The sequence below is a fragment of the Curtobacterium sp. 24E2 genome (assembly GCF_016925595.1).
GTDB lineage: Bacteria > Actinomycetota > Actinomycetes > Actinomycetales > Microbacteriaceae > Curtobacterium.
Genome location: NZ_CP068987.1, coordinates 3,532,281 through 3,589,951 on the forward strand (window position 1 = coordinate 3,532,281; position 57,671 = coordinate 3,589,951).

48 protein-coding genes, 2 tRNA genes and 9 pseudogenes (2 of these 59 cut by a window edge) are annotated in these 57,671 nt (G+C 70.9%); 23 read left to right on the forward strand and 36 right to left on the reverse strand.

The window, feature by feature from the left end:
- From JN350_RS17285 to JN350_RS17310, 7 genes and pseudogenes are all read right to left on the reverse strand, one after another.
- On the reverse strand, nt 1-332 hold the 5' portion of the coding sequence (locus JN350_RS17285) for a TetR/AcrR family transcriptional regulator (protein WP_205462966.1). Its footprint begins 256 nt before the window's first position; the window shows 332 of its 588 coding nt (coding positions 1-332); its start codon is at nt 330-332; its stop codon lies off the left edge, out of view.
- Entirely contained in the window at nt 329-1,180 is an 852-nt protein-coding gene (locus JN350_RS17290; protein WP_205462967.1) for an MBL fold metallo-hydrolase, read from the reverse strand. The genes JN350_RS17285 and JN350_RS17290 overlap by 4 nt, the downstream gene beginning before the upstream one ends.
- Nucleotides 1,177-1,905: an alpha/beta fold hydrolase gene (locus JN350_RS17295; RefSeq protein ID WP_205462968.1), complete on the reverse strand. Its 729-nt coding sequence runs from the start codon at nt 1,903-1,905 to the stop codon at nt 1,177-1,179. Before JN350_RS17295 ends, JN350_RS17290 begins: the two co-directional genes overlap by 4 nt.
- Nucleotides 1,906-1,943: 38 nt before the next feature.
- A complete protein-coding gene (locus JN350_RS17300) occupies nt 1,944-2,315 on the reverse strand; it encodes a VOC family protein (RefSeq protein ID WP_205462969.1) in 372 nt (123 codons plus the stop codon).
- Nucleotides 2,316-2,410: 95 nt separating this feature from the next.
- A complete protein-coding gene (locus JN350_RS19905; protein ID WP_240347402.1) occupies nt 2,411-2,635 on the reverse strand; it encodes a WYL domain-containing protein in 225 nt (74 codons plus the stop codon).
- A gap of 38 nt (nt 2,636-2,673) precedes the next feature.
- Nucleotides 2,674-3,105: an HTH domain-containing protein gene (locus JN350_RS19910; protein WP_240347403.1), complete on the reverse strand. Its 432-nt coding sequence runs from the start codon at nt 3,103-3,105 to the stop codon at nt 2,674-2,676.
- Nucleotides 3,106-3,213: 108 nt separating this feature from the next.
- Nucleotides 3,214-4,696: pseudogene (locus JN350_RS17310) on the reverse strand (mannitol dehydrogenase family protein).
- A gap of 184 nt (nt 4,697-4,880) precedes the next feature.
- Here JN350_RS17310 and JN350_RS17315 point away from each other — a divergent pair.
- From JN350_RS17315 to JN350_RS17340, 6 genes and pseudogenes are all read left to right on the forward strand, one after another.
- On the forward strand, nt 4,881-5,519 hold the full coding sequence (locus JN350_RS17315; RefSeq protein ID WP_205462970.1) for a TetR/AcrR family transcriptional regulator: 639 nt from the start codon (nt 4,881-4,883) through the stop codon (nt 5,517-5,519).
- Between the two features lie 550 nt (nt 5,520-6,069).
- Nucleotides 6,070-8,289, forward strand: coding sequence for an MMPL family transporter (locus JN350_RS17320; RefSeq protein ID WP_461964480.1), 2,220 nt, complete (start codon nt 6,070-6,072; stop codon nt 8,287-8,289).
- A 320-nt stretch (nt 8,290-8,609) separates the two neighbouring features.
- The gene (locus tag JN350_RS17325) at nt 8,610-9,050 is read left to right on the forward strand and encodes a MarR family winged helix-turn-helix transcriptional regulator (protein ID WP_205462971.1); all 441 of its coding nucleotides are present in this window, start codon (nt 8,610-8,612) and stop codon (nt 9,048-9,050) included.
- Between the two features lie 51 nt (nt 9,051-9,101).
- A complete protein-coding gene (locus JN350_RS17330) occupies nt 9,102-9,314 on the forward strand; it encodes a hypothetical protein (RefSeq protein WP_205462972.1) in 213 nt (70 codons plus the stop codon).
- 41 nt (nt 9,315-9,355) lie between these two features.
- Nucleotides 9,356-10,445, forward strand: a pseudogene (locus JN350_RS17335) (alkene reductase).
- 509 nt (nt 10,446-10,954) lie between these two features.
- Complete coding sequence (locus JN350_RS17340; protein ID WP_194646786.1) at nt 10,955-11,113, forward strand: hypothetical protein; 159 nt, start codon at nt 10,955-10,957, stop codon at nt 11,111-11,113.
- Between the two features lie 89 nt (nt 11,114-11,202).
- Here JN350_RS17340 and JN350_RS17345 read toward each other — a convergent pair.
- From JN350_RS17345 to JN350_RS17355, 3 genes and pseudogenes are all read right to left on the reverse strand, one after another.
- Nucleotides 11,203-11,275 (reverse strand) — tRNA-Arg (locus tag JN350_RS17345).
- A 109-nt stretch (nt 11,276-11,384) separates the two neighbouring features.
- Nucleotides 11,385-12,169, reverse strand: a pseudogene (locus tag JN350_RS21205) (dienelactone hydrolase family protein).
- Between the two features lie 28 nt (nt 12,170-12,197).
- On the reverse strand, nt 12,198-13,619 hold the full coding sequence (locus JN350_RS17355; RefSeq protein ID WP_205462973.1) for a glucose-6-phosphate dehydrogenase: 1,422 nt from the start codon (nt 13,617-13,619) through the stop codon (nt 12,198-12,200).
- Nucleotides 13,620-13,695: 76 nt separating this feature from the next.
- Between JN350_RS17355 and JN350_RS17360 the strand changes: the two genes are divergently transcribed.
- From JN350_RS17360 to JN350_RS17375, 4 genes are all read left to right on the forward strand, one after another.
- Nucleotides 13,696-14,853, forward strand: a complete 1,158-nt coding sequence (locus JN350_RS17360) for a Gfo/Idh/MocA family protein (RefSeq protein WP_240347404.1) — start codon at nt 13,696-13,698, stop codon at nt 14,851-14,853.
- Nucleotides 14,850-15,401: a sugar phosphate isomerase/epimerase family protein gene (locus tag JN350_RS20345; protein WP_205462974.1), complete on the forward strand. Its 552-nt coding sequence runs from the start codon at nt 14,850-14,852 to the stop codon at nt 15,399-15,401. Before JN350_RS17360 ends, JN350_RS20345 begins: the two co-directional genes overlap by 4 nt.
- 17 nt (nt 15,402-15,418) lie before the next feature.
- Nucleotides 15,419-15,784 (forward strand): sugar phosphate isomerase/epimerase family protein, encoded by a 366-nt coding sequence (locus tag JN350_RS20350; protein ID WP_461964482.1) that lies wholly within the window; start codon nt 15,419-15,421, stop codon nt 15,782-15,784.
- A gap of 66 nt (nt 15,785-15,850) precedes the next feature.
- Entirely contained in the window at nt 15,851-18,181 is a 2,331-nt protein-coding gene (locus JN350_RS17375) for a bifunctional metallophosphatase/5'-nucleotidase (RefSeq protein WP_205462976.1), read from the forward strand.
- 328 nt (nt 18,182-18,509) lie between these two features.
- Here JN350_RS17375 and efeB read toward each other — a convergent pair whose 3' ends face one another.
- The 3 genes and pseudogenes from efeB to efeU all read right to left on the reverse strand — a co-directional run bounded on the left by efeB (nt 18,510) and on the right by efeU (nt 22,609).
- Complete coding sequence (gene efeB, locus JN350_RS17380) at nt 18,510-19,811, reverse strand: iron uptake transporter deferrochelatase/peroxidase subunit (RefSeq protein WP_205462977.1); 1,302 nt, start codon at nt 19,809-19,811, stop codon at nt 18,510-18,512.
- Nucleotides 19,808-21,027 (reverse strand): annotated as a pseudogene (efeO, locus tag JN350_RS21210) (iron uptake system protein EfeO). Before efeO ends, efeB begins: the two are co-directional and overlap by 4 nt.
- A complete protein-coding gene (efeU, locus tag JN350_RS17395; RefSeq protein WP_205462980.1) occupies nt 21,014-22,609 on the reverse strand; it encodes an iron uptake transporter permease EfeU in 1,596 nt (531 codons plus the stop codon). The pseudogene efeO and the gene efeU overlap by 14 nt, the downstream one beginning before the upstream one ends.
- Nucleotides 22,610-22,678: 69 nt before the next feature.
- Between efeU and JN350_RS19935 the strand changes: the two genes are divergently transcribed.
- The 3 genes from JN350_RS19935 (at nt 22,679) to JN350_RS17405 (ending at nt 24,299) form a co-directional block, all read left to right on the forward strand.
- Nucleotides 22,679-22,996, forward strand: a complete 318-nt coding sequence (locus JN350_RS19935) for a TRIC cation channel family protein (RefSeq protein ID WP_240347405.1) — start codon at nt 22,679-22,681, stop codon at nt 22,994-22,996.
- On the forward strand, nt 22,900-23,463 hold the full coding sequence (locus tag JN350_RS17400) for a TRIC cation channel family protein (RefSeq protein WP_240347406.1): 564 nt from the start codon (nt 22,900-22,902) through the stop codon (nt 23,461-23,463). The genes JN350_RS19935 and JN350_RS17400 overlap by 97 nt, the downstream gene beginning before the upstream one ends.
- 227 nt (nt 23,464-23,690) lie before the next feature.
- Nucleotides 23,691-24,299 (forward strand): TetR/AcrR family transcriptional regulator, encoded by a 609-nt coding sequence (locus tag JN350_RS17405; RefSeq protein WP_111084642.1) that lies wholly within the window; start codon nt 23,691-23,693, stop codon nt 24,297-24,299.
- Between the two features lie 198 nt (nt 24,300-24,497).
- Here the strand turns inward: JN350_RS17405 and JN350_RS17410 are convergent, their stop codons facing one another.
- The 7 genes from JN350_RS17410 to JN350_RS17435 form a co-directional block, all read right to left on the reverse strand.
- Nucleotides 24,498-24,875 (reverse strand): hypothetical protein, encoded by a 378-nt coding sequence (locus JN350_RS17410; RefSeq protein WP_205462981.1) that lies wholly within the window; start codon nt 24,873-24,875, stop codon nt 24,498-24,500.
- Nucleotides 24,872-26,842: a transglutaminase TgpA family protein gene (locus tag JN350_RS17415; protein WP_205462982.1), complete on the reverse strand. Its 1,971-nt coding sequence runs from the start codon at nt 26,840-26,842 to the stop codon at nt 24,872-24,874. The genes JN350_RS17410 and JN350_RS17415 overlap by 4 nt, the downstream gene beginning before the upstream one ends.
- Nucleotides 26,766-28,169, reverse strand: a complete 1,404-nt coding sequence (locus tag JN350_RS17420) for a DUF58 domain-containing protein (protein ID WP_205462983.1) — start codon at nt 28,167-28,169, stop codon at nt 26,766-26,768. Before JN350_RS17420 ends, JN350_RS17415 begins: the two co-directional genes overlap by 77 nt.
- Complete coding sequence (locus JN350_RS21215) at nt 28,169-28,390, reverse strand: hypothetical protein (protein WP_461964484.1); 222 nt, start codon at nt 28,388-28,390, stop codon at nt 28,169-28,171. Before JN350_RS21215 ends, JN350_RS17420 begins: the two co-directional genes overlap by 1 nt.
- The gene (locus JN350_RS17425) at nt 28,333-29,160 is read right to left on the reverse strand and encodes an AAA family ATPase (RefSeq protein ID WP_461963272.1); all 828 of its coding nucleotides are present in this window, start codon (nt 29,158-29,160) and stop codon (nt 28,333-28,335) included. Before JN350_RS17425 ends, JN350_RS21215 begins: the two co-directional genes overlap by 58 nt.
- Before the next feature lie 172 nt (nt 29,161-29,332).
- Entirely contained in the window at nt 29,333-30,337 is a 1,005-nt protein-coding gene (locus JN350_RS17430; protein WP_205462984.1) for a sugar phosphate isomerase/epimerase family protein, read from the reverse strand.
- Entirely contained in the window at nt 30,334-31,563 is a 1,230-nt protein-coding gene (locus JN350_RS17435; RefSeq protein ID WP_205462985.1) for a Gfo/Idh/MocA family protein, read from the reverse strand. Before JN350_RS17435 ends, JN350_RS17430 begins: the two co-directional genes overlap by 4 nt.
- Before the next feature lie 98 nt (nt 31,564-31,661).
- Between JN350_RS17435 and JN350_RS17440 the strand changes: the two genes are divergently transcribed.
- Nucleotides 31,662-32,675 (forward strand): LacI family DNA-binding transcriptional regulator, encoded by a 1,014-nt coding sequence (locus JN350_RS17440; RefSeq protein ID WP_205462986.1) that lies wholly within the window; start codon nt 31,662-31,664, stop codon nt 32,673-32,675.
- A gap of 3 nt (nt 32,676-32,678) precedes the next feature.
- On the opposite strand, the gene JN350_RS17445 is transcribed toward JN350_RS17440, so the two are convergent.
- Together JN350_RS17445 and JN350_RS17450 are read right to left on the reverse strand one after the other, a co-directional pair.
- The gene (locus JN350_RS17445; protein ID WP_205464504.1) at nt 32,679-33,368 is read right to left on the reverse strand and encodes a Type 1 glutamine amidotransferase-like domain-containing protein; all 690 of its coding nucleotides are present in this window, start codon (nt 33,366-33,368) and stop codon (nt 32,679-32,681) included.
- 56 nt (nt 33,369-33,424) lie between these two features.
- Nucleotides 33,425-33,873, reverse strand: a pseudogene (locus JN350_RS17450) (MarR family winged helix-turn-helix transcriptional regulator).
- A 169-nt stretch (nt 33,874-34,042) separates the two neighbouring features.
- Between JN350_RS17450 and JN350_RS17455 the strand changes: the two are divergent.
- Nucleotides 34,043-35,248: an MFS transporter gene (locus JN350_RS17455; protein ID WP_205462987.1), complete on the forward strand. Its 1,206-nt coding sequence runs from the start codon at nt 34,043-34,045 to the stop codon at nt 35,246-35,248.
- Between the two features lie 59 nt (nt 35,249-35,307).
- Here the strand turns inward: JN350_RS17455 and JN350_RS17460 are convergent.
- The 4 genes from JN350_RS17460 to JN350_RS17475 all read right to left on the reverse strand — a co-directional run bounded on the left by JN350_RS17460 (nt 35,308) and on the right by JN350_RS17475 (nt 39,678).
- Nucleotides 35,308-35,396 (reverse strand) — tRNA-Ser (locus tag JN350_RS17460).
- Between the two features lie 140 nt (nt 35,397-35,536).
- Nucleotides 35,537-37,201, reverse strand: coding sequence for an LCP family protein (locus JN350_RS17465; RefSeq protein WP_205462988.1), 1,665 nt, complete (start codon nt 37,199-37,201; stop codon nt 35,537-35,539).
- Between the two features lie 171 nt (nt 37,202-37,372).
- The gene (locus tag JN350_RS17470) at nt 37,373-38,053 is read right to left on the reverse strand and encodes a GntR family transcriptional regulator (RefSeq protein ID WP_205462989.1); all 681 of its coding nucleotides are present in this window, start codon (nt 38,051-38,053) and stop codon (nt 37,373-37,375) included.
- Nucleotides 38,054-38,223: 170 nt separating this feature from the next.
- Nucleotides 38,224-39,678: an MFS transporter gene (locus JN350_RS17475; protein WP_311316827.1), complete on the reverse strand. Its 1,455-nt coding sequence runs from the start codon at nt 39,676-39,678 to the stop codon at nt 38,224-38,226.
- Nucleotides 39,679-39,881: 203 nt separating this feature from the next.
- Here JN350_RS17475 and JN350_RS17480 point away from each other — a divergent pair, with 203 nt between their 5' ends.
- On the forward strand, nt 39,882-41,267 hold the full coding sequence (locus tag JN350_RS17480) for a MoxR family ATPase (RefSeq protein WP_205462990.1): 1,386 nt from the start codon (nt 39,882-39,884) through the stop codon (nt 41,265-41,267).
- Nucleotides 41,260-43,277: pseudogene (locus tag JN350_RS17485) on the forward strand (vWA domain-containing protein). The gene JN350_RS17480 and the pseudogene JN350_RS17485 overlap by 8 nt, the downstream one beginning before the upstream one ends.
- 313 nt (nt 43,278-43,590) lie before the next feature.
- On the opposite strand, the pseudogene JN350_RS17490 reads toward JN350_RS17485, so the two are convergent.
- The 4 genes and pseudogenes from JN350_RS17490 to JN350_RS17505 all read right to left on the reverse strand — a co-directional run bounded on the left by JN350_RS17490 (nt 43,591) and on the right by JN350_RS17505 (nt 46,055).
- Nucleotides 43,591-44,348 (reverse strand): annotated as a pseudogene (locus JN350_RS17490) (SCO1664 family protein).
- Nucleotides 44,345-44,872: a DUF3090 domain-containing protein gene (locus JN350_RS17495; protein WP_111084657.1), complete on the reverse strand. Its 528-nt coding sequence runs from the start codon at nt 44,870-44,872 to the stop codon at nt 44,345-44,347. The pseudogene JN350_RS17490 and the gene JN350_RS17495 overlap by 4 nt, the downstream one beginning before the upstream one ends.
- 33 nt (nt 44,873-44,905) lie before the next feature.
- Nucleotides 44,906-45,628 carry an MSMEG_4193 family putative phosphomutase gene (locus tag JN350_RS17500; protein WP_205462991.1) on the reverse strand — a complete coding sequence of 241 codons (723 nt, stop codon included), beginning with the start codon at nt 45,626-45,628 and terminating at the stop codon, nt 44,906-44,908.
- A gap of 46 nt (nt 45,629-45,674) precedes the next feature.
- The gene (locus JN350_RS17505; protein WP_205462992.1) at nt 45,675-46,055 is read right to left on the reverse strand and encodes a winged helix-turn-helix transcriptional regulator; all 381 of its coding nucleotides are present in this window, start codon (nt 46,053-46,055) and stop codon (nt 45,675-45,677) included.
- Nucleotides 46,056-46,149: 94 nt separating this feature from the next.
- Between JN350_RS17505 and JN350_RS17510 the strand changes: the two genes are divergently transcribed.
- The 4 genes from JN350_RS17510 (at nt 46,150) to JN350_RS17525 (ending at nt 50,134) form a co-directional block, all read left to right on the forward strand.
- Complete coding sequence (locus tag JN350_RS17510) at nt 46,150-47,103, forward strand: nuclear transport factor 2 family protein (RefSeq protein WP_205462993.1); 954 nt, start codon at nt 46,150-46,152, stop codon at nt 47,101-47,103.
- A gap of 107 nt (nt 47,104-47,210) precedes the next feature.
- Nucleotides 47,211-48,425, forward strand: a complete 1,215-nt coding sequence (locus JN350_RS17515) for an MFS transporter (protein ID WP_205462994.1) — start codon at nt 47,211-47,213, stop codon at nt 48,423-48,425.
- Between the two features lie 71 nt (nt 48,426-48,496).
- A complete protein-coding gene (locus JN350_RS17520) occupies nt 48,497-49,642 on the forward strand; it encodes an AI-2E family transporter (RefSeq protein ID WP_123291852.1) in 1,146 nt (381 codons plus the stop codon).
- A gap of 63 nt (nt 49,643-49,705) precedes the next feature.
- Entirely contained in the window at nt 49,706-50,134 is a 429-nt protein-coding gene (locus JN350_RS17525; protein WP_205462995.1) for a BLUF domain-containing protein, read from the forward strand.
- On the opposite strand, the gene JN350_RS17530 is transcribed toward JN350_RS17525, so the two are convergent.
- The 4 genes from JN350_RS17530 to JN350_RS17545 form a co-directional block, all read right to left on the reverse strand.
- Nucleotides 50,097-50,729, reverse strand: coding sequence for a ScbR family autoregulator-binding transcription factor (locus JN350_RS17530; protein WP_133937647.1), 633 nt, complete (start codon nt 50,727-50,729; stop codon nt 50,097-50,099). The genes JN350_RS17525 and JN350_RS17530 overlap by 38 nt on opposite strands.
- Nucleotides 50,730-50,825: 96 nt before the next feature.
- Entirely contained in the window at nt 50,826-52,199 is a 1,374-nt protein-coding gene (locus JN350_RS17535) for an ABC transporter substrate-binding protein (RefSeq protein ID WP_205462996.1), read from the reverse strand.
- Nucleotides 52,200-52,223: 24 nt separating this feature from the next.
- On the reverse strand, nt 52,224-53,165 hold the full coding sequence (locus JN350_RS17540; protein ID WP_111084668.1) for a carbohydrate ABC transporter permease: 942 nt from the start codon (nt 53,163-53,165) through the stop codon (nt 52,224-52,226).
- A 15-nt stretch (nt 53,166-53,180) separates the two neighbouring features.
- On the reverse strand, nt 53,181-54,158 hold the full coding sequence (locus JN350_RS17545) for a carbohydrate ABC transporter permease (RefSeq protein WP_240347407.1): 978 nt from the start codon (nt 54,156-54,158) through the stop codon (nt 53,181-53,183).
- Nucleotides 54,159-54,358: 200 nt separating this feature from the next.
- Here JN350_RS17545 and JN350_RS17550 point away from each other — a divergent pair.
- Together JN350_RS17550 and JN350_RS17555 are read left to right on the forward strand one after the other, a co-directional pair.
- Nucleotides 54,359-55,592 (forward strand): annotated as a pseudogene (locus JN350_RS17550) (Gfo/Idh/MocA family protein).
- 72 nt (nt 55,593-55,664) lie between these two features.
- A complete protein-coding gene (locus tag JN350_RS17555; RefSeq protein WP_461963280.1) occupies nt 55,665-56,678 on the forward strand; it encodes a LacI family DNA-binding transcriptional regulator in 1,014 nt (337 codons plus the stop codon).
- Nucleotides 56,679-56,735: 57 nt separating this feature from the next.
- Here the strand turns inward: JN350_RS17555 and JN350_RS17560 are convergent, their stop codons facing one another.
- Nucleotides 56,736-57,200 (reverse strand): hypothetical protein, encoded by a 465-nt coding sequence (locus tag JN350_RS17560; protein WP_205462998.1) that lies wholly within the window; start codon nt 57,198-57,200, stop codon nt 56,736-56,738.
- Nucleotides 57,201-57,259: 59 nt separating this feature from the next.
- Nucleotides 57,260-57,671, reverse strand: a pseudogene (locus JN350_RS21220) (winged helix-turn-helix transcriptional regulator); it runs 49 nt beyond the window's last position.

Here is a 57,671-nt window from a genome sequence, read left to right on the forward strand (position 1 = left end):
AGCGCGCGCACCCGGACCAGGCGCTCGATGTCGTCGTGGCGATCGCGTTCGAACGTCGCGAGCACCTCGGCGATCACCTCGGTCAACGCACCGAACGTCATCGGGGCGGTCACCGCTGCGGTGACGGCGTCGTGGACGTCGCGCGAGACGAACAGGAACGCGTCGACCTTCGAGGCGCAGTACCGGAAGAACGTGCGCTCGGTGATGCCGACCGCGGAGGCGATCTCGGCCCCGGTGACGACGTCGAACCCGCGCGCGCCGACCAGCGCGACCGCGGCGTCCTCGACCCCACGCTCCGTCGCCCGGCGGTTCTCCGCCCGGACCCCGGTCACGACGCCGACCGCGCGGAGACGGTCTCGCGCTGCCAGAGCTCCGGCAGCCGGAGGTCGACACCATCGGCGTCCGCCAGGCGTGAGAACGCGCGCATCGTGACGTCGAGGCGGTCGAGCTTCTTCGGCAGCGGCCTGAGCGGACGGGTCAACGGACGCCAGAACGCGTCCCAGTGCACCGGTCGGACGATGCTCGGGTGCAGGGCGCCGACGGTCTCCTGCCAGTACTGCTCGATCCAGGCCGTCGGCTTCGCGCCGGCGGCGCCCGCACCCAGGTAGACGGTGTCGGCGTGGAGCCCCGCGAACGCTCCGGGGATGCAGTTCGCCGTCGGGTGGACCAGCACCGATCCGTCCGGGTGCTCGAACAGGAACGAGAAGCAGCCGCCGGTCCGGAAGTCACGCATCCGGGCCGGCAGCGTGACCGGCTCGGTGATCTCGCCGGGGACCGCGTCGCCGTCACTGTGCAGGGCGTGCAGCGGCGTGATCGTGAAGGCCCCCACCGCGAACGACTCGCGGTCGTGGAGTTCCCGGAAGGGCACGCGGTCGAGCCCGTACCCGGTGGCGATCATCCGGGTGGACGCCGAGCCGCCGAGTTCCGCGTCGGTCCGGTCCGCGACCACGGGCGCGTCGAGGGCGTGGTCCGCGTGGGAGTGCGAGACGAGCACGGCATCGAGGTGGTCGACGTCGAACCGTGCGAGTGCGTCCTCGATCCGGGTGACGTCCGGTCGGAGCCGGCCGAGCATCAGCCGAGGGAACGAGGGACGACTGAAGAAGCCGTCCACGAGCAGCGAGGTGGTGCCGTCCGTGACGAGGACGTTGGACACCCCGCCGAACACCGTGGTGACGCTCATGCGCGGGCCCCGCCGAGCACGTCGTCGAGGAGACGCATCGTGCGCGCGGCGTCCTCCATCGCGAGGTCGTGGTGCACCCCGCGCACCCGTTCGACGTCCCACCCGAGGCGCTCGTACACCGGCACCTCGGCCGCCGGCACGACGTGTCGACCGTCGTCGGTGAGCACGAGCGTCGACGGCACGAACGGAGCGGTCGGCGCCACCGGGGTCGTCGCGACCGCTCGCAGGACGTCGCGCAGCATCGTGCGGTCCCAGTGCCGGTGACTCTCCTCGGCCCGGGCGACGTTCGCCGGACCCCATCGCGGATCGGTGCGGTCGTACGCCTGCACGAGCACCGGCTGCAGACCCGGCAGCGCCCAGAACGCCCGACCGAGCACGCTCCGCCCCGGTGCCCGCAGGTGGAAGCCGGGGTCGAGGTACACGGCGCGGGCCGGGCGCAACCGGTCGACGGCGTCGAACAGCACCCGTCCGCCGAGCGAGTGTCCGACGACGGCGTCGAGCCCCTGCGGCAGCGTCTCGGCGAGGTCGTCGGCGAACGCGGCGAGCGTGTAGGACGCCGCGCGGTCGCTCTCGCCGTGACCCCGCAGATCCGGCACGAGGAACGTGTACCGATCCGGGTCGGCACGGGACACGAGGTCGCGCCACACCAGCGCCGATCCGAGGATGCCGTGCACGAGTCCGACCCGGACCGGGCCGTGTCCGTGGGACTCGACGTGGAGCTGCATGTGCACTCGATTCTGTCAGTGACTGACAGAATACACGGTCAAGCGGGGCGGCTGAAGAGGTTCACGAGGTTGCGGTCGGGGTCCCGGAACAGCGCCGACCGATTGCCCCAGGGCATCGTCGTCGGCGGCAGCACCACGTCGTCGAGGTCACCGCGCAACCCCGCGAACGCAGCGTCGACGTCGTCCACCACGAACTCGAGGAACACGCCGGCGTTCGTGCGGGGCTCCGGCGCGGACGGTCCGAGCATCGCAACGGTCGCCGGGGTCGCGAGGGCGAGGACGGCGCCTCCGGTCACGATCTCGGCGAAGACGGGTGCGGGCCGCCGGGCCTCGGTCCCGGTGACGCGTTCGTAGAACCGCACCATCCCGTCGAGGTCGTCGGTGATGATCCGGATGGATGCGAACTGCACGGGGTGCCCTCCTGGCCGGCCACCCTGACCGGACTCGTCGAGCATGCGCGACCGCCGCGACACCGTCCTGTCGGTGTTTCGGCGAATCGGGCGCCTCAGTCCCCGAGCACGGGGCGCAGCACGCCGTGCGGGATGTCGAGCTCGTCGAGACGGACCACCCGGGGCGGGGCCTGTTCGTCGGTCTCCTCGACCGCCAGCACCCGGTCACCACGGAAGGCACGGACGCCGTCGCGCAACCGGCACCACGCGACGAGGTACCAGTCCTCGCCCTTCCCGATGTACCCGAGTGGTTCGACGACGCGATCGGTCTCCGCGCCCACTGCGTCGCGGTACCGCATCCGGACGACGCGCCCGCCGGTCAGCGCCCCGGCGAGCGCCGTGGGAGCAGGCGTGCGCTCCCCGACTCCAGCAGGTGCACGCGGCTCGCGAGTCGCGCTGCCCGTCGGGCGTCGTCTTCGGCGAGCACCGCGGTGACCTTGCGGGCAGCGCTGCGCGCCGCGTCGCGGAACGGGCTGGAGGCGAGCGTGCCGAGGCCGATCGCCACCGCGAGCGCTTCGTCGACGGTCAGCCCGAGCGGCGGGAGCGTCGCACGGGCGTCGATCGTGTACCCGCCGGTCCGCCCCGGCTCGGCCCAGATCGGCACCCCGGCCTGCTGCAGGGACAGCAGATCCCGCTCCACCGTGCGCACGCTGACCCCGAACCGCTCGGCGAGTCGGCGCGCGCTCCGCAGCGCGGGCGCCGCGGCGCGCAGCTCCTCGACGAGCGCGTACAGGCGGTCGGTCCGGTTCACGACGCGACCATAGCCCGTGACGCCACCGGGCACCGGACGGGAGGCGCAGTGCCAGCCGGCACCGGGCCTCCCGTCCGCCGTCCGGTCACGCGCAGGGCGCGACCCGGGTCAGGAACGCGCCAAGCGTTCGACCGTGGCGTGGGCGCCGTCGGCGATGAGCCCGTCGAGGGCGTCGCGGTACGCCGCGACGAACCGTTCGTCGTCGATCAGGTCGCCGAAGACCTGCCGGTTCGCGATGAAGGCGAGCCGGTCGTCGCGCTGGGTGAGCGCGATGCGGTGCAGCGGTTCGGCCAGCCGGTCGACGATCTGGATCGGCTCGCCGGACTCGTCCGTGCCCTCGTCGTAGCGCGCCCACGACGCGACGATGCCGGCGGACAGCGTGACGGGCCGGCCGGCGGCGAGGTTGTCGCGGACCACCGGCAGCAGCCACTTCGGGATCCGGTCGCTCGACTCGGCACAGAGCCGGGCCAGGGTGTCGCGGACCTCGGGGTTCTGGAAGCGCTCGATGAGGGTGGACTTGTAGTCCCCGAGGTCGATGCCGGGCACGGGGTGCAGGGTCGGCGAGCCCTCTTCGTCCATGTACCGACGCAGGAACGTGGCGATCGCCGGGTCCTGCGTGGCCTCGTGGGCGTAGCGGTACCCGGACAGGTACCCGAAGTAGCACAGGCCCTGGTGCGAGGCGTTGAGCAGCCGGAGCTTCCATCAGCTCGTACGGCTCGACGTCCTCGACGATCTGCACGTCGGCGTCCTGGTACGGCGGTCGCCCTGCGGGGTGGTCGTCCTCGAGCACCCACTGGAAGAAGGGTTCGGCGACGACGGGCCAGGCGTCGTCGATGCCGAGCTCGTCGCGGACCCAGGCGCGGTCCTCGTCGGCGGTCACCGGGGTGATCCGGTCGACCATCGAGTTCGGGAACGACACGTGCTCGTCCATCCAGTCGGCGAACGCCGGGTCCTGCAGGCGCGCGTAGGCGGTGAACATGTCGCGGGCGACGTGGCCGTTGCCCTGGATGTTGTCGCACGACATCACGGTGAACGGCTGCTCGCCGCGGTCACGCCGTCGGCGCAGGGCCTCGACGACCAGGCCGAACACGGTGCGGGGCGGTCCGTCGCCGCGCAGGTCGGCGGCGACACCGGGCTCGTCCGCGACGAACTCGCCGGTGACGTGGTCGAAGTTGTAGCCGCCCTCGGTGATGGTCAGGCTGACGATCCTGGTGTCGGGGTGCGCCATCTTCTCGACCACGGCGTCCGGGTCGTCGACGGCGAGCAGGTAGTCGACGATGCTGCCGACGACACGGGACTCGCGGGTGCCGTCCGGGTGCTTGAGGACGAGCGTGTAGAGTCCGCCCTGCTCCGCCATGGCCGTGGCCATCCGGCGGTCCTGCTCGAGGACACCGACGCCGCAGATGCCGTACTCGCGCGCCTCGCCCTGCTGGAGCAGCCGGTCGATCACCATCGCCTGGTGCGCGCGGTGGAAGCCGCCGACGCCGAAGTGCACGATGCCGGCGGTGATCCCGCTGCGGTCGTAGGTCGGGACGGCGACACCGCTCGCGGCGATCTCGTCGAGGGTCTCCGGGGACAGGCGGACGGGCATCGGGTACTCCTTCGTACGGCGGTCGTTCTGGCGGACGCGCCACCGGTCGCACCGGCGGTCGTGCTGGGTGCAGTCAACCATGCGCACATCTGTTCAGAACCGAGTTTCCATCCCGGGGTACGAACCTGAGGATGCACTCGTAGTCGTTGCACCGAGTGCATCGATGCACCTAGTGTTCTCATTCGTGACCCTCACGACCGACCGCCGCGCCGCCCTCAAGGCGAAGCACCGTGCGGCGATCCTGCAGGCGGCTCGCGACCTGGTCGACGAACGCGGCGGCCGCGAGTTCAGCGTCGACGACCTGGCAGCACGGGCCGACATCGCGCGGCGGACGGTGTTCAACCACTTCGCCTCGCTCGACGAGGTCCTGCTGGCCGTGTGCGAGCAGGAGCTGTCCGTGATCATCGACCGGTTCCTCGCCGACATGGCGCGGACGCCGATCGGCGACGGCAGCCGGGCCTCGATGTTCGACGAGCTCGAGTCCGCCGCACGCGGCGCCGACCTGGCAGCCGCGATCTCGAGCATGTACCGGATCCTCGGCGACCCGGGCAAGGACGACCCGAAGGCCGCGGTCCTCACCCAGACGGCGTTCTCACGGGTCACCGAACGACTCCGCGACGAGGTCGCACGTCGTTACCCGGCGGCGGATCCCCTCGACGCCGCCTTGCTCGTCGAGTCGCTCATGAGCGGCATCGTCGTGATCGCGGAACACTGGCTGGCCACCTCCGGCCCCGCTGTCGACGAGCAGTCCGTCGCCGCCTGGGACGCCCTGCTGGCACGACTCGTGCACAGCGTCCGCAGCGGCTACATGCCCACCGACTGACACTTCCCTCCCCAGGGGTCCACCGGCGCACCCCGCTCCACACAGCACCTGCAACGAAAGGAACGGGGCAACCGCATGGCCGGTCTCCTCTACCGTCTCGGACGGTTCTCCGCACGACGCCACTGGCTCGTGATCATCACCTGGGTGGTGATCATGGCCGTCGCCGGCGTCACCTACAGCCTGTTCTCGGGCACGATCTCGTCGGCGATCTCGATCCCGAACACCAAGACCAGCCAGGTGCAGGACGAGGCTCGCCGACAAGTTCCCGTCCGCGAACGGCGGCAACGGCACGATCGTCTTCGAGACGAAGAACGGCAAGGCGTTCACCGACGCGCAGAAGTCGGAGGTCGCGGACTTCCTGACCAAGGTCGAGAAGCTCGACGGCGTCAAGGGCGCGACGAGCGGCTTCGACACCCAGGACCAGCTCGACGAGCAGCGTCAGAAGATCGTCGACGGCCGCAAGGAGATCACCGACGGCCGCGCGAAGCTCGAGACCGGCCAGGACCAGCTCGACGCCCAGAAGGCGCAGCTGACCTCCGGCAAGCAGCAGATCGAGGACGCCCAGGCCCAGCTCGACGCCCAGAAGGCCCAGGCCGAGGCCGCCGGTGCAGCGCTCCCCGCAGCGCAGGCGCAGGCCGCGGCCGCGCAGCTCCAGCAGGCCCAGGCACAGATCGACGCGCAGCAGGCGCAGATCGATGCCGGCGAGCAGCAGATCGCCGAAGCCCAGAAGACGATCGACGCCAACACGAAGAAGCTCGACGACAGCTCCGAGGAGCTGGAGCAGGGCTCGAAGCTCCTCGACCTGTCGAAGGACGTCCGCTTCGTGTCGTCGAACGGCAGCGCCGTCATCGGCACCGTCCAGTTCACGAAGTCGACCTACGAGGTCCCCGCCGACACGAAGACCGCCATCGCGGACGACGCCGACTCGGCCGACATCAGCGGCGTGAACGTCTACGTGTCGAACGACATCGCGCAGGGCGTGCCGTCGATCCTCGGCCCGGGCGAGATCGTCGGCGTCGTCATCGCCGCGCTCGTGCTCTTCCTGATGCTCCGCACCGTCATCGGTGCGGCGATCCCGCTCGTCAGCGCCGTGCTCGGTGTCGGCGTGGCGTCACTCGCCTCGCTGTCGTTCTCCGGCCTGGTCGAGTTCATCTCGGTCACGCCGGTGCTGGGGGTGATGTTGGGCCTGGCGGTCGGCATCGACTACTCGCTCTTCATCCTGAACCGACACCGCACCCAGCTGAAGCAGGGCATGCAGGTGCACGAGTCCATCGGCCTCGCGAACGGCACCTCGGGCAACGCCGTGGTGTTCGCCGGTGCGACCGTCATCGTCGCCCTGCTCGCGCTGAACATCACCGGCATCCCGTTCCTCGGGCTCATGGGCACGGTCGGTGCGGTCGCGGTGTTCTTCGCGATCCTCATCGCCACCTCGTTCACCCCGGCGCTGCTGTCCCTGATCGGGATGCGGATCCTGCGCAAGAAGGAGCGGACGAAGATCGGCAACACCGGCTCGACCCGGGTGCCGAACAAGCCGATGAAGACCTGGCGCGCGATCGTCACGCTCGTCGCCGGCGTCGCCGTGCTCGGCACCATCGCACTCCCCGCGACGCAGATGCGCCTCGGCCTGCCGACCGGTGCATCCGAGTCCGTCGACTCGAGCCAGTACAAGGCGTACAAGGCCCTCGACGAGGAGTTCGGTGCCGGTCAGAACGGCCCGCTGCTCGTCGTCGCGACGCTGCCCGACTCGATCAGCAAGTCCGACGTCACCGCGACCGAGGTCACCATCGGTGAGGCCCTGGCGAAGAACGACGACGTCAAGGCCGTCCTGCCGATCGGCACCTCGTCGGACCGCGACATCATCGCGTTCCAGGTGAAGCCCGGCGGCGGTCCCGACAGCATCTCCACCGAGAACCTGGTCAAGGACCTGCGCGACCAGACCGTCACGACCGACGACGGCACGGTCACGCTCGGTGTCGCGGGCAACGCGTCCGCCAACATCGACGTGTCCGAGAAGCTGTCGAACGTCCTGCCGCTCTACCTCGTGGTGGTCGTCGGCCTGTCGCTCATCATCCTGATCATCGTGTTCCGGTCCTTCCTGGTCCCGATCACGGCGACGGCGGGCTTCATCCTGTCCGTGATGGCGTCCTTCGGTGGCCTGACCGCGATCTACCAGTGGGGCTGGCTCGGCTCCGTGTTCGGCGTGCACGACCCGGCGCCGATCCTGAGCTTCCTGCCCATCATCGAGATCGGCATCCTGTTCGGCCTGGCGATGGACTACCAGCTGTTCCTGGTGTCCGGCATGCGTGAGGCCTACGCCCACGGCGCCTCGGCGAAGGTCGCGGTCCAGCGCGGGCTGCACGCCGGTCGCGCGGTGGTCACGGCAGCGGCGATCATCATGATCTCGGTGTTCGCGGGCTTCATCTTCTCGGACTCCTCCACCATCAAGCCGATCGGGTTCGGCCTGGCGTTCGGTGTGCTGATCGACGCGTTCGTCGTCCGCATGCTGCTCATCCCGGCCGCCATGCACCTGCTCGGCCAGAGCGCGTGGTGGTTCCCGAAGTGGCTCGACCGGATCGTGCCGGACGTCGACGTCGAGGGCGCGAAGCTCGAGCGGTCGCACCCGACCTCCGGTCAGCCCGGCCAGCCTGGTCAGCCCGGTCAGCCCGGTCAGCCCGGTCACGAGGACACTCACACGGGGTCGCACGCCCTCTCGGTGGCGCCGGACGCCAACGCGCACGAGTCGGGGCACCCGCCCGCGCACCGCGCGTAGTCGACGCACCCAGCCTGGAGGCCCGGGGCCGGTCCACGAGACCGGCCCCGGGCCTCCCGTGCGTGCGCCCACCCCGCGCCCGGCGGCCGGACGCATGCGTCCGCACCTTCCGACGATCCACCCGTTGATCGACGCGTGGAACGTCGGAACATACACACGCATCTGATGCGTCCGCAACGTGCGACAGAACACGCGTCGATCGACTGGTGTTCTGTCGAATCCTGCTCATGCATGGAAGCACCCCCGCACCGACCCGCACCGACCCGCACCGACCTACCGCGCCCCGGGAACACTTCGTGGGCGAACGGTATCGTGGGCGCATGACCTCCGCACCCGACCCGCTCGCGCTCGACCGGCAGCTCTGCTTCGCCCTCGCGGCCACGAGCCGGAGCGTCATCGGGCTCTACCGCGACCTGCTCGAGCCGATGGGCCTGACGCATCCGCAGTACCTCGTGATGCTCGCGCTCTGGGAGCAGGATCCACGGTCGGTGCGCGAGATCGCCGGCGAACTCCGGCTCGACTCGGCGACCCTCAGCCCACTGCTGAAGCGGCTCGAGGCCTCCGGCTACGTCCGCCGGACGCGCAGTGCCGCCGACGAACGGCAGCTCGAGGTCTCGCTCACCACGGCCGGGCGGGCACTGCGCGACCGAGCGCGAGCGGTCCCCCTGGCGGTCGCGGGCCGACTCGGGTGGCCGTTGGAACGCCTCGAAGCACTCAAGGACGACCTGACCGAACTCCTGGAACGCGTTGACCAGGTGTGATCCGTGGCCGATGGTGCCATAATGATTCGTGCACGAACGAAAGGATGCACCGTGGGTCGCTTCGGCAAGTGGTACGAACGGTGGAACACGACGCTCATCGACAAGATGGGTCCGTCGCAGATCGGCGCCGGACACCCAGAGGGGGTCGACGACCGGTCGGTGGACCGTGGCTGTCCGATCTGCGGCAAGCCCCTCTCGCTGCACCAGGTGATCCGTCCCGAGGGCCAGGTCCGGTCGTCGACCCTGGTCTGCCCGCGCGACTGACGACGGGAATTGCACCGAGCAACACGACGTTCCCCTCCCTCGTGAAGCTCTTCGAACCCACCTCCTTCGGCGCCCTGCGCCTGTCGAACCGCGTCGTCATGGCCCCGCTCACGCGCACCCGCGCCGGTGAGCACGGCATCCCGAACGACCTGCTCGTCGAGCACTACCGTCAGCGTGCGGGCCTCGGCATGATCATCACCGAGGGCACCTGGCCCGTGCAGGAAGGCCGCTCCTACCCCGGGCAGCCCGGCATCGAGACCGACGAGCAGATCGCCGGCTGGCGCCGCGTCGCCGACGCCGTGCACGCCGAGGGCGGCACCATCGTGATGCAGCTCATGCACGGTGGCCGTGTCTCGCACCCCGACATCTCCCAGACGCCGCGGATCGTCGCCCCGAGCGCCATCGCCGCTCCCGGACAGACCCACACCGCGACCGGCAAGGCGGACATGCCCGTCCCCCACGAGTTGACCACCGCCGAGGTGCAGGACGCCGTGCGGGGCTTCGCGCAGGCGGCCCGCAACGCCATCGCCGCCGGACTCGACGGCGTCGAGGTCCACGGCGCCAACGGCTACCTCGTGCACGAGTTCATGTCCCCGGTGTCGAACACCCGCACCGACCAGTACGGCGGCTCCCCGAGAACCGCGCCCGCTTCGCGATCGAGGTCACGACCGCCGTCGCCGAGGCCGTCGGCGCGGACCGGACCGGCATCCGCCTGTCGCCCGAGCACGGCATCCAGGGCGTCATCGAGGACGACGCGGCCGACGTCCGCGCGACCTACACCGCGATCGCCGAGGGCCTCGCGCCCTCGGACTCGCCTTCATCGACGTCCTGCACGCCGAGCCGACCGGCGACCTCGTGCAGCACGTCCGCCGTACCGCGGGTGCACCGTTCATCGTCAACTCGGGCTTCAGCGCGATGACGACGCGTGAGGAAGCGATCACCGTCGTCCACGACCAGGACATCGCCGACGCGATCGCCGTCGGCCGTCCCGCCATCGCGAACCCGGACCTCGCGCACCGCTGGGAGCAGGACGCGGAGCTCAACGAGCCCCGCCCCGAGCTCTTCTACGGTGCGACCGCCGAGGGTTACACCGACTACCCGTCGCTGGCCGAGGTGCGCGCGGCCGTCTAGGGCTGCGCGCGGTCCCTCGGCACGCCGCCCGCGGTGCGCCGAGGTTCCACGACACCCCGCCCGCGTTCCGCCGAGGTTCCGATCAGGACGGTGCGTGCCCGCGAGGTTCCGAGATCTCGGAACCTCGCGGTGTGGGGGCGAGGGTCGACGGACGGGAGGCCCGTGGCGAGACCGCCACGGGCCTCCCGTCTTCTCGCGGACCGCCCCAGGGCGTGACGCGCTTCTCGTCGGATCGTGGCAGTGAACACTGCAACGCCGGGCGAGCGTGGCCCCGCGCACCAGGCGCGCGACACGACTGAGCTGATGGCGGGGTTTGGCCGGGCACGGCGGCGCATGCCGCGCGCTTCGTGAGCAGAAATGGTCGGGTCCCGCCGACGAACCCGACCATTTCTGTTCACGAAGTCGGCCTGACTGATCAGCAGCGCCACCATCGGGTGCGCATCGAGGGCCGCGAACACCGACCTCGTCGTCGCGTTCCCCATCCGACCTCGCCGTGCTTCACTCGGACCATGACCTCGACCACCGTCCTCGCATCATGTGCCGCCGGGACTGTCGACTGCCACGACACCGCTTCGGTCGACCTGCTGCCCCTGCTCGTCGTCGTCGCGCTCGTCGTCGTGGCGCTGGTCGCTCTGGGGATAGCGCTGCTCGGGCGTCAGCGTCGGTGAGGCGATCTGAAGCACCAACGACGAAGGGCCCCGACGGAATCCGCCGGGGCCCTTCATCTGTTCGGTGTCATGCCGTTCAACCGGCACTGTGCGCTCGAAGGGACTCGAACCCCCAACCTTCTGATCCGTAGTCAGATGCTCTATCCATTGAGCTACGAGCGCGTGGCCTTGCGGCCGTGGAAGACTCTACAACAGCTCCGGCCCGGGCGCCAATCGAGGCCGCCCGACCGCTCCACCCGGCGTGTCGCGAGGCGACAGCCGAGCCCCGACGTCACAGCACCGCGGCCTCCTCGCCGAACACCTCGGCCAGGAACACCTGCAACGCCTGCCACGATCGGCGGTCGGCGCGCTCCTGGTACTGGGCGCCGTGGTCGGGCGCATCGGTCCCCGGCACGGCGAACGCGTGCATGGCACCGGCGTACGTGACGACCTGCCAGTCGACGCCGGGCTCGGTGCGCATCTCGTCCTGCCAGGCGTGCACGGCGTCGTCGGGCACCACCGGGTCGGCTCCCCGGTCAGCACGAGCAGCTTCGCCCGGATCGCCGAGGCGTCGGCGGGCTCGTGGGTGATGAGCCCGCCGTGGAACGACACCGCACCGACGAGGTCGGCACCGGTGCGCGCGAGCTCGATCGCGGTGGAGCCACCGAAGCAGTACCCGATGACGACGATGCGGGCGGGGTCGACGTCGGGGTCCTGCCGCAGCCGCTCGAGTCCGGCGGTCGCACGTGCTCGGAGCAACGGCAGGTCCTGGTAGTACGAACCGGCGACCTGGCCGGCGGTGTCGTCCCCGGGCCGGACGCCGGCGCCGTAGACGTCCGCGCCGAAGGCCACGTAGCCGAGACGGGCGAGCATCGTCACGCGCGCTTCGACGTGCTCGTTCACGCCGTGCCAGTCGTGCACGACCAGGACGGCGGGGCGGGGCCCGGCGATGGCCGTGTCCTTCGCGAGTACGCCGAGCAGGTCGGTGCCCTCGTGGTCGTAGTGGACGGGCTCGACGCGGATGTCGGCGCCGGCGGGTTCGGGAACGGTCTGCAGGACGTCTTCGATGGTGGTCACGTCGTCCGACGCTACGCCGCCGTCCGGCTCAGGCGTCGATGTTGTCCCAGTCCTCGGGGCCGCTCGACCCGGCCGGGTACTCGTCGAGCGGCGTCGTGCCGGCCTTCCACGCCTCGAGGAACGGTCCGACGACCTTCCAGCCCTGCACGGCGCTGTCGCCACGGACGGACAGGGTCGCATCGCCTTCGAGCACGCCGGCCAGGACCTCGCCGTACGCGCTGAGCCGTCCGGGGTTGAACGTCGTCTCGAGACTGGTGCGGTCGATCGTGTACGGGTCGCCGGGGCCGTTGACGTTCAGCTCGAGCTGCATCTCGTCCGGGGCGATCCAGATCCGGAGCCGGTCCGGTTGCGCTGCGCCGGACAGACCGACCGGCACCTGCGGGGAGGCCTTGAACGTGATGACGATCTCGCGGCGCTGCTTCGCGAGCGCCTTGCCGGACCGCAGTGTGAAGGGGACTCCGGCCCATCGCCAGTTCGCGATCTCGAGGGTCAGCTGGGCCAGGGTCTCGGTGCCGAGGGACGGGTCGACACCGTCCTCGTCGGCGTACGACGGCAGCTTCCGGTCGCCGACCGTGCCCGCGGTGTACCGGGCGCGCTTGCCGGCGGCGACGACGTCTCCGCCCCACGGCCGGACGGCGCGCAGCACGAGTTCCTTCTGGGTGCGCAGGTCATCGGCGTCGATCGACGCCGGCGCCTCCATCGCCACGACCGCCATGACCTGCAGCAGGTGGCTCTGGATCATGTCGGTGAGGGCACCGGCCTTGTCGTAGTAGCGCGCGCGGCCCTCGAGCCCGAGGGTCTCGTCGTACACGATGTCGACGCGTTCGACGTGCTGCGAGGACAGCAGGGGCTCGATGATGCGGTTCGCGAAGCGCAGCCCGATCAGGTTGAGCACCGTCGAACGGCCGAGGAAGTGGTCGACCCGGTGGATGCGCTCCTCGGGGATGAACGAGTGCAGCAGGTCGTTCAGGTGCTCGGCGCTGGCGGCGTCGGTGCCGAACGGTTTTTCGAGCGCCAGGCGGGTGCGCTTCGGCAGGTCGATGTGGGCGAGCTGTTCGCAGCTCTTCTCGGTCACGGCCGGGGGCAGCGCGAAGTAGATCGCGGGGTCGTGGTCGCAGTCGGCGAGCAGCGCGCGCAGGTCGTCGGCGCTCGTGACGTCCGCCTTGCGGTACGAGGACGCGTCGATCACTGCCTGCAGCCGCTCCGACAGCGATGAGTCGCCCTCCGCACCTTCGTCGCCCTCGTTCTTCGACGCCTGCGCGTTCTCGAAGGACTCGCGCACCTGCGCCTTCCAGTCGGTGTCGGAGAGGTCCTCGACACCCGCCCCGATGAGCTGGACGTCCCAGTCGTCCTTGACCTCGAGCAGGGTCGCGAGACCCGGCAGGAGCAGGCGCTTGGACAGGTCGCCGCTGGCTCCGAGGATGAGCAGGCTGGTCTGGAGGCTCGACATGCCTCCGACCGTACTCATCGGCCCCGGTGGACGGCCGGGCCGCTACGGTGGTGACAGTTCGGCGCGAGGGAGCACCATGAGCAGTGGGTACGAAGGACGACGCCTCCGCGTCGTCGTGATCGGCACCGGCATGATCGCGGGGGTCCACGCCCGCGCGGCCCGGGCCGCCGGTGCCGAGGTGCTCGGGGTGCTCGGTCGGAACGCATCGCGCTCCGAGCAGGTCGCGGCGCAACTCGACCTGCCTCGTGGGTACGCCTCGCTCGACGACGTCATCGCGGACGCCCCCGACGTCGTGCACATCTGCACCCCGAACGACCAGCACCACCCGCAGGCGATGGCGGTCATCGCCGCGGGCATCCACGTGGTGTGCGAGAAGCCCCTCGCGATCGACCCGGCGCAGGCCGCCGAACTCGTCGCCGCGGCGGCGGACGCCGGTGTCGTCGCCACGGTGCCGTTCGTGTACCGCTACCACCCGATGATCCGCGAGATCCGCGCGCGCATCGCCGACGGCGACCTCGGTCGACTGCTCGCCGTGCACGGCCACTACCTGCAGGACTGGATGCTCGACGAGGACGCCTCGAGCTGGCGGGTCGACCCGACCTCGAGCGGGTCGTCCCGGGCGTTCGCCGACATCGGTTCGCACTGGTGCGACCTGGTGGAGTTCGTCACCGGTGAGCGCTTCACCTCGGTGTCCGCGGCGACCGACATCGTCTACCCGACCCGGCCCGCGGCCTCGGGGCCGTCGTTCTCCGGCTCGCCGGACCCCGACCCGGTCGCCGACGCTGCGGAACGGGCCGAGGTCACCACCGAGGACACCGCGGTCGCGACGTTCCGCACCGGCACCGGGCGCATCGGCAACGTGGTGATCTCGCAGGTGGCCTCCGGCCGGAAGAACCGTCTGTGGTTCGAGGTCGACGGCACCCGCGGCAGCGCCGCCTTCGACCAGGAGCAGCCCGAGTCCGCGTGGTTCGGCAACGAGCGCGGTGCCCAGATCGTCGTCCGCGACCCGTCGCAGGGGTACCCGGACCAGCGGCGTCTGGCGATCGTGCCGTCCGGGCACCCGCAGGGCTACCTCGACGCCTTCGCCGCGTTCGTCGCCGACACCCACACCGCGGTCCGCACCGGTGTGGCGCCCGACGGGCTGCCGACCTTCGCCGACGGCGCACGCTCCGCCGACATCGTCGACGCCGTGATCACGAGCGCGGCCGAGACCACGTGGCGGGAGATCCGGTGAAGCTCGGCATGCTGACGGCCTGTCTGCCCGGGTGGTCGCTCGACCGGATCGCGGACTTCGCCGCCGAGCAGGGCTACGAGCGGCTCGAGGTCGGCGTGTGGCCCGGCACCGGTGGCCGTGACTTCGAGGCGGCGCACCTGCCCGTGGCGACGTTCACCGACGAGGATGCGGCGGCGACCCGTGACCTGCTCGACCGCACCGGCCTCGAGATCTCGGCACTCGCGTACTACGAGAACAACCTGCACCAGGACCTCGCCCGGCGCGAGGAGATCCGCACCCACCTCAAGCACGCGATCGATGCGGCGCAGGTGCTCGGCGTGCCGTACGTCGGCACGTTCATCGGCCGTGACGTGAGCCGCAGCGTCGTCGACAACATGCGGATCGGCGACCGGGTGCTCCCCGAGCTCGTCGACTACGCCGGCGAGCGCGGCGTGCGGTTGATCATCGAGAACTGCGTGATGGAGGGCTGGCACCCGGACGGCTACCCCGGCAACCTGGCGTACTCCCCGAGCTCTGGGACTGGGTCACCGGCCTCGGCTTCGGCCTGAACTGGGACCCGTCGCACCTGACCTGGATCGGCATCGACCCGGTCGAGACGATCCTGCCGTTCGCCGAGCACATCGTGCACGCCCAGGCGAAGGACCTCGAACTGTTCCCGGCGAAGCGCAACGCGTACGGGTTCTTCGGCAAGGTCGACAAGGGCGACGACCCGTGGGACATGGGCTGGTGGCGCTTCCGGGTGCCGGGCCGTGGCGTCGTGGACTGGCCACACGTCGTCGACCGCCTGTACGAGGCGGGCTTCGACGGCACCCTGTCGGTCGAGCACGAAGACCCGCTCTGGGGCGGCACCGACGAGAAGGTCCTCGAGGGGCTCCGCATCGCGCACCGCACCCTCCGCCCCCTCATCGCACACGACCCCCGGTCCATGTGAACGTCATGTGACGACTTCGACGCGACACTGGCGGGTCGGCTGTGCGTCCTCATAGGTTCTCCGACGATGAACCTCCACTCCTCTCCGAGCCGCCGACGGCGCATCATCAGCGGCGCGGCCTTCGCCACCGCGGGTGTGCTCGTCGCACTGTCCATCCCCTCCACCGCCGTCGCCGCCGAGGGCGACACGACGATCGACATCATCGACGTCAACGACTTCCACGGCCGCATCGAGTCCGAGGGCACCGCCGTCGACAAGGCGGCTGGTGCCGCCAAGCTCGCCGGTGTCGTGCAGTCGTACCGCGAGGCCAACCCGAACACGATCTTCGCCAGCGTCGGCGACAACGTCGGCGCCTCGACGTTCACCTCGCTGATCCAGCAGGACGCCCCGACGATCGATGCGCTCAACGCCATGGACCTCGACGTCAGCGCGATCGGCAACCACGAGCTCGACAAGGGTCAGGACGACCTGACCGGGCGCATCGAGGACCGTGCCGACTGGCCCTACGTCTCCGCGAACATCGTCAAGCAGGGTACGACCGAGCCCGCGTTCACCCCGTACTCCATCGTGGAGAAGGGCGGCGTGAAGGTCGGCTTCATCGGCGCGACCACCGAGGACCTGATCCCCGGGCTCGTCAGCCCCGGCGGCGTGCAGGGTCTCGCGATGGCCCCGATCGTCAGCCAGGTCAACAAGTACGCCGACCAGCTCACCGACGACGACGAGTCGAACGGCGAGGCCGACGTGCTCGTGCTCCTCGTGCACGAGGGCGCCACCACGAGCGCCCTCGCGGACGCGACCGGCACCGGCGCCTTCGGCGGGATCACCTCCGGTGTCTCGGAGAAGGTCGCGGCGATCGTCTCCGCACACACCCACGCGAAGTACAACCACTCGATCGCAGGCCCGACGGGCACACCCCGTCCCGTCATCCAGACCGCCTCGTACGGCGTGAACTTCGGGCACCTGCAGCTCACCGTCGACGCCGACAAGCAACTCACCGGCATCACGTCCGAGGTCAAGTCGGTCAACGGTGAGACCCGCGTGCCGGCCGACACCACGTCGGTCGACGAGGTCACCGGCATCGTGACCGCCGCGAAGGCCGTCGCCGACGTGGAGGGCAGCAAGAAGCTCGGCGAGATCACCGGCGACCTGCGCCGCGCGGTCCAGTCGGACCGCACCGCTGAGAACCGCGGTGGCGAATCGGTCCTCGGCAACTACATCGCCGAGGTGCAGCGTTCCGCGACCGAGCGCAACGGCTCGCAGGTCGCCTTCATGAACCCGGGCGGGCTCCGCACGGACATGGTCTACAAGTCCAGCGGCGCGGGTGACCCGGACGGCACCGTCACCTACAAGGAAGCCGCGCTCGTCCAGCCGTTCGCGAACACCCTGGTCACCGAGGACATGACCGGGCAGCAGATCAAGAACGCCCTCGAGCAGCAGTGGCAGCCCGACGGCCTCGAGCGTCCGTTCCTCAAGCTCGGCGTCTCGAACGGCTTCGCGTACACCTACGACCCCGCGAAGGGCCGCGGTGAGCGCATCACCGGGATGACCCTCGACGGCGAGCCGATCGCGCTCGACGACACCCTCAAGGTGACGGTCAACTCGTTCCTGTCGACGGGTGGCGACAACTTCGCCGCCTTCGCGACCGGCACGAACGTCGCGGACTCGGGCCAGGTCGACCTGCAGGCGCAGGTGGACTACTTCCTCGCCAACCCGTCGGTCACCCCGCCGGCCGACCAGCGTGCCGTCGGCACCACGGTCACGCCGACGCCCGCCGGTGGCTTCCAGCCCGGTGACGAGGTCAGCATCGCGCTGTCGTCGCTCGTGTTCAGCAGCGACGACCCCACTGCAGCCGGCACCGTGTCGGTCAGCGCCGGCGACGTCGAGCTCGCCACGGCCGAGATCGACCCGACGATCGTCGACAAGACCGACGAGCAGGGTCGTGCGACGCTGACCTTCGCCGTGCCCACCATCGAGTCGTCGGTCGACGCAACGACGGTCCGCGCGGCTGCCCGTGCCGCAGCGACGACGGACGAGCCGCTCGTGGTCACCCTTCCGGGCGGCCAGACGATCACGCTCGCCGTGACCATCCCGCTCGCCGCAGCCGTCGACCCGACGGACCCGACCGAGCCCACGGACCCGACCGACCCCACGGACCCGGCCGACCCGGGCAACGGCAACGGGAACGGGAACGGGAACGTCCCCGGAACCGGAACCGGAACCGACCTGGCGGGCGACCCCGCTGACTCCACGAACGCCGGCGGTGACCTCGCCTACACGGGCGCGGACCTGACGGCGGCGGGGATCGCAGCGGGCCTGCTCCTGCTGGCGGGCATCACCGCACTCGTCGCCGTGCGCCGGAAGCGCGCACGGATCGACGCGAGCATCCAGGCGGACTGACGCCGCGCCTCCAGTCCGACACGAACGGGCCGTCTCACCACCGTGAGGCGGCCCGTTCCGTCGTTCCGGGAGGCACGGATCGCGTCCGGCGCGCACCCCGCGCGGCCCCGCTGGCGCGCTCCCTGTCCCACAGCCGCGCTGGCACTGCGGATCCGGCGATCAGCGGGGTACTCTCGGGCCTGTCGCATCGCGACGCGTCGCGCCGGGTCGCCTCTCAGGTCGGCGGTGGTTCCGTTCGACGAGACCCCGCGACGCGGGTGCCCTCCGCCTCCAGGGAAACGGCGGAGGGCGCCCTCTCCCCGGCGGCGTCAGCGCACTCCGGACACGGTCAGCGGAACAGCTGCTCGCCGATGTACGACCCCTTGCGCGGTGCCGGCGGGATCGCGAACACCGCGGAGCCGATGTGCGAGACGTACTCGTTCAACCGGTCCGAGGCGCCGAGCTTCCGCTGCAGCCGGGTGAAGTGCTCCGGGTCGTCCATGTAGGCCAGGAACAGCAGCCCCGCGTCGAGCTGGCCGTACTCGTTGAGGCCGTCGGTGTAGTTGTACGGACGCCGCAGGATCTTCACGCCGCCGTTCGCCTCGTGGGCGGCCAGGGCGATGTGGGACGTCGCGTCGATCTTCGTGGCACCGTCCTTCCCGGTCACCGCGAAGTCCGGCGTCGTGTGCTCGGTCCCGCCGGACAGCGGTGCGCCCTCGATCTTGGTCCGACCGAACACGCGCTGCTGATCGCTGACGACGTCGGCGTCCCAGATCTCGATGTTCATCCGGATCTTCCGCACCACCTGGTAGGTGCCGCCGGTCATCCACGCCGCACCCTCGCCCGGGTCGTCGATCCACACGAAGCGGTCGTGGTCCTCGTCCGTCGTGATGTTCCTGGTGCCGTCCTTGAAGCCCATCAGGTTGCGCGGCGTCGTCTGGTGCGGGCCGGCCGACGCACGACCGAAGCCGAGCACGGTCCACCGCACGGTCGCCGTCCCCCGGGCCATCCGGGCCAGGTCGCGGACAGCGTGGTAGGCCACCTGGGGGTCGTCGGCGCAGGCCTGCAGCGACAGGTCGCCCCCGGTCAGGCCGGCCTGCAGGTTGTCGCTCGGCAGCCGAGGCACGTCGGCGAGCGCCGCCGGGCGCTTGTCGGCCAGACCGAAGCGCTCGTCGAAGACGCCGGGGCCGAGCCCCACCGTGACCGTCAGGGACGCCGGGCCGAGGTCGAGCGCCTCACCGGTGTCCGCGCCGACGCCGTCACCGTGCGCGGGCTCGACACTTCCGACGGTCTTGCCCGCCTGCAGCTGCGCGATCGCCGCGGACCAGCGGGCGAGGAGCACCTGCAGCTCGGTCGCGACACTGGTGGACAGGTCGAAGGTCATGAAGACGCAGTACCGCTGGGGTGCGGTCTGCACCCCGCCCTGCGGCTGCCGGGCGGCGGTCGCGTAGAACGGGTGGCTCTGGGACAGGTCGATGGACTCGTCACCGTTGGCGGCCGCCGTGAACGGGTCGACGCCCGTCGCGGCCGTGGCACCGCCGATGCCGACCGCGGCACCGGCACCCGCTCCGGCCGCGGCGAGTCCTGCGCCGAACAGCCCACGCCGGGAGACCCCGGTGCGGGCTGCGCGGTCGTCGTCGGGCTGCGTCACGCGGTGGCGACCTTCTCGGCGAGGCGGGACAGCGGGTCCTGCAGGGCCTGGATCTGCTGCGAGATGCGGTTCGCGTCGGACTGCTTGGTGCCCGCGTCCCACGTGTCGAAGCCGCCCAGGTCGTCGGCGTTGCGGTAGCCGTCCATCATCGTGTTCGTCGCGTCGAACTGCTTCGCGATCTGCTTGGTGAGGGTCGGGTCGAGCTTCGTCAGGCCCGGCTTGAGGTACGCGAAGGCCTGACGGGCACCCTCGACGTTGGCGGCGAGGTCGACGAGGTCGATGTGGCTGTACGCCTCTTCCTCACCGGTGACCTTGTTCGACTGGACCTCCTCGAGCAGGCCGGCGGCACCGTTCGCCAGGTCCTCGGGCTTGTAGTCGAGCGTCGGGACGAGCTTCGCGAGCAGCTGCACGTTCTCGGTCAGGTCGGCCGCGGTCTTCTTGGTCGACGCGGTGATCTCCCCGCCTGGAACAGGTCCTTCTCGACGGCGTGGAACCCGCTCCAGCCGACGGCCGGGTCGAGGTTCGAGGCGCGCATGTCGATCAGGTAGTCGAGGTTGCCGGCGTTGTCGGTCGCCTTGTGGCCCTTCTTGACGAAGCCGTCGACGTCGCTCTCGACGTGCTCGTAGAACGGGCGGGCGTTCGCGTAGTCGGTCTTCGCGGCCTCGAGGTCGCCGGCGTCGACGTCCTTCTGCAGGAGTTCGACCGCGGTGACCATGTCGGTGACCTGGCCGTCGACGTAGTCGGCGTAGCCCTTCGTGCCCTCGTCGAGCAGGGTGGCGGCGCTGCTGTTCGCGGTGGAGGTGACCTTGCCCGTCACCGTGAAGTCGGTGAGCTCGGTGTCCGCCCCGGGGCAGTACACCTGGTACTTCCCACCGGTCAGGGTCGCGGTGAACTGCACGGCGTCGAGGCCGGGTGCGAGGTTCTCCTTCTCGCCGAGGATCCGCTGGTCCTGCAGCAGTTCGACCTCGGTGATGGCGGTCGAGGACTCGTTCTCCACCGAGAACGTGACCGGCCCGGCCGGCACCTTCGTCTCGGAGACCGTGCACTGGTCCGAGCCGTCGTTCGTCAGGGTGATGGTGACGCGCGAGACCTTCGCGGCGTCGGTGGAGCTGTCCGAGGCACCGTCGGAGCTCGCGCAGCCGGTCAGCGCGAGGGCGGTGACGACGCCGAGGGCGCCGAGGGTGATCAGGGGTCGCACGGGCTTACCGAACGGCATAGTCGTTGCTCCTTGCAGGGTCCCCGGCGGGTGGGCCGCGTGTCGGGACGGTTTCGGGGGTGGGGTTCACGGGTGCCGTCCGACGACGGCGGTCACGGAGCGCGAGCAGCGCCTGGGCGGCGGCTGCGACGCCGAGGGCGATCGGCAACCAGGCCTTCCAGAGCAGCAGCTCGGCAGCCCGCGTGTCCGCGGTCGCCACCGCAGTGGCGGACCGCTCGACGCGGGAGTCGGGGACGGACCACACGGAGCGGTCCAGGGTCGTGGTGCGCGCGGACGGGAGGCCCCCGTCGCTCAACGTCAGCACCGTGCGTTCGTCGCGGGTGGCGTCCAGGACCCCACCACCGACCGTCCACAGGGTCACGGTGTCGCGCACCGCCCAGCGGGCGGTGAACGGGCCGGGGTTCGTCGACGGCGAGACGCCGACCGGGATCCGGCCGAACAGGTCGACGAGGTCGTCGAGGGTCAGCGTGGCGGGGCGGTCCGCTGCGGTGGCCGACGTGCGCACCCGCCACCGGTCGGTGGCCACGCCCGCTCGGGTCACGCGGCGGTGGGCCGACGTCGGCAACGTGATCCGTGCCTCCTGGCCGGTGGTGGTGCCGGCGACGCGGAGGAGGCCGGACGCGCCGTGGACGTCCGCCGAGACGGAGGTGGCGTCCCCGCCGACCGCAGCGGTGCGCGGCAGGTCGACCCCGCCTGTCGGCACGGCGATCGCCAGTGCTGCGGCGGCGACCGCGAGCGCACCGGCGACCGTCGCGCGGATCGCGGGGATGCGTGCCGCCGACGGGCGCCAGGCGCGTGGCCACAGCGTCAGGGCGAGTACGGGCACGACGTAGAGGACCCAGCCGAGCACCTCGATCACCCGGGGGTCCGGCGGGATGCCGAGCACGCCCGTGACGAGCGCACCCTGCACCGAACCGTTCGGGGCGAGCCAGGACAGGTCGACGGTCCGCTGCTGCCCGATGACGATCCACCCGGCCTCGTGCGCGCGCCGGAGCACCGTCAGCACGAGTCCGCCGGCGACGAACACCAGGAAGACGCCGGTGCCCGTGAAGAACTTCGACAGGTTCAGCCGGACGCCGCCGGTGTAGATGCCGTAGCCGATGACGACGGCGCCCGCGATGCCGATGACCGCGCCGAGGGCGGCGAGACCGGTGTCCGACGACGCCTGGAAGGTGGCGAGGAGGAAGACCGCGGTCTCGAAGCCCTCCTTGAGCACGGCGAGGAAGGCCATGCCGGCGAGCGCCCACGCGGTGCCGCGGCCGAGCGCCTCGGTCGCGCTCGCCTCGAGTTCCTCGGTGAGGGTGCGTGCGTGGGTGCGCATCCAGACGATCATGCCGGTGACGAAGACCACGGCGACGATGCCGATGATCGCCTCCATGCCCTCCTGCTGCGCCTGCGGCAGGGCCTGCTCGACGACCTGCAGGCCGAACCCGACGCCGATGCTGAGCACGACGGCGACCCCGACGCCGAACCACATGGGGGCGAGGGGGACACGGTTGCGACGCAGGAACGCGGCGATGATGCCGACGATGAGCGTCGCTTCGAGGCCTTCACGGAGGCCGATGACGAGGGTGGCGAGCATGACGTAGGTGAGGCTAACCTAACCGCCGTTCGGCCCGCCAGTCGTTCGGCGTGGGGTTTGATGGTTCTCATGAACCTGCTGTCCGTCGAGGGCCTGGCGTCGGTCACGAACGTGCTCGACCTCGCCGGGGTGTTCGCCTCCGCCCTGCTCGGCGGATCGATCGCCCGGGCGATGGACTTCGACCTGTTCGGGTTCCTGGTCGTCGGCTTCGTCTCGGGTCTCGGCGGCGGCATGCTGCGCGACACCCTGCTGCAGAACGGCCCCCGGTCGCACTCGTCGACCCGCTCTACGTGCCGGTCGCACTGGCCGGGGCGCTCATCGCCTTCTTCGTGTCGTTCTCCGAGATCACCTGGGACCGACTGTTCACCGTGCTCGACGCGGCGGTGATCGGGTTCTGGGCGGTGGTCGGGGTGCAGCGCACCTACGACGCCGGCCTGGAGTGGCCCGCCGCGATCATCATGGGCACGATCACCGCGGTCGGCGGCGGCGCGATGCGGGACCTGCTGCTCCGCCGGGTGCCCGCGGTGTTCGGCGGGAACGCGCTGTACGCCACCGTGGCCGTCGCGGCGTCGGTGGTGATGGTCGTCGCGTCCGCCCTCGGATCGCCGTCGATCGGGATCGTCGCCGCGATCGCGCTGTCGCTCGGCCTGCGCTGGGGCGCTGTCCGCCGCGGCTGGGGACTGCCCAACGGTCGCGACTGGCAGCCGAAGTCGACGCTCGGGTCCTTGCTGCGGCGCGGTCGGAGCCTGCGACCCGACGCACTCCGGCTGCTCCGACGCCCCGGACGGCGCACGGGGGCGGGCAGCGTCCGCGAAGAACACGACACGGCAACGGAATCCTCGTTCGACGACTGAGGGGTGTCATCTGTCGGTGCTCCGGCGTAGCATCCCTACCGTCGGGTATCGACCCGGCTCATGTCGTCAGCACCGAACCGACGCGACCCGAACGCGGCGGTTCCGCGCAGACGTGGTGATGGGGGCTTCGCTGATGCCGCGCGTGATCAGACGCGCGGCGCGGCAGGTCTCCCGCCCCAGCTCGCCCGCCCGGGTTCCAGCCCCGGTGCCCCGCCCCAGCAGGAACGATGAACGACGACGTCTCCGACTCCCCCACACCGAGGACCCCACGGGCCGAGGTCCGAGAACGTCTGCTCATCGCCGGTGCTGCCGTCTTCGCCGAACAGGGCGTGCACGGAGCGCGTCTCGACGACGTCGCCGCACGCGCCGGGTTCAGCAAGGGCGCGGTCTACTCGAACTTCTCGTCGAAGGAGGACCTGCTCGCGCAGGTCATGCAGCGCGGCACGAACCTGGTGCTCGGGTCGCTGCAGGAGCTCATCCGTGCCGACATCGCCGCGGCGGACATCGCGGACGTCGTGCGAGCGGCCTTCGGACGGCACGACCAGCGCGCACAGTTCGCCCTGCTGTCGGAGTTCCGCGCCTACGCGATCCGGCACACCGACCTGCTGCCCGAGTTCGTGCGGCAGCGACGGGTGCTGCAGGACGGTGTGCACGAGCTGGTGCGACTGTGGTTCGGGGCGCACCCGGAGGTCGACGCCGGCATGCCGCTCGACGTGTTCGCCACGGCGCTCGTCGCCGCCAACGTCGGGGTCGTGTTCGACGGGCCCGCGCTGCCGGGTGTCGACCCGGGCGAGGTCATCGCCGCCCTGGTCGAGGCGGTCGTCCGCCGCCGCTGACCCGGCGGCGGACGGTGCGGCGGCTGGCGTCGTCGCGTTCGCAGCCAGTCACGAAAGCGACAGTCTGCCGTGGAACATCCGCGGCACACTGTCGCTCTGGCGGAGGGACGGCGGGACCGTCGCGAGATGTGTCGCTTTCGCGGAGCCGACCGGGCGGCGCGCCGCAGCCAGCCGCAGCCAGGCGCGGTCAGTCGGGGGTCAGGCGGTGCGACGGGAACGCCGACGCCCCTCGTGCGACCACGCGGACGACGGCAGCAGGCTCGGCGGCAGCAGGCGCGACCGCAGCACCCGTCCACCGGAGACCGACGCGTCGAGGGCCTCCCGCGCCTGCTGCACGTGCCGCACGAGGGCATCGCCGTCGACCGCTGCGACCGCGCCGGCCGCGAACCGTTCACGGTCGACGGCATCGACCACGGCGTCGAGGTGCGGGAGCGCTGAGGCCGGCAGCACCGGACGGAGTCGTCCGAGGACGGCACGGGCGGTCCGGGCCGCAGCCGCTGCGTCGCCGGGCGGCGCCAGCCCCGGCGCGTAGCCGTGGTCGGCGACGTCGTCGAGGGCCTCACGCCAGGCGTTCACCGCCGGTGAGCGACCAGCGGCGACGGCCGACAACCGCGAGCGCCGTCGGAGCACTCGGACGAGTCCTGGGGCGATGAGCAACGCGAGGACGAGCGCTGCGCCGAACAGCAGGCCGACCGGACCGCCGCCGCCCGAGGCACCGGCCGAACCGGGCTCCGCCGACGCCGAGGGGTCGGCGTCGCCGAGGACTCGGCGGGGGCGGACTGCTCGGGCGCGGGCAGCGGGGACTCGGGCGTCGCCGCGGTCGGGGTCTCCGTGGGTTCGGTCGAGGGCTGCGCTGCCGCGTCGGAGTCCGGCGTGGGCTCGAACGCGACCCAGCCGGCCCCCTGGATGTACAGCTCGGGCCAGGAGTGCAGCTGCCGGTTCGACACCGCGTACTCGCCGTCGGGCTGCGCCGCCCCCGCCCGGTACCCCACCGCGATGCGGGACGGGATGCCGAGCGTCCGGGCCATCACGGCCATCGCCGACGAGAAGTGCACGCAGTAGCCCTCGCGCACCTGCAGGAAGGTCGAGACGACGTCCATGCTGTCGCCGTCGTAGCCCTGCTCGACGGGGGCCGTCTCGGAGTAGGTGAACAGGTCGCTGCGGAACCACTGCTCCAGGGCGCGGGCCTGGGCGTAGTCGTCGGACGCGGCCCCGGCCACCCGCTCAGCGGTCGACGAGATGTTCGCGGGCAGGTTCTTCGGCAGCGTCAGGTCGGTCTGCAGCTGGTCGCCGCTCGGCTCGCGGAACCCCCGGCCGTCGGCACGGGACAGGACACCCGAGGCCGCGACGGCGTCGAGGTACGCGTTCGCGAAGGTCGAGGCGCCGTAGACCTCGTACGTCGCACCGCGCGGCGTGGCCGGACCGGTCGACCGCACGGTGCTCGAGGAGCCCATCCAGCGCCACTGCGACAGGTCGAGGTTGGTGGAACGCGAATCGATCGACACCGCCCCGGACGGCACCGGCAGGTACGTGCTCGACAGACCCGTGATCCGGACGGTGACGTCGCCGCGGGTCGCCAGGCGGGGGTTCACGCCCTCGGCCCACTGCTGCTGGTCGGCGGTGTCGGCCTCGGCGGCGTTCGTCACCGTCGGCACCCAGTCCCCGGTGCCGAACTCGTCCAGGTCGGCGAGCTTGAGGTACTCGGGCTGGCCGTCGGACGACCGGTAGCGGAGCACCTCGAGCTCGCTCGGCTGCCGCAGGTCGTTGCCGAGCTCGAGCAGGGTGCCGGGTCGCCCGGGCTGGATCGGCGACTGGATGGCCCCGGTGACGCCGGACAGCCAGCTCGCGTTGAGCGGCACGATCGCGGGCAGGCCGATCGCGACGACGAGCCCGATCGCACCGACGACCGCGGCCGGGAGCGCTCGCTGCACGGGTCGGACCGACAGCCACAGCAAGGCGAGGAAGGCGACGGACGTGGTGATCACGAGCGCGGTGCCCGCCGGCTGTCCGGTGATGATCCCCGGGACGATGAGGATGACGAGTGCGGGCGCGGCGGCGAGCGACGGGATCCGGGCGATCGCGGCGAGGAACAACGAGACGCCCGCCACCCAGGCGATCGACACGGTCACGACCAGCCGGATCGCGTCGGTCTGCGGCAACGGCGCGGGGTTCAGGCGGATGGCGGCGAGCGTCTCGCCCAGGGCCCCGTCGGCGTCGAGCCAGCCGAGGGGTTGCACGTCGTTGACCAGGGCTGCGGCGCACGAGCACAGCACGAGCGTGGCGACGAGCGCCACGAACCGGACCCCGGGGGCCCGGCGACGCACCGCGAGCATGACGGCCACGAGCACCGCGACGACCACGACGCCGGACACCCACCAGGCGGTGCCCTGCACGAGCGGACGGATCGCGAGCGCGGCGATGAGCACGGGCACCGGGGCGAGCGCGACGACCCAGGTGCTCGGGGTGTCACGGGTGTCGTCGTCGCGGTCCAGGACCTCGCGCACGTCGACGGGCCGACGCGACGGCGCAGCGGTGCCGCTCACCGCGCGGCTCCGGACGCGGTCGCCCCGGCGACGGGCACCACCAGGGTGCGCCAACCGCCGCGGTCGAGGATCCCCGCACGACGGGGTCCGGCGGCACGATCGTCGCCATGATCCCTCGGCTCGATCCGCTCGTCGCCGTCACGAGTTCGGCCGCCTGCTCGGCGGTGCAGTTGCCGGTGACCACGGCGGTCATGCCGTGCACGTCCCGCCCACGCACCTCGGGCAGGACCTCGGTGACCGGACGGGCGTCGCTGCGGAGCCGGACGTCCGCGAGTCCGACGAGCACGTCGGTGAGTCCGCCGACGTCACCGGTGTGCCGGGTGCTGCCCGACGGTCCGTCGCTCACGAGCACGACACGCGAGGTCCGGGCGGCGAGGGCGCGGGCGACACTGGCGGCGACGACGACCGCGTGTTCGAAGGCCTGGTCACCGCCCAGGTCGGACAGCTCCGCCAGGTCCTCGCGCCCGAGGCCCTGGTAGGACTCGCGCCGGACGTCGAGCGCGATGACGGCCTCGGGTGGTTGCGCCTGCGTGGTCTGCCGGACGTGCAGTTCGCCGCGGCGAGCACTCTGCGCCCAGTGCACCCGACGGATCGGGTCGCCGGGACGGTACGGCCGGAGTTCGCTGTCGTCGGCGGATCCGCCCTGCCCGACCCGTCCTTCGTCGGCGGAGACGGCCCCGGCGAGGGCGCCGGTGTCGATCGCGGCGAGCGGTGCACTCGCGGGGACGACGACGACCTCTTCTGCGGGCACCACCGGCCGGTCGATGCGGAGCAGGCCGAAGGGGTCCTCGACCCGGATCGTGACGGGTCCGACCAGCGTGCGGCCGCGGTGCATCGCGAGCGCCTCGACGTCGAGCACGGCTGGCGGGACCCCCGGGCCGACGAGCGCGTAGGTCTCGGCCTCGGACGCACTGGCGAAGGCGTCCTCGAGCTGTTCCCGGACGAGCAGGGTCGACCGCGGGCCGATCGGCAGAGTCGTGCTGCCGAGGGTGATCCGCTCGCGGTAGACCTCGCCGACCTGCACGATCGCGCGCGCCGTGCTCCGACTGCCCCGGAGCGGCGCGGCGACCACGAACGCCATCACGATGCCGAGCACGACGAGCACGAGCAGCAGCAGCCCGGCCGAGACGGCGACGCTGGTGGTACCCACGAGCCCGCCCCCGACCAGCCCGATACCGATCGCGATGACGGTCCAGCCGCGCACGGTCGGACGGGGGAACGGCGTGCGCCGGAGCAGTGACAGCCCACGGCGGCCGAAGCGCCCGAGCGTCGAGCGCGCGGCACCGGTGCGCCGCAGCAGCGACGACGGTGCCGATCGCCCCGGCATCAGGAGCGGACGGGCGTCGCCGTGAACGGCACGGCGGTGTCGGAGACGATGCGGACGACGATCTCGCGCACGGTGTCCTCGCCCGTGCCACCGAGTCCGCGCGCCACCGGCACGAGCCGGTGGGCGAGCACGATCGGCGCCAGCGCGGCGACGTCGTCCGGGGTCACGAACGGCCGGCCGAGCAGCGCGGCGTGCGCACGGGCGGCCTGGGCCAGGTGCAGCGTGGCGCGGGGCTGGCGCCGAGCACCAGGTCGGGGTGGGTGCGGGTGGAGCGGACGATCGCGATGACGTACGCCTCGACGTCGGGGGCGATGTGGACGTTCGCCACGGCCTCGATGATCCCGCGCAGCGTGGTCACGTCGACGATCGGTCGCAGGTGCGACAGCGGGTCGCCGCCGCCGCGGTTCGCGAGCATCTGCCGTTCGGCGTCGACGCTCGGGTACCCCATCGTGATGCGCGCCATGAAGCGGTCACGCTGGGCCTCGGGCAACGGGTACGTGCCCTCCATGTCGATCGGGTTCTGCGTCGCCACGATCATGAAGGGGCGGTCGAGCAGCCGGGTGACGCCGTCGACGGTGACCTGCGACTCGGCCATCGCCTCGAGCAGGGCGGACTGGGTCTTCGGGCTGGTGCGGTTGATCTCGTCACCGATGACGACGTTCGCGAACACCGGCCCCGGTGAGAACCGGAACGTGCCCGAGGACTGGTCGAAGATGTTCACCCCGGTGACGTCCGACGGCAGCATGTCGGACGTGAACTGGATCCGGTTCACCGAGCCGCCCACCGAGGCGCCGAGCGCCTTCGCCAGGACCGTCTTGCCGACGCCGGGGACGTCCTCGACGAGCAGGTGCCCCTCGGCCAGCATCACGGTGAGCGCGGTGCGGATCGCCTCGGTCTTGCCGTCGATCACCGTCGAGACGGACGCGACGATGGCGTCACCGACCTCTCGGATGCGCTCGAGGGGGAAGGCGGGGTCGGTCGGCTCCGGCACGCAGGGCTCCTCGTCTCGGGACAGGTGTCGTGCATGCTACATCGGTCCGGTGACAGCGCCCGGTGGGCGTGTCACCGATGCGCACTGGACGGGAGGCCCGTGGAGCGTGCGCCGATCGGCGCACGTCCCACGGGCCTCCCGTCCAGATCACGTGGTGCGTCTCAGACGCGACTCACGCGCGCGTCGCGAGCGCCGCGTCGGCTGCGAGCAGGACCTTCGCGGCGACCGCGACCCCTGCTTCACGACCGAGCTCGGTGTCCTCGTGCTCGATGTTGACCCACATGTCCGGGTCCACCTCGCGCAGGGCCTCGAGGAACGCCGACCAGTACGCCTCGTCGTGGCCTTTGCCGAGCGCGACGAAGTCCCACGCGGACGGCTTCGGCCACTCGTTCGCCCACTCGTCGCCACCGAGGTTCGTGCGCGGTTCGTCCGGCGACAGCCGACGGAACGAGTTGTCGAGCACCCCGTTGATCGCCGCGTGCGGGTTGATCCGGACGTCCTTCGCCGCGGCGTGGAAGACCAGGTCACCGAGGTCGCGGACGACCGCCACCGGGTCCATCTGCTGCCAGAACAGGTGACTCGCGTCGAGTTCGACGCCGGTGTTCGTCAGCCCACCACGTTCCACGAGCTCGCGGATCGTCGCCGGGTTGAACACCACGTTCTGCGGGTGCAGCTCGAGTGCGACCTTGACCCCGTGCTCCCGCGCCAGGGCGTCGATCTCCTGCCAGAACGGCACGGCGACGCTCCACTGGTACTCGATGACGTCGAGTGCGGCCGAGTTCCAGGCGTTCACGATCCAGTTCGGTCGGGTGCCGCCGGGTTCGCCCGCCGGCAGCCCGGACATCGTGACGACGCGGTCCTGGCCGAGGCGTGCGGCGAGGCGGATGCTGCGCCGGATGTCCTCGGCGTGGGCCTCGCCGATCGCAGGGTCCGGGTGCAGCGGGTTGCCGTTGCAGTTCAGGCCGGCGATGGACACCCCGGTGCCCTCGAACCGGGCGAGGAAGGCGTCACGGGCCGCGTCGTCGTCGAGGATCGCGTCGATGTCCGGCACGTGCACCGGGGGCAGGAACCCGCCGGTGTTCAGCTCGATGCCGGTCAGGCCGTTGCCCGCGATGGCCGTCAGGGCCTCGGCGAGCGATCGGTCGTGGAAGATCGCGTTGTACAGCCCGAGCTTCATGCGTGCGCTCCTTCGGTGGTGCGGACGGTCTCGGTCGGGCGGACGTCCAGCGATGCGCCGCCGGCTGCGGCGGACCGCGCCACCGCGTCGAGGATCTCCATGTTGTGCACACCGTCGTCGAACGTGGCGTTGGCCGCCAGCGGGTCCGCGACGCCGGCGACCTCGTCGAGGAACGCGCGTGCCTGGTACTCGAACATCTGGTTCTGCCCCCAGCCGACACCGGGCGCGTCCATCGCCATGCCGCCGGCGACGTAGGGGTGGTCCGGGCCGAGGACGACCTGGCGGTACCCACCGAGGCGGGAGCCGTCGGACTGCAGCGCGAGGCCGATCTCCGAGGCGCGCTCCTGGTCCCAGCGCGCTGCGCCGTTCTCGCAGAAGACCTCGATGACCAGACCGTTCGGGTGCGCCGTGGCGACCCGGGACACCTCGAGCGAGCCCACCACGGAGCCGTCGCCGAAGCGTGCGTTGCAGGTGGCGTAGTCGTCGTTCTCGACGTCGGCGAACTCACCCGTCAGCGGGACGGCCTGGCCGCGCAGGGCGAACCCGGCGGCGATCGGGCGCTTCGTGATGGCGGTCGCGAACACGCCGCCGTTGACGCTCTGCACCTCGCCGGCCAGGAACTCGGCCACGTACGCCAGGTGCGAGCCGACGTCGGCGAGGGCTCCGGTGCCGGGGGCACCCGCGAACCGCCACGAGAACGGCACGTCGGGCGACGAGCCGTAGTCGGTCCAGTAGCGGGCGGAGACGTGCAGGACGCGGCCGAGCGTGCCGTCCTCGACGAGCTGCTTGATCGCGGCGAGACCCGGGGCGCGGCGGTAGGTGAAGCCCACGCGGGCGACGAGCCCGCGCTGCGATGCCTCGGTGGCCGCGGTGGCCATCGCCCGCGCGTCCTCGAGCGAGTCCGACAGCGGCTTCTCGCACAGGACGTGCTTGCCGGCGGCCAGCAGCCCCTCGACGATCTCGCGGTGCAGCTTGTTCGCGACGACGACGCTCACGACGTCGATGTCGTCGGCCGCGGCGACGGATCGCCAGTCCGTGTCGTGGCGGGAGTAGCCGAAGCGCTGCGCAGCCTCGGCCGCGAGGGGCTCGTACACGTCGCCGATCGACACGAGCCGCACGGGCGGCAGCGTCGGGGCGAAGAGTGAGGGTGCGTTCCGCCACGCGGCCATGTGGGCCTTGCCCGCCATGCCCGCCCCGATGACGGCGACGCCGATGCTGTCGCTCATGGTTCTCTCCTTCGAGAAGTCCGGTACCGATTCTGGAACGTTCCAGAACATGTCGGTAGACTGTAGCCCGACCACCCCATGTCCTGTCAAGGAGCCGCGTGTCACGACCCCCGACGATCATCGACGTCGCGACCCGTGCCGGCGTCTCGAAGTCACTCGTCTCGATGGTGCTCCGCGACGACCCGGGCGTCTCCGACGCACGCCGCTCGGCCGTGCTCGCCGCAGCCGCCGAGCTCGGCTACCGCCCGAACCGCGCCGCCGCGATCCTCGCCGGCACCCGGACGCGCACCGTCGGGGTCATCGTCGACGACTTCCGCAATCCGTGGTTCGTCCCCCTGCTCGACGGCATCCGCGACGCGCTTGCACCACACGGCCTGCGACTCACCCTCGCGGACACCCGTGCGAACGCCCACCTCGGCTCCTCGCCGTTCGACGACCTCGTCTCACTGCGGGTCGACGGCGTCGTCCTCGCCGCCGAGGGCTTCCCCGACCTCGTCGTGCCGGCCGACACGCCCGTCGTCGTCGCCGGCGCCCGGGCCGACGTGCCCGGCGGGCTCGACGTCGTCGCCTCGGACGAGGCCGCCGGCGGCCGGTTGGCAGCGGATCACCTGATCGGACTCGGTCACCGCCGCATCGTCCACGTCACCGGTTCGGGAGGCCCGGCTGCGGTCCGCCGCGAGGGCACCGTCACGCGGATGGTCGCGTCCGGCATCGCGCCGCTGGTCTACGGCGACGGCCCGACGTCCGAGACGACCGGGTACGAGGGCACCAGCCGTGCACTGCGGGACCACCCGGACCTGACGGCGGTGTTCGCCGCGAACGACGTCATGGCGATGGGCGCGATCGCCGCTGTCCACGAAGCCGGACTCCGGGTCCCCGAGGACGTCTCGGTGGTCGGCAACGACGAGACCCCGCTCGCCGCCTCACCCCTGCTGCGCCTGACCACGGTCGACCCGCACAACGACGAGGTCGGGCGGCTTGCGGTCGCGCGGTTGATCGACCGCATCGGCTCGTCGGGGTCGGTGTCGCAGTCGGAGTTGGCGGAGCCGATCCGGACGCTCGTACCGCCGACGCTCGTCGTGCGGTCCACGACGGCGCCGCCGCGGGCCTGAGCGTCAGCGGCGCCCGTCGGCGAACGCCACCCATCTCCCCTCGGACACGACCTCGACCGTGCCGTCGACGACCGTGATGGCGGTCTGCTCGTCGATGGCGTAGGCCGGGCCGCCGACGTCGGCTGCCCACCGCTCGGCGTGCCCCAGGGTGTTCTCCGGGAACGCATCGAGGTGCGGGAAGACCGAGAAGTCGACGACCCCCAGGGCCCGGTCGTCCGGCGCGGACGACCACGCGACGAACGACGAGCCGATCCGAGGCGTCATCACCATGCTCCCGGCGCTCACCCCCACCCAGACCGTGTCGGGCAACGACGGCAGCACGTCTGCGAGCCCCGACTCCCGCACCCAGTGGGCGAGGTAGGTGGCGTCGCCGCCGTCGACCAGCAGCACGTCGGCCTGCCGCACCCAGGCCGTCCACCGTTCGACGCCGATCGTCGGCAGCGCGGTGAGCTCCAGGACGCCCACCGATGCCCAGCCCAGACCCGCCAGGTACTGCAAGTCGGGACCCCCTGCCAGCAGGCCCCGCACCGAGCCGGGCCCGCACATGGGGTGGCCCCACTGCGCGGTCGGGATCACCAGCGCGTGGCTGTCCTCGACCGGCCTGCCGAGCAGGTCCACGAGCGCGGCGCGGATGCTCGGGTTCGTGACGCCCCCGGACGTCAGCAGGAGCTTCCACGTCGCCTCCCGGCTCAGGTGCTGGCTGGTCCACCTCAGGATCCACCGCGACCGACCGCCGCGCAACACCTGCGTCAGACGCTGGCACCCTCGAGCCGGTCGACCGCGACCGCGAGTTCCTCGAGCTCGGGGACCTCGCGCGCTTCGGCGAGCGCCCCTCGAGCGCAGCGGCGTGGATCGGCGTGGCCGCATCCAGCAGCCGCTGTCCGGCGTGGGTGAGCTCCGTGTAGAGCCCGCGGCGGTCGTCGGCGCAGAGCACGCGGGTGAGGAGCGCACGCTCCTCGAGTCGGTTCACCAGCCGGGTCGTGGCACTCGGGCTGAGGGCCGCCGCGCGGGCGAGCTGCTGCATGCGCATGTGGAAGCCGTCCTGTCGGCGCAGCGCATCGAGCACGGTGTACTCGACCACGGACAGGTCGACGTCGCGCAGCGCACGCTCGAGTCGCGTCTCGATCAGGCCGTGCAGCGCCGCCAGGGTGCGCCAGCCGTGGGCACGGACGGCGGTGGAGGTGTCGTCGACGGACATCGGGCTCCTTCTGGTCGATTGCAGGGTCGGGGGCCGCGGTCGGCCGCGGGGTCGTTGCGGGCGCGTGCAGTTGCTTGCACTGATACCCCGCGTGTGCAACTATCGATAACGCGCGTCTGCAACAACCAGCGTACGCGGCACAGCGCCACCGCACAACGGAAGGAACCCCATGCCCGCGGGACTCATCGCCCTCGCACTCGGCGGATTCGGCATCGGACTGACCGAGTTCGTCATCACCGGCCTGCTGCCCGAGGTCGCCGCCGACTACGGCGTCACCGAGACCACGGCCGGCTGGCTCGTCACCGGTTACGCGCTCGCCGTCATCGTCGGGGCGCTCGGCCTGACCGCAGCCACCACCCGGCTTCCCCGCAAGCCCGTCCTGCTCGGGCTGCTCGTGCTGCTCGTGCTGTTCATCGTCGGCAACACGTTGTCCGCGATCGCACCGACCTACGAGGTGATGATGTCCGGACGCGTCATCGCGGCGCTCTGCCACGGAGCGTTCTTCGGCATCGGGTCCGTCGTCGCCGCGAACATGGTCGAGCGCTCGAAGCGCGCCTCGGCCGTCGCCCTGATGTTCACGGGCCTCACCGCGTCCAACGTGCTCGGAGTGCCGTTCGGCACGTTCCTCGGTCAGGCGCTCGGCTGGCGTTCGACCTTCTGGGCCATCGTCGCCATCGGCGTCGTCGCCCTGGTCGGCGTCCTCGTGCTCGTCCCCGCCGTCCGCCAGGCCGAGACACCGTCACTGGCCCGCGAGCTCGGCGCCTTCCGCTCCGGCCAGGTGTGGCTGTCACTCGGCATGACCGTGCTCGGCTACGGCGGGATGTTCGGTGCGTTCACCTACATCGCGTACACGCTGACCTCGGTGTCCGGGTTCCCGTCCTCGGCGGTGCCGTGGCTGCTCGTGGTGTTCGGCGTCGGGCTGTTCGTCGGGAACTTCGTCGGCGGCAAGCTCGCCGCACGCTCGATCGACCGGACCCTGCTCGTCGTGCTCGTCGCCCTCACCGTGGTGCTGGGACTGTTCGCCCTCGTCGCGACCTCGCCCGTGCTGACCGTCATCGCCCTCGTGCTCATGGGCGCCTTCGGGTTCGCGACCGTGCCGGCACTGCAGACGCGCGTGATGCAGTACGCAGACCACGCGCCGACCCTGGCGAGCGGGGCGAACATCGCCGCGTTCAACCTCGGCAACGCGCTGGGTGCCTGGATCGGTGGGCTCACCATCGCCGCCGGGCTCGGCTACACCTCGCCGATCTGGGCGGGAGCCGGGATCACCCTGGCCGCCGTGGCCCTGACGCTCGTCGCCATGGGTGCCGTGCGGCGCGGTCGCTCGCGCGGGGCCGGCGAGCTGACCTCGACAGGGAGCGTCGCGACGGCCTGACGAGACCACTCCGGAGACGACGAAACCCCGGTCCGATCGGACCGGGGTTTCGTGGAGTGCGGAGACGGAGGGATTTGAACCCTCGGTCCCCTAAAGGGGACTCCACCTTAGCAGGGTGGTGCACTCGGCCGGACTATGCGACGTCTCCAAGCACTCTCGCGAGCGCTCCGACCACCATACAGGAGGACCGAGCCACTCTCGACCCGACCGCACCCCGCGCGTGGCACGGTCGCAGAACGCGGGTCCCCCGAAGTGGGGACACCTCGGGGTTGTCTCGACGTACCCCGGTCAATAGCATCGTCGAGACGCGGCGATCACATTCCGGGGCTCGTCCCCGTAGTCGCGACACAGCACCGACGTCGCTCTCCGAGTCGGGCCCGGCGCGCCCGGTTGCCTGGCGCCCGCTCGGGGAGCGGCTTCCGGGGCGCGGTCCACCACCGCGCCCCCGTTTCCGCGTCCGGGCGACGCCGACCAGTACGCGAAAGCGACGGTGTCCCGGCACGGCCCGCGGTCTGTGCCGTCAGCGCGACAGTGTGCCGCGGATGTTCGGCGGCAGACTGTCGCTTTCGCGAGACGCGAGACGCGAGGACGCGGGGCGAAGGGCCGTGCACGCCCGGGGTCAGTACCCGAAGGCCTTGGAGCAGGTCTGCTGGTCGGCGGACTGGCCCTCGAGCCCGTCGATGGTCTCCGGCGTCGCCGATGCAGTCGGAGCAGCAGCGGGCGCAGTCGGAGCAACTGCGGCAGGCGACGACGGCGCGGCAGTCGCGGGTGCGGATAGCAGAGCCGACGGCGCTGCAGCGGCCGGCGACGACGGTGCTGCCGACGGCGCCCCGTTCGTCTCGGACCCGATGCCCGTGCTGTCCTCCCCAGGGAGAACGACTGGTCCGCCTTGATCTTCGCGAACAGCTGGTCGGCGAGGTACGTCGTCGGCTGGACCTTGCCCTCGTAGACCCCGGTGCCGCCGGTCGTGCCCGGGTACTGCACGAAGTTCACCTGCGACAGCGGGAGGTCCTGCAACGCCCGACCCATCTGCACCATCGTCCCGATGTCGTTCAGGCTCTCGGACAGCTGCATGTTCGACGCCGCGGCGCGGGCCAGCTTGTACAGGGTGGTCGGCGAGGTGAGGGTGTCGTTCGACTTCACGGTCCGGAGCAGCGACGACAGGAACACCTGCTGGCTCGAGATCCGGCCGAGGTCGGAACCGTCACCGACGCCGTGCCGGGTCCGGAGGAACGCGAGGGCTTCGTCGCCCTGCAGGGTCGAGGTGCCGGCGGGCAGGTCGAGCCCGGTGTACGGGTCCTGGATCGGCTGCGCCACGCAGACCGGCACGCCACCGATCGCGTTCGACATCTCGATGACGCCGTTGAACGAGACCGCGGCCGAGTACTGGATGTCCAGGCCGGTGAGCCCCTGCACGGTCTGGGTCACGCAGTTCAGCCCGCCGTCGCTGAACGAGGTGTTGATCGGCTGCGCGGCCATGGCCGGTGCGGTGCCGGAGCCGTCGGTCTTCCTGCACGCGGGGATCGGGGTGACGAGGTCGCGGGGGATGCTCACCGCGGTCGCGTTGGTGTGGTCGGCCGAGACGTGGAGCAGGATGTTGACGTCGTTGAGGGTGGCGTCGCGCTCCCCGAACTCCGCGGACTGGTCCGGGTCGTTGTCCGTCCCGACGACGAGCATGTTGAAGCCGCCCGCGTACGCGCTGAGTGACGGGGCCTTCGTGCCGTTCGACTGCGGCGCCGCCTGGCCCTCGATCTGCACACCGTCGCCGAGGTCGTCCGTCACCTGCTTCGCGGCGATGGCTGCCACCGAAGCGGTGCTGACGAGCGCGACCGCGGCCACGCTCGCGACCAGCGCAGCGACGGTCCGGAAGGGTGCGGACCGACGGAGACGTCCGTGCCGTGCGATCCCGTCGGCCCGGTTGAGACGGTGGGAGCGATCGCGGACGTCGTTCACGGGCTCTCCTGTCGTCGGTGGACGCGCCGGGGACGGCAGCCGGTCAAGGCTGCCACGGAGACGCCTGGCGATCCAGTGCGAACGACGTCGGAGCGGACGCACTGATCCACCGTCGACCCCCGGATCCGCGGGGCTCGATGCCGACCTGTGCGAACGCGCAGCCGAGGGGACTCAGGATGCCACGGCCACCCGGAACCGATCCGGCAGGGCGATGAGCGCCGTGGCGAGCTCGAGCAACGCTGCCGCGCAGTCGTCGGCCGCGTCGCGCTCCGCTGCCCGCGCGGCCTGGTCGACGAGTTCGAGCCGTCGCGCCCGGTCGACCACGGCGTCGATCCCGTTGGCCAGGGCGACGTCGTCGGTGAAGAACATGTCGAGCACGGTGCGCTGCGACAGCATCCAGTCGGCGCTGACCGAGGCGCCGCTTCGGCGGAGGAACCACGCGACGAGCTCGACGAAGGCCCCGGCTTCGGTCCAGCACTCGCGGAGCCAGGCCGGGTCGAAGCGGTCGTCGTGGCCCGTGCCGCTCACCGGCGGGTCGACCACCAGGGCCCGGGCGATGCGCACGCGCTCGGTCATCTGCCCGACGGTCCACCGCGTGATCACCACGCCGACGTACCGCTGCACGGTGACGAGCTGGTGCGACTCGAGCGAGACGAGGGCTTCGCGCACCGGCGTGCGGGAGACCCGCATGTCCTCGGCGATGGTGTCGAGGCGCAGGCGCTGCCCGCGGCGGTACTCGCCGCGCAGCACGTTCTCGAGCAAGCGGAGGAAGACCGCGTCGCGCAGCAGACTGCGCCGGAGGCCGTGGGGATCGCGGTCGCCCCGGCCGACGCGCATCGGTGACTGCTCCATCGCGCCAGCTTCACGCACGGTGGTCGCCCTGGGCGACCGCACCGGCACCGTCGTGGATCGTCGTAGTGGGTGTCGCGCTGTGGAGGAGTGCCATGCCAGCACGGTGACACCCCGACGGCGGCCGTGCTAAACACTCTGAATACAGAATGTTGCATGACCGCCTTCGGCGGTCAGCGCCGCTGTTGCTCCGCGTCCCCGGTCAGGACGGACAGGGGTTGCGTGACGTCCTCGAGCCCCTTCCGCGCCGCATCGACCCCGAAGACCAGGGCTATCACCCCACCGCCGATCATCACCGCTGAGCCGAGCAAGTACCCCCAGAAGAGCGGTTCACGCGACGACCCGTCCCCGATGAAGGCACCGTAGATCAGCGGCGCGACCGCACCGAAGATCTGCGCGAGGGCGAAGAAGTACGAGATGGCCTGCGACCGCAGCTCAAGGGGGAAGATCTCGCTGACCGTCAGGTACGCACTCGAGGCACCGGCGGAGGCGAAGAAGAACGACACGCACCAGAAGGCCACCTGCACCGTCGCCGAGATCGCGTCGGCACGGAACAGGAACGCCGAGGTGGCCAGGACGAGCCCGGACACCAGGTACGTCAGGAAGATCATCTGCCGGCGGCCCCACGTGTCGAAGAACCGACCGAGGATGATCGGTCCGAGCAGGTTGCCGATCGCGAACGGGAAGAAGTAGATCGACGTCTGCGCGGTCTTCAGGCCGAAGAAGTTCGTCAGGACGAGCGCGTAGGTGAAGAAGATCGCGTTGTAGAGGAACGCCTGCGTGATCATCATCGATGCCCCGACCAGGGTGCGCGTCGGGTACTGCTTGAGCAGCACGCGCGCGATGGTCAGGAACCCGACACGGTCGGTCGGCGTGACGGTCATGGCCTTCGACTCGTCGACGTCCGGCAGCCGCTTGCCGGTGGACTTCTCGACCGCCTCCTCGATCTGGGTGACGGTCGCTTCGGCCTCTTCCTCGCGCCCGTGGGTCATGAGCCAGCGTGGGCTCTCGGGGATGTGCCGCCGCAGGAAGATGATCGCGATGCCGAGCACCGGGCCGAGGAAGAAGCCGATGCGCCAGCCGATGCTCTCCGAGAAGTTGGCCGTGTCGAGCAGGTAGATGTTCGCGAAGGCACCGAGCGCGGCGCCGCCCCAGTAGGTGCCGTTGATCGCGATGTCGACGTGGCCGCGGTACTTCGCCGGGATCAATTCGTCGATCGCGGAGTTGATCGCCGCGTACTCGCCGCCGATGCCGAGGCCCGCGACGAACCGGAACGCGGCGAGGAACCAGAAGTCCTGGGCGAGACCGGCGACGCCCGATCCGATCAGGTAGATGGCGAGCGTCAGGATGAAGAGCTTGCGCCGCCCGAGCCGGTCGGACATGCGCCCGAACACCAGCGCGCCGACCACCTGGCCGACCAGGTAGATCGTGCCGAGGGAGGTCACCTGTTGCGTCGACAGGTTCAGGTCGGCCTGGAAGCCCGCGTTGGAGACGATCTGGATCTCCAGCCCGTCCAGGATCCAGGAGACCCCGAGTCCGACGACGACACTCCAGTGGAACCGTGTCCACGGCAGTCTGTCCATCCTGGCGGGGACCAGGCTCTTGATCGCCCCGTTCGTGCTGCTCACGAGAGGGGAACGTACGCCGAGATCGGCGAGGTGGTTCACATTCGGTACGACGGGGCCGGCTCGGAGCCGGATCCCCCTATCGAATCCGGCTCCGATGCCGGAGTCTCAATCATTGCGGTTGCTATGGAAACCCACAAGCGGACGGGAGGCGCGGTGCCAGCTGGCACCGCGCCTCCCGTCCGCAACGGCGTAACGTCCAGAACGTGACCCGACCCGACATCCGCACGGTCGGCGAGCTCCGCACTTCTGGCCACGTCCAGAAGACGGTCCGCGCCGAGATCCGCGACAACCTGCTCACCGCGCTGCGCGCGGGAGACGACCCCTGGCCCGGCCTGCACGGGTTCGAGACGACCGTGATCCCGCAACTCGAACGAGCCCTGATCGCCGGACACGACGTCGTCCTGCTCGGCGAGCGCGGCCAGGGCAAGACCCGCCTGCTCCGCACCCTGCAGGGCCTGCTCGACGAGTGGACCCCGGTGATCACCGGCTCCGAACTCGGCGAGCACCCCTACGAGCCCATCACCACCGCCAGTGCCCGCCGAGCCGAAGACCTCGGTGACGCCCTGCCGATCTCGTGGCGGCACCGCGACGACCGCTACGTCGAGAAGCTCGCGACGCCGGACACGAGCGTCGCCGACCTGATCGGCGACGTCGACCCGATGAAGGTCGCCGAAGGGCGCAGCCTGGGCGACCCGGAGACGATCCACTTCGGACTCGTCCCCCGGGGCCACCGCGGCATCGTCGCGATCAACGAGCTGCCCGACCTGGCCGAACGCATCCAGGTCGCGATGCTCAACGTGATGGAGGAACGCGACGTCCAGATCCGTGGCTACGTGCTCCGGCTCCCCCTCGACGTGCTCGTGGTGGCCAGCGCGAACCCGGAGGACTACACGAACCGCGGCCGGATCATCACGCCACTGAAGGACCGCTTCGGCGCGGAGATCCGGACCCACTACCCGATCGAGCTCGAGGACGAGATCGCCGTCATCCGGCAGGAGGCGCAGCTCACCGCCGAGGTGCCGGACGCGATCGTCGAGATCCTCGCCCGCTTCACCCGTGCCCTGCGCGGGTCGAGCGCGGTCGACCAGCGCAGCGGTGTCAGCGCCCGGTTCGCGATCGCCGGCGCCGAGACGGTGGCCGCGGCGGCCGTGCACCGTGCGGCACGCCAGGGTGAGCCGGACGCCGTCGCGCGACCGATCGACCTCGAGACCGCGGTCGACGTACTCGGCGGAAAGATCGAGTTCGAGAACGGCGAGGAGGACCGGGCGGACGAGGTCCTCGAACACCTGCTGCGGACCGCCACGGCCGAGACGGTGCGTGCCCGGTTCCGCGGGCTCGACTTCGGGGTGCTCGTCGAGGCCCTCGACGGCGGGACGATGGTGACGACGGGCGAACAGGTCGGCGCACGGGCGTTCCTCGAGGGGCTGCCGTCGATCGGTGAGTCGGACCTGTACGACCAGGTCTGCGAGCGTCTCGGCGCCACGAACGACGGCGAGCGCGCGGGTGCGATCGAACTCGCACTCGAGGGGCTCTTCCTCGCTCGCCGCATCAGCAAGGAGTCCGGCGGGGGCGAAGCGGTCTATGGCTAGGCAGAACCGACGACTGACGCGGGACACCCGGTACGGGGCCGCAGCGCTGTACGGGAAGTACCACGACGGTCCGGATCCGCTCGCGCCACCCGCCGACCTCGCCGAAGCGCTCGACGCCATCGGGCAGGACGTGATGGCCGGCACCTCACCGGAACGCGCCATGCGGGAGTTCCTGCGCCGAGGCGGCCGGACGCAGCGCGGACTCGACGACCTCGCGCGCAAGGTCGCGGAACGGCGGCGGGAACTCACCGCGAAGAACAACCTCGACGGCACCCTGCAGCAGGTCCGCGAACTGCTCGACCAGGCGCTCCGTGCCGAACGCGGCGAACTCGCCCGCAACGTCGACCTCGACGACGGCGACCGCGCCCTGGCCGAGATGCAGCTCGACAGCCTGTCCCCGTCGCCGGCCGCCGCGGTGCAGGAGCTCGGGGGTACGACTGGACGAGCCGCGAGGCGCGGCAGAAGTACGACGAGATCAAGGACCTGCTCGGCCGCGAGGTGCTCGACCAGCGCTTCGCCGGCATGAAGCAGGCGCTCGAGGGCGCCACGGACGAGGACCGGGCCGCGGTCAGCGCGATGATGCAGGACCTCAACCAGCTGCTCGAGGACCACCGCGCCGGCACCGATTCGCAGGAGCAGTTCGACGCGTTCATGGCCGAGCACGGCGAGTACTTCCCGTCGAACCCCGCGAACGTCGACGAGCTGCTCGACGACCTCGCGGCACGGGCCGCCGCCGCCCAGCGGATGCGGAACTCGATGACCGAGGAGCAGCGCGACGAACTCGACGCCCTCGCCCAGCAGGCCTTCGGCTCCCCCGACCTGATGGGGCAGCTCTCCCAGCTCGACGGCAACCTGCGGTCCCTGCGGCCCGGTGAGGACTGGGGCGGATCCGAGCGCATGGAGGGCGACCAGGGGCTCGGACTCGGCGACGGCACCGGGGTCTTCCAGGACATCGCCGACCTCGACGCCCTCGCCGACCAACTCGCCCAGTCCGGACCGGGCTCCGAGCTCGACGACCTGGACCTCGACGCCCTGACCCGGCAGCTCGGCGCCGAGGCCGCCGTGGACGCCCGGACCCTGCAGCAGCTCGAGAAGGCGCTGCGGAGCTCCGGGGCGATGCGCCGTGGAGCCGACGGGCAGCTCCGGCTCACCCCGAAGGCCATGCGGCAGCTCGGCAAGAGCCTGCTCCGTGACGTCGCCGAGCGGATGTCCGGCCGACAGGGTGCCCGCGACGTCCGGCAGTCCGGCGCGGCCGGCGAGCCCTCGGGCGCGACCCGGCAGTGGGCGTACGGCGACACCGAGCCGTGGGACGTCACCCGGTCGATCACGAACGCGCTGACCCGGACCGCGGCCGACGGACGGGTCGGCCCGGGCGTCCGCCTGACCATCGACGACGTCGAGGTGCAGGAGACCGAGTCCCGCACTCAGGCCTGCGTGGCGCTGCTCGTCGACACCTCGTTCTCGATGGCGATGGAGGACCGCTGGGTGCCGATGAAGCGCACGGCCCTGGCGCTGCACACGCTCGTCTCGACGCGGTTCCGCGGCGACGACCTGCAACTGATCGCGTTCGGCCGCGAGGCCGAGGTCGTCGACATCGAGCAGCTCGTGGGTCTCGACGCCATGTGGGACAAGGGCACGAACCTGCACCACGCACTGCTCCTCGCCAACCGGCACTTCCGGAAGCACCCGACCGCGCAACCCGTGCTGCTCATCGTCACCGACGGGGAACCGACGTCACACCTCGAGCCGAACGGCCAGGTGTGGTTCGACTACCCGCCGGACCCGGTGACGATCGCCCTGACCGTTCGGGAGCTCGAGAACGCCCGTCGTCTCGGCGCCCAGACGACGTTCTTCCGCCTCGGCGACGACCCGGGGCTGGCACGGTTCATCGACGCGATGGCGAAGCGGGTGGACGGCTCGGTCGTCGCTCCGGAGAACGACGACCTCGGCGTCGCCGTCGTGGGGTCGTACCTGGGGTCGCGCCGCGGCGGGCCGTCGTTGTTCGACTAGCCGCCGAGTCGATCCCGACAGGGACTGTTGCGCGGGGCTCCGCAGTCGTATGCTGAGCGCCACCACAGTTGCCCCAGACCCCGGCCGCCGTGATCGTTCTTCCTGCGCCGACGTCGTCGGTGCGCCGGAAGCGGTCGGCCGAGTGCACCTGATCCGTTCTCGACCGGTCGACTCCCGCGAGGTCCCGGAGTGCAACGGCGCACGCCACCTCACGGGTTTCCGCGTCCACGGATCACGGACGCGGACCGGTCGGCGGGGTCCGGACCCGACGGGCCCCACCGACCCGGAATCGCCGGGCAGGGGACGTCTCGCGTCAGAACAACGGCCAGGGCACCGCGGGGCCGTGCCCCGGCGGTGGCGGGAAGATGCCGACGGCCCGGAGTGCTGCACACCGCGCGCGCACCGTGTCGACCTCTTCCGGCGTCAGGTGGTCGGCGAGTTCGTCGCCCAGGGCACCGCGGAGCGCTTCCGAGACCCGGTCGAGCCCCTCGAGTTCGTCCGGCCCGAGCGGCTCACCGATCCACCCCCACAGCACCGTGCGGAGCTTGTGCTCGACGTGGAAGGCCAGCCCGTGGTCGACACCGAACCGGTGTCCGTCGGGCATCGCCAGCACGTGGCCGCCCTTGCGGTCGGCGTTGTTCACGACGACGTCGAAGACGGCCATGCGGCGCAACGCCTCGGAGTCCTCGTGCACGAGCGTCACCGGCTGGTCGTGCTCGTCGATCGCCTCGAGCACGGGCAGCCACGGTGAACCGTCCGCCTCGGCGGTCTCGGGGGTGACCAGGTCGACGGCGTCCTGGTCCGGGTCGACGGTCTGCCAGCGCTGCACCATGCCGGGGCCGAACGGGCCGTCACCGAGCCATGTAGGAGGCACGATGCCCCAGCCGAACGCCTCGGACACCAGGTGCGCCGCGACCTCTCGGCCGGCGAGCGTGCCGTCGGGGAAGTCCCAGAGCGGGCGCTCCCCTCGATCGGCTTGTAGACGACCGCCTCACCGTCCAGCTCGGCCAGGAACGTCGCGTTCGAGGCCTCGCGGATCCGCGCCGTGATGCTCAGTGAGCCGTCGCTCATGCGTCGCCGGGCGGACGGCCAGCGGCGACGATCTCGCGGGTGCGCTCGACGAACGCGCGCGCGGTACCGACCGGGATCTTGACCTGGAACAGCTCGTCGGGTTCGGGGATCTCGACGACCGCCTCGATCTCGAGGCCGTCCTCGCTCTCCTCGGACACGATCTCGACGTCGTCGTCGATCGGGTACGCCTCGATGACCACCTGCGCCGTCGACGGGTCGAAGCCCAGGCTCAGGGCACCGGCTCGGAACTCGGGCTCCACCGGCTGGTCGAGCGGTTCCGGGTCGCGGAGCTCCGCGGGGGCGGTGTCCGGCACGCTGAAGCGGTTCGCCTCGACCGTGGCGACCTCGTCCAGCAGCTCGTCGATCTTCTCGGCGAGCACAGCGGTCTGTTCCTTCTCGAGGGTGACGCTGGTGACACGCTTGCCGGAGCGAGCCTGCAGGTAGAAGGTGCGCTCGCCCGGACGGCCGATGGTGCCGACGACGAGGCGGTCCGGCCAGTCGAAGCCGTGGACGATGGAGGGCATACCCGCATTGTAGGAGTGCGGGCCTGCGCCCGTTCAGGGTCTGGCAGGGCCTGTCTCGGACGGAGCCTCCGGATGTCCGGCCCCACCACCGACCGTCGCGTCCCCGCTGGGCGCCGGAGCGGCCGCGAGCCACGAGAGGTCGCCGGACTCGGTGTTCGTCGCGACCACCTCGGGCCGGTGCTCGCCGTACCGCACGACCGACACCGACGCCGGTCCGACGCCGATGCGCTGGAACAGGTCGAGGTGCATGCCGAACGCGTCGGCCAGGACGGACTTGATGATGTCGCCGTGGCTCACCGCGACCCACACCGCTCCGGGCCCGTGCTCCGCCTCGACCTCGGCGTCGATGCGACGGACGGCCGACACCGCCCGGGACTGCATGGTCTGCATGGACTCGCCACCGGGGAACACCACGGCGCTCGGGTTCGCCTGCACCGTCCGCCACAGCGGCTCCTTCGTCAGGTCGGCGAGCTTCCGCCCCTGCCACTCGCCGTAGTCGGCCTCGGTGATCGCCCGCTCGATGGCCGACGCGGGGTCGCCCGACTGTCGCTCCAGGATCGCCCGGGCCGTCTGCCGGCACCGCTCGAGCGGACTCGACACGACGGCCACGACCGGCACGGGGGCGATGCGCTCCGCGGTGCGGTCGGCCTGCTTCCGGCCGACGGCGTCGAGTCGCACGCCGGCGGTGCGTCCGGCGAGCACGCCCGTGGCGTTCGCGGTGGTGCGTCCGTGTCGGACGAGGAGGACGGTCGCCATGTGCCCGATCCTACGATCACGGCCAGGTGGTCGAGCGCAACGGCGGTCAGCGACCCACGATGGTGTCGGCGTGCTCGAGGATCCAGTCCATCAGCGGGACGAGTCGCGCAGCCAGTTCGGCGCCGCTCTCGGAGAGCGAGTAGTCCACCCGGGGCGGGATCGTGGGCTGGGCGACCCTGGTCACGATCCCGTCGTGCTCCAGGGTCCGCAGGGTCGAGGCGAGCATCTTCTCGCTGATCCCCTCGATGGTGCGTCGCAGTTCGCTCCAGCGCATGCTGCCCGGCTCGAGCGCGAGGAGCACGAGGACGCCCCACCGGCTCGTGACGTGTGTGAGCACGACTCGCGACGGACACGCCGCGGGGAAGCGTGCGGAAGCATCCTCGTCGCGTGCGGGTGGTGCAGGCGGTTCCACGATTCCGACGTCCATGTGAGCAGCTTACAAAAAGGTGCGTACCTGTGCTCGAGAGAGTTTCCTGCGATGCTGCGACCACCCGATGACGTCACACGAACAGGAGAACACCATGACTAACGACCTGATCGCACGCGCACGCTCCAGCCGTGTCGCCCGTGGCGCGGCCGTCGCCGCCGGAGCCGCCCTCATCACCGGACTCGCCGTCTCCACGCCGGCGGTCGCTGCCCCCGCAGCCCGGCAGCAGTCGAGCGCGACGGCCGCCGCGGATCGACGGGACACCGTCACCGAACACCGCAACGCCAGCAGCGTCCGGCGGCTCATCACCCAGACCTTCGCTGATCCCGGCAGCAGGTCCTCCCGGCAGCTCGCGGCTCGACTCGTCTCCCCGAGCGCGATCGCGCACGGAGCGGGAACCGCCGCCGGGCCGGACGGCCTCCTCGCACAGTTCTCGGCCGACCGCGCCCGTGTTCCCGGTGCACGAGCAGTCGTCAAGCACTCCGCAGCCGACGGCGACCTGGTCGCCGTGCACTGGCAGATCGCACCGGACCCGTGCGACGAACGCCGCGGTGACGCCGCCGTCGACCTGTTCCGCCTCCAGCACGGCCGGGTCGTCGAGCACTGGTCGCTCGAGCAGCCCATCCCGACGGGCACACCGGCCAGCGGGAACACGAACACCATGTTCAGCGACCTGTACCGGCCGGCACGTCCGACCGCCGCGCCGTCGGAACGTCAGGAAGAACGCAACCGCGTCTTCGCGGTCTCGGCGTACGACACGCTGTTCCGGGACCACGACGCGTCGATCCTCGACCGCGCCTTCGACCCCGCGTACCTGCAGCACAACTCGGTTGCTCCGAACGGGACGGCGGCCCTGAAGCAACTGTTCGGGAGCGGTGCGCCGTTCCCGGCACAGCAGTCCGTCATCTCGCTCTCCGACGGCGACGTCGTCTGGACCTTCTCCCGGGCGGTCGGAGCGAAGCCCGGCGACCCGCTGCTCGCTGCTGACCTGTTCCGCGTCGACGGTGGCCTCATCCGCGAGCACTGGGACGTCGTCCCCACGAGCTAGCGCGATCAGCTCGACCGCTGCTCGCGCCGTGGGCACGCTCCGCCGCCGAGCGCGCGCCGGACGACCGAACCCTTGACGGGCCGTCGGCGGACCGATCAGATGGTCACATGACCCGGCACCCTCGAGGGGCCCTGTTCGCCACGTCGACGATGACCGGCTTCGGCATCGCCACGTGGGTGACCAGGACGCCCGCCATCCGCGACGAACTCGGGGCGTCGATCGAGGCGATGGGGCTCGTGCTCCTCGGGCTGTCGATCGGGTCGATGATCGGGATCCTCGGTGCCGGTGCGCTCGTCCGACGGCTCGGGACACGACCGTTGGTCCTGCTCGGCGGCGCGCTGCCCGTGGTCGGGATGGTCCTCGTCGCCCTGCTCGCCCCGGCGCAGGTGCCGGCGGGTGTCTGGGCGGGGCTGTTCCTGATCGGGTTCGGGTCCGGCGTCGCCGAGATCGGGCTGAACGTCGAGGCCGCCGCGGTCGAACGACACATCGGCCGCCCGGTGGTGCCGGTGCTGCACGCCTGCTTCAGCCTGGGGACCGTCGTCGGCGGGGTCGTCGGCATCGCGATGACGGCTGCCCGGATACCGGTGGTCGTGCACCTGCTGGTGGGGGCTGCGGGGATGGCGGCACTCGCGGCGTTCGCTGCCCTCAACCTGCAGCCCCTCCCGCGTGCCGGAGTGCAGACGGAGGGAGCCGACACCGCAGACGCCGCCGGCGCGTCCCGCGTCACCACGGCGACCCGCCGCTCCGTCATCACCGTGCAGCTCGCCCTCATCGCGGTGATCACGCTCGCGATGGCCTTCGCCGAGGGTGCGGCCAGCGACTGGCTCCCGCTCCTGATGACGACCGACCACGACGCCCCGGAAGCGGTCGGCTCGCTGGTCTTCACCGGGTTCGCGCTCGCCATGCTCATCGGCCGGTCGGCCGGCACCCCGCTCGTCACGCGGCTCGGGCGAGGCCCGGTCGTCCGGCTCTGCGCCGCGGTCGGCGGGATCGGGGTCCTGCTCGTGGTGGTCTCGCCGAGTCCGGTCGTCACAGCGATCGCCGCGGCCGTCTGGGGACTCGGCATCGCTCTCGGGTTCCCGCTCGCGATCTCGGCAGCGGGTGACCACCCGACCGACGGGGACCGCCGGGTGTCGGTCGTGGCCACCGCCGGCTACATCGCGTTCCTGGTCGGACCGCCCCTGCTCGGCTTCGTCGGCGAGCACCTCGGGCTGCAGGCCGCGATGCTCGTGCCCCTCGTGCTGCTCGTCGCCGCCTTCCTCGTCGCGCCCGCCGCCCGGGACTCCCGCGACGCCGACGTCCGGCGGACCGTCCCCACCTGATCCGCGACGCCGCGCGCGGGTGCGAGCGCGGGTCCGGGCGCGCCGCCCCGCGGATCGGTACGGTCGATCCCATGCCGTTCTTCCGCGACAGCCCCCAGCCGACCACCCCCTCGAAGATCCAGGCGGCGTGGTCCGACTCGACGGGCCGCCTGGCGACGCGGTGCCTGCAGGTGATCATCGTCGTGGTGGTCATCGCCGGCGTCGTCTACGCCGGCAGCGTGCTGAGCGTCGTCACCATCCCGGTGCTCCTCGCGCTCATCATCGCCTCGGCCATGCACCCGATCGTGTCCTGGTTGCGCAAGCACAAGGTGCCGTCGGTCCTCGCGACCCTCGCGGTGCTCATCGGCGTCCTCGCGGTGCTCGGGCTCATCGGGTGGCTCATCGTCGTCGCCGTCGAGAACCAGTGGTCGCAGCTGCAGAAGTCGGCCGTCGACGGGTTCCAGCAGTTGCAGGACTTCGCGAAGAACCTGCCCATCTCGATCTCGGACAAGCAGGTCGACGACGCCGTGGCGTCCGTCACCGACTTCATCACGAGTGCGCAGTTCGGCTCCGGTGCCCTGGCCGGCGCCTCGGCCACCGCGAACTTCCTGACCGGACTCGTGCTGATGATCGTGGTGCTGTTCTTCTTCCTCAAGGACGGCCCGAGCATCTGGGAGTTCCTGCTCCGCCCGTTCACCGGTGAGCGCTACGACCGTGCACGCCGGGTCGGCGACCGCGTGGTCTCGACCCTCGGCGGGTACGTCCGAGGCACCGCCACGGTCGCGGCCGTCGACGCCATCGGCATCGGTGTCGGCATCGCGATCGTCGGCGTCCCGCTGGCACTCCCCCTGGCCGTCGTCGTGTTCATCACGGCCTTCATCCCGATCGTCGGTGCGACCGCGGCCGGCATCCTCGCGGCCCTGGTCGCGCTCGTCGCACTCGGTCCCGTCCAGGCGCTCATCGTCGTCGGGATCGTGATCCTCGTGAACCAGCTCGAGGGCAACCTGCTCCAGCCGGTGCTGATGGGACGCACCCTCAAGCTGCACGGCCTGGTCATCCTGATCGGCCTGACCGCGGGCACCGTCCTGGCGGGCATCACCGGCGCCATCATCTCGGTGCCGTTGCTGGCCGCCGCGTGGGGCGCGATCCTGGTCTGGGACGGCCCGAACACCCCCGCGCGTCCGTGGCGCAAGAAGCGCAACGAGGACGTCACGGCCCACGAACTCCCCGCCGACTGAGCTCCGGGGCGTTCTGCGGACATCCGTTTCGCGCAATCGCGTCCGTCGCACGAAGATGAACACGTGCTCGTCTCCATCGTCTACATGAGTCGCGCCGTCGTCCCCTTCGACGACGACGACCTCGCGACGCTGCTCGACGGCTCACGGCTCCGCAACGAGGCGCTCGGTGTCTCCGGGCTGCTCGTCGTGAAGGGCGGCCGCTTCATGCAGTTGCTCGAGGGTCCCGCGTGGAGCGTCGACGACCGGTTCGCCGCGATCAGCCGTGATCCGCGGCACGGCGAGGTGAAGTCGCTCATCCGCGAGGACATCGAGCGACGACGCTTCGACGGCTGGTCGATGGCCTACCGCTCGCTCGACGACGCGGACGTCCACGCGGAGCCGGGCTTCAGTCCGTTCCTGTCCGGCGGGACGGACTTCCCGCGGTCGTTCGACCGCACGAGCGCCGCGTGGCTGCTCAAGTGGTTCCGCGACCGCGAACTCCACGACCGCTGAACGCGTCGTCGACGACCCCGAGCAACCGGTCGCGGTGCGCCGGGTCCGCCGTGGCCGTCAGGACCAGCCGCCACATCGTCGCGACCGCGGGGAACAGGTCGGCTCGCCCGGTGCGGACGTCGGACACCAGTTGCACGCCCGTGAAGTACGGCACGACAGTGGCACCGAGCTGCTCCGCGGTCAGGTCGGTGCGGAGCTCGCCGCTCGCGATCGCCAGCCGGAACACGTCGACGATCCCGCCGATCCACTGCTCGTAGAAGCTGACCGTCGCCGCGTGGAACTCGCCGCGCTCGAGTGACAACCGGATGCCCGCCCGCACGATCGGGTCGGTCCGCAGCAGGTCCGCGATGGCTCGTGAGGCGCCGACCAGGGCAGCTGCTGGTGACTGCTCGGTGTGGCTCACGACGTCGAAGGTCCGGACGTTCTGCTCGTCGATCACACCGAGCGCGAGGGCCAGCTTGGTCGGGAAGTGGAAGTGCAGCGCCCCCTGCGAGACGCCCGCCCCGCGGGCGATGGCCGCGATCGTCGCGGCGGCGAAGCCGACGCGGTCGAACTCCTCCGCAGCGGCCACCAGGATCTGCTCACGTCGTTCCACGTGACCAGTCTCACGGACGGGAGGCGCGGCGCGGGCCCGCACCGCGCCTCCCGTCCGATCGTGATCGCGTCAGACCGCGTCAGGCGACCCGCGCGCTCAGGTGAGCGCCAGCAGGTTGTTGACCTGCTCGTTGATGCCGGTCAACGTCGAGATCGGCTTGCCGTTCGCGTAGACGTTGTCGAAGGCCGGCTGCAGCAGCGCCTGCACGTCCGCCGGGTTGCGGGTGACGGGGAACAGGAAGGTGGTCTTCTCCTCGACCTGCCGGGTGAAGGCCGACACGTCCAGCCCGCGCTTCCGGAACGACGCGACCGCTGCCTCGGTACCGGCGGGGCGAGCCGGGAACACCACGCCCGCGCGGCCGACGATCTCCTGCGCGGTGTCGCTGCCGAGGAACGCGACCCACTTCGCCGCCGCCTCCGGGTCCTTCGCCTGCTTCGTGATCGAGTCGCCGAGCCCGTTGAACATCGACGCCCGCTTGCCCGTCGGCCCGATCGGCGTCGGCGCGACGGCGATGTCGAGGTCCTGCATGTTCAGGTAGGTGCCGATCATCCACGAGCCGTTGAAGGACAGCGCGCACTTGCCCGCGCCGAGCTGGACGTCCGGACCGGTCGTCGTCGAGAAGACGCCGTACTTCGCCATGTAGCCCTTGTCGGCCAGGCGGTAGTACCAGGCGAGGGTGTCCTGCACGGTCTTCTCGTCGTAGCGGAACCTGTCGCCCCACGGGTTCTCGTTCGTGTAGAACCAGTCCGTCGTCCCGGTGAAGGGCGACCACTGCGTCTGGCCGAAGCCGTCGCCGCCGGACCCGTTCGACGAGATGCCGTAGACCTCGACGTGCTCCTTGTCGAACCCGGGCTCGTCACCCCGCCGACCCTTGGAGTCGATGGTCAGGTGCGCGAGCATCCGCTCGAACGAGCCGCCGTCGTCGGGGTTCCACTCGAGCGTGGCGAGCTCGTCGTCGGAGACGCCGGCCTGCTGCATCGCCTTCCGGTCGTAGAACATCCCGATGGTGTCCCAGTCCTTCGGCGAGCCGTAGCGGTGCCCGTCCTGGCCCTTCCACAGTTCGGCAAGGCCGGATTGGTAGTCGTCGTCGCTGATGGACTTCGTCGCGTCGAGCTCGTCGAGCTTGTAGAGCACGTCGAGGTCGGAGAACTGCGGGAACTTCGTCAGGTGGTCGGTGAAGACGTCCGGCGCGGTGCCGGCGATGAACCCGGCCGTCAGCTTGGTCCAGTAGTCGGCCCACCCGAGCTGGGTGATCTGGACCGTGATGTCGGGGTTCTCACGGTGGAAGGCCTTCGCGACCTGCTGGTAGGCGGGCAGCTGGTTGGAGTCCCAGAGCCAGTAGCTCACGGTGCGGGCGCCGCTCTTCGACGCGGTCCCCCGGCTCGGGGACGAGCAGGCGGCGAGCGCACCGAGGGCGAGGGCTGAGGCGCCGCCGGCGAACAGTGCGCGGCGGGAGAGGGTGTTCGTCATGGTGTGGTCCTGTCCGAGCCGGGGCTACTTGATCCCGGAGAAGCCGATGGAGTTGACGATCCGCTTGGCGAAGACGCCGAACAGCACGATCATCGGGAGCGCCGCCACGAGGGTCGCGGACATGAGCCCTGCCCAGTCGGTGCCGGACTGGGGGGACTGCGACTTGAAGACGCCGAGTGCGACGGTGAGCACCCGCGAGCTGTCGGTGTACGACACCATGAGCGGCCAGAAGTAGTCGTTCCAGCTCGTGATGTACGTCAGCACGGCGAGCGTCGCGATCGGCGCGGCGGCCATCGGGATGACGAGCCGGAAGAACACCCGGACCTTGCCAGCGCCGTCGATGAGCGCGGCCTCCTCGACCTCCTTCGAGATGCCGAGGAAGAACTGCCGCAGGAAGAACACCGCGAACGGGGTCATGAACATCGTCGGCAACGCGATGCCGAGCAGGTTGTCGACGAGCCCGAGCTGCTTGATGAGCGTGAAGTTCGGCAGCAGCGTGAAGATCGCGGGCACCATCAGGCCGGCGAGGAACACCCCGAAGACCTTGTCGCGTCCGGGCCAGCGCAGTCGGGCGAAGGCGTACGCGGCAGCGGCCGAGAAGAACACCTGGCCGACCGTGACGAGCGTCGACACGATCACGGAGTTGAGCAGGTACCGCCAGAAGTTCAGGGCAGCGCCGGAGCCACCCTGGGCCAGGGCCTCCTCGGTGGACTGCAGGCCGAGGACCCGCTCGAACCCGCCCAGGCTGAACCCGACGGGCAGCAGTGACGTCGGGTCGGAGTTGATCGCACCGTTCGACGACAGGGCGGTGCGCAGGATCCAGTAGAACGGGAACAGGGTGACGACGATGACGATGATCATCGCGACCCAGGCGAGGACGCGGCCGACCGACGGACGGCGACGGTGGCCGGCTCCGAGTCGGGGCGGACGCTTCGTGGTGACGGAACGGGTGAGGGTCGTGGTCATGGTGCGGCGCTCCGTTCAGTCCAGGTCCGACTCACCCGAGCGGGTGAGGCGGTACTGGATGATCGTGATGATGCTGAGGACGATGAGGAGCGCGACCGAGACCGCGGACGCGTAGCCGAACTGGAACCGGCCGAACGCCAGGTTGTAGATGTAGTTCTGCACGACGTTCGTGGCGTTCGCGGGGCCGCCCTGCGTGGTGACGGCGACGGTGTCGAACACCTGGAACGACCCGATCACGGTGATGATGAGCACCAGGGACAGGATCGGGCGGAGCAGCGGCACCGTGATGCGCCAGAACATCTTCCACTCGCTCGCACCGTCGATGCGGCCGGCTTCGTAGACGGTCTCGGGCAGCGACTGCAGTCCGGCGAAGATCAGGAGCGCCGTGTAGCCGACGTGCCGCCACACGTTGATGAGCGCGATCGACGGGATGCCCCAGACGTCGCTCTGCAGGAACGGGATGCGGTCCAGGCCGAGGGCCGCGAGCATCTCGTTGCCGATGCCGAGCTGGGTGTCGAGGATCCACAGCCAGACGAGCGCCGCGACGACGTTCGACACCAGGTAGGGCGCCAGGACGATGCCGCGCACGAAGGTCGACTTCGTCAGGCGGTGCATCATCACCGCGATGAAGAGCGCGACGACCGTCTGGATGACGATGTTGATGAGCACGTACTCGATGGTGACGGCCATCGAGTGCCAGAAGATCGAGTCCTGCACGAGCCGGGCGTAGTTCTGCAGCCCGGTGAACTCCGGCTCGGTGAGCAGGTTGTAGGACGTGAAGCTCAGGTAGATGCCCCGCACGGTCGGCCAGGCGAGGAACACCACGAAGCCGATCGCGGCCGGCGCGATGAACAGCAGCGCGAGCCACAGGTCGTTCCGGGGACGGCGGCGGCGTGGGACGGTGGTGCTGGCGAGCGGGAGGTCGGCTGCCCGACTCCTCCGTCTCGTGCTGGTGGTCGTCAAGGGTGACGACACAGGGCTCTCGGTGGCCATCGCGACTCCTTCGTCTGCGGTGGACTGACGTGCAGCAGTCCGTGAGCCGGGAATCTACACGTGGGGACAGCGGGTGGCAAGAGGCTCTTTCACGGTTTGATTCCGGGGTTGTCACGTGTAGACAATCGTGTCAGGATGGCGCTCGATCGCATCGGCGCGACCTGCCCGGCGACGCATCCCTCACCTTGGAAAGGTCACTGATGATCTCTGTCGGAATGGTCGGCGCAGGCCAGTTCGCCCCCAGTTCGCCAAGTTGTTCAAGCTCCACCCGGACGTCGACCGCGTCTTCGTGACCGACCTCGTCGACGACCGTGCGTCGGAGCTCGTCGAGTCGCAGCACCTCGACGGCACGTTCGCCGACTTCGACGCCGTGCTCGCCTCGGACGTCGACGCCGTCGCGATCTTCACCCAGCGCTGGACGCACGGCCCCCTCGTCGTCAAGGCGCTCCGGGCCGGCAAGCACGTCTACTCGGCGGTGCCGATGGCGATCTCGGTCGACGAGATCCGCGACATCATCGAGGCCGTCCGCGAGACCGGGCTCACCTACATGATGGGCGAGACGAGCTACTACAACCCCGCGACGGTGTTCGCCCGCAAGCAGGTCGCCGACGGCGCCTTCGGCCGGGTCTTCTACTCCGAGGGCGACTACGTGCACGACATGGACCTCGGGTTCTACGCCGCGTACCAGTTCAGCGGCGGCGAGGACTGGAAGCGCACCGCAAGCTATCCGCCCATGCTGTACCCGACCCACTCGGTCGGCGGCGTCCTCGGTGCCATCCCCGGCCACGCGGTCAGCGTCAGTTGCATCGGCGTCAAGGACGACCGCGGCGACGGCGTCTTCGACAAGGACGTCAGCCAGTTTGACAACGACTTCTCGAACGCCACGGCCCTGTTCGAGCTCGACAACGGCGGCGTCATGCGCATCAACGAGATGCGCCGTGTCGGCTACCCGTCGCACATCCGCGAGTCGCGCTTCCGCTACTTCGGCACCGAGGCGAGCTCTCGAGCAGCCTCGCGAAGGTCAGCGTCTGGCAGGACAAGGAGGACTCGCACGACATCAGCGACAAGATCAACACGCAGGCGACGATGGACCTCGACGACCCGCGTCTCGCCGGGGTCGACCCCTCGCTGCGCGACGCGTTCGTGTCCGGGTACGCCGAGGTGCACGACACCGACCGCCTGCCCGCCGAGTACGCCGGCGTGCCGACCGGGCACGAGGGCTCGCACCAGTTCCTGGCCGACGACTTCGTCCGCGCCGTCGTCGACCGGACCCTGCCGCCGGTGAACGCCTGGACCGCCGCTCGCTTCACGCTGCCGGGCATCATCGCCCACCAGTCCGCGCTGCAGGGCGGCGCACGCCTCGAGGTGCCGGACTTCGGGGACGCCCCGGAGACGACCTCGGCGGTGCCCTCGTCTAGTATCGCCAGCGAATAGCAAGTGGTGTTCGGGTGTCGGTCCACACGGGCCGGCACCCGAACGACTTCCGACCCGACGAAGGTGGCACCCGTGACCGTCCCGACGACCCCGAGGGCGGTCACCCGCGCCGACGTCGCCCGGTACGCCGGCGTGAGCACCTCGGTCGTCAGCCATGTCGTGCACGACGGCCCCCGCCCCGTGGCGGCCGCCACCGCCGCCCGGGTCCGTGACGCCATCCGGGTCCTCGGGTACCGCCCGAACGCCAGTGCCCAGGCACTGCGCACCGGGTCGTCGAAGATGCTCGGGCTCATCGTGCCCGAGCTCGACAACCCGTTCTGGTCGGAGCTCGCCGTCGAGGTCACCCACGCCGCGGCCGCCCGCGGCTACGACGTCCTGCTCGCCAACAGCGACGGTGACGGCACCCAAGAGCGCGAGCGGCTCCGCAGCCTGTCGGCACGGCAGGTCGACGGCATCATCCTGACGAGCATCATGACCCACCCGGACCTGTCCAACGTCTCCGACCCGGGCATCCCGCTCGTCCTGCTCAACACCTTCTTCGAGGTCCCCGACTACGCGAGCATCGGCGTCGACGCCCTGCGCGGCGCCCACGACGGCACCCGGCACCTGGTCGAGCACGGCTACGGGTCGATCGGCCTGGTGATGGGGCACGCCGGCTCGATGGAGCTCCGCGAACAGGGCTGGATGCGGGCCCTGCGCGACGCCGGGCTACCGGACGGCCCGATCGTGCGCTGCGACTTCACCCGGCGGGGCGGGTACGAGGCCGGCCTCCGCATGTTCGCGGACGGGACGGGACCTCGCGCCGTCTTCGTCAGCTCGGACATGCAGGCCGTCGGCGTGCTGCGGGCACTGTGGGAACTCGGCCTGCGGGCACCAGAGGACGTCGCGATCGTGTCGTTCGACGGCGGTGCCGAGGCGGACTACACGAACCCGCAGCTCACGACGGTCCGGCAGCCGATCGAGACGATGGCGACCGCCGCCGTCGACCGCGTACTCGGGCTCGACGCGGACAACCAGTGGCACCGCGACCTGGTGCCCGCCGAGTTGGTCCTCGGCGCGAGTTGCGGGTGCGACGTGCGTCGCTGACGCACCCACCAGACGGACGGGAGGCGCGGGTCGGGCCCGCCACGGGCCTCCCGTCCGTCAGCTGGCCGTGTTCACCCACGTGCTGCCTCGTGATCGCTTCCACCACGGCCGGCGTTCCGCCTCCTCGTAAGCGGCCAGCCAAACGGCAGCGACCCGTGACTTCAGCTGCCGAACGATGGCGCTGAGGAAACAGACGACGAAGAAGATCACCGTCGCGGTGACGATCACGACGTAGAACACGAGGCTGAACCCGAAAGCGGCATCGGAATCCGACGCCGCGATCGATGAGATGACCGATGATGCGGTCGTCGCCAAGATGGCGAACATCGCTGTCCCCGCTCCGAGCAGCTGCAAGAACATGCCCGGACCGAGCTGCGATCGATCTCGCAGTTCCCCGAGGACCTTCTGCCGCAGATCCGCGTCCTTCGCTGCGCGTAAGTACGCAGTCACGTCCACCTCGGTCGGCACGCGCCCGTTGGTCCGCTTCGGCATGAAGTGCTTCCATCGATCCTGCTCGGGCACGGTGTCGGTTCGGTCTCGTTGTCCCACATCGATCGCTATCGGCACCGCACACGACCGCGTCACGTGTCGGACGCACGCTCCATGACGGCGGTGAGCCGCTGGAGCGGCACACGCTGCTGGGACTCCTGCGTCACCGCGACCGCTTCGACCGGCTCGCCGGAATCAGTGTCGACGAAGCGCAGGTCCGACGTCAGCTCGGACGGCCGGTACCGGTCGGCCCAGCCGCCGAGTGCCAGCAGCACCAGCGAGAGGTCGCGGCCGGCGTCGGTGAGCACGTACTCCTCGCGCGCCCGGGCGCCCTCCGGCTTGTAGGTCGTGCGCTCGAGCACTCCCCGTCGACGAGGGAGGCCAGTCGTGCAGTGAGGACCTCGCGCGGGACGCCGAGGCTCTGCTGGAACTGACTGAAGCGCGTGGAACCGGCGAGGGCGTCGCGCACGATCATGAGCGTCCACTTCTCGCCGAGGACGTCGA

Coding starts and splice junctions, on each gene's coding strand:
- JN350_RS17290 (WP_205462967.1), bottom strand. CDS start 1,180: ATGAGCGTCACCACGGTGTTCGGCGGGGTGTCCAACGTCCTCGTCACG.
- JN350_RS17295 (WP_205462968.1), bottom strand. CDS start 1,905: ATGCAGCTCCACGTCGAGTCCCACGGACACGGCCCGGTCCGGGTCGGA.
- JN350_RS17325 (WP_205462971.1), top strand. CDS start 8,610: ATGACCTCCGCACCCGACCCGCTCGCGCTCGACCGGCAGCTCTGCTTC.
- JN350_RS17340 (WP_194646786.1), top strand. CDS start 10,955: ATGACCTCGACCACCGTCCTCGCATCATGTGCCGCCGGGACTGTCGAC.
- JN350_RS17355 (WP_205462973.1), bottom strand. CDS start 13,619: ATGTCGAGCCTCCAGACCAGCCTGCTCATCCTCGGAGCCAGCGGCGAC.
- JN350_RS17360 (WP_240347404.1), top strand. CDS start 13,696: ATGAGCAGTGGGTACGAAGGACGACGCCTCCGCGTCGTCGTGATCGGC.
- JN350_RS17375 (WP_205462976.1), top strand. CDS start 15,851: ATGAACCTCCACTCCTCTCCGAGCCGCCGACGGCGCATCATCAGCGGC.
- efeU (WP_205462980.1), bottom strand. CDS start 22,609: ATGCTCGCCACCCTCGTCATCGGCCTCCGTGAAGGCCTCGAAGCGACG.
- JN350_RS19935 (WP_240347405.1), top strand. CDS start 22,679: ATGAACCTGCTGTCCGTCGAGGGCCTGGCGTCGGTCACGAACGTGCTC.
- JN350_RS17405 (WP_111084642.1), top strand. CDS start 23,691: ATGAACGACGACGTCTCCGACTCCCCCACACCGAGGACCCCACGGGCC.
- JN350_RS17420 (WP_205462983.1), bottom strand. CDS start 28,169: ATGCCGGGGCGATCGGCACCGTCGTCGCTGCTGCGGCGCACCGGTGCC.
- JN350_RS17430 (WP_205462984.1), bottom strand. CDS start 30,337: ATGAAGCTCGGGCTGTACAACGCGATCTTCCACGACCGATCGCTCGCC.
- JN350_RS17435 (WP_205462985.1), bottom strand. CDS start 31,563: ATGAGCGACAGCATCGGCGTCGCCGTCATCGGGGCGGGCATGGCGGGC.
- JN350_RS17455 (WP_205462987.1), top strand. CDS start 34,043: ATGCCCGCGGGACTCATCGCCCTCGCACTCGGCGGATTCGGCATCGGA.
- JN350_RS17470 (WP_205462989.1), bottom strand. CDS start 38,053: ATGGAGCAGTCACCGATGCGCGTCGGCCGGGGCGACCGCGATCCCCAC.
- JN350_RS17495 (WP_111084657.1), bottom strand. CDS start 44,872: ATGCCCTCCATCGTCCACGGCTTCGACTGGCCGGACCGCCTCGTCGTC.
- JN350_RS17500 (WP_205462991.1), bottom strand. CDS start 45,628: ATGGCGACCGTCCTCCTCGTCCGACACGGACGCACCACCGCGAACGCC.
- JN350_RS17505 (WP_205462992.1), bottom strand. CDS start 46,055: ATGGACGTCGGAATCGTGGAACCGCCTGCACCACCCGCACGCGACGAG.
- JN350_RS17510 (WP_205462993.1), top strand. CDS start 46,150: ATGACTAACGACCTGATCGCACGCGCACGCTCCAGCCGTGTCGCCCGT.
- JN350_RS17515 (WP_205462994.1), top strand. CDS start 47,211: ATGACCCGGCACCCTCGAGGGGCCCTGTTCGCCACGTCGACGATGACC.
- JN350_RS17520 (WP_123291852.1), top strand. CDS start 48,497: ATGCCGTTCTTCCGCGACAGCCCCCAGCCGACCACCCCCTCGAAGATC.
- JN350_RS17535 (WP_205462996.1), bottom strand. CDS start 52,199: ATGACGAACACCCTCTCCCGCCGCGCACTGTTCGCCGGCGGCGCCTCA.
- JN350_RS17540 (WP_111084668.1), bottom strand. CDS start 53,165: ATGACCACGACCCTCACCCGTTCCGTCACCACGAAGCGTCCGCCCCGA.
- JN350_RS17545 (WP_240347407.1), bottom strand. CDS start 54,158: ATGGCCACCGAGAGCCCTGTGTCGTCACCCTTGACGACCACCAGCACG.